General features: G+C 34.2%; 36 protein-coding genes, 1 rRNA gene and 1 riboswitch. Of the genes, 12 read left to right on the top strand and 25 right to left on the bottom strand.

Going from position 1 to position 41,262, the window contains the following annotated elements; translation table 11 throughout:
* Positions 1-166: 166 nt before the first annotated feature.
* A riboswitch (molybdenum cofactor riboswitch) is annotated at positions 167-288 on the bottom strand.
* A gap of 492 nt (positions 289-780) precedes the next feature.
* From Q7P22_RS04190 to Q7P22_RS04180, 3 genes are all read right to left on the bottom strand, one after another.
* Positions 781-1,761 carry a CPBP family intramembrane glutamic endopeptidase gene (locus tag Q7P22_RS04190; RefSeq protein ID WP_303861013.1) on the bottom strand — a complete coding sequence of 327 codons (981 nt, stop codon included), beginning with the start codon at positions 1,759-1,761 and terminating at the stop codon, positions 781-783.
* A 419-nt stretch (positions 1,762-2,180) separates the two neighbouring features.
* Positions 2,181-3,293, bottom strand: coding sequence for an aminopeptidase (locus Q7P22_RS04185; protein WP_303861011.1), 1,113 nt, complete (start codon positions 3,291-3,293; stop codon positions 2,181-2,183).
* 288 nt (positions 3,294-3,581) lie between these two features.
* Positions 3,582-5,357 carry a phospho-sugar mutase gene (locus Q7P22_RS04180; protein WP_303861010.1) on the bottom strand — a complete coding sequence of 592 codons (1,776 nt, stop codon included), beginning with the start codon at positions 5,355-5,357 and terminating at the stop codon, positions 3,582-3,584.
* 257 nt (positions 5,358-5,614) lie between these two features.
* Here Q7P22_RS04180 and Q7P22_RS04175 point away from each other — a divergent pair, with 257 nt between their 5' ends.
* The 4 genes from Q7P22_RS04175 to Q7P22_RS04160 all read left to right on the top strand — a co-directional run bounded on the left by Q7P22_RS04175 (position 5,615) and on the right by Q7P22_RS04160 (position 9,762).
* Positions 5,615-6,535 (top strand): acyl-CoA dehydratase activase-related protein, encoded by a 921-nt coding sequence (locus Q7P22_RS04175; protein ID WP_113920927.1) that lies wholly within the window; start codon positions 5,615-5,617, stop codon positions 6,533-6,535.
* Positions 6,507-7,601 (top strand): acyl-CoA dehydratase activase-related protein, encoded by a 1,095-nt coding sequence (locus tag Q7P22_RS04170; RefSeq protein ID WP_113920926.1) that lies wholly within the window; start codon positions 6,507-6,509, stop codon positions 7,599-7,601. Before Q7P22_RS04175 ends, Q7P22_RS04170 begins: the two co-directional genes overlap by 29 nt.
* Entirely contained in the window at positions 7,589-8,557 is a 969-nt protein-coding gene (locus Q7P22_RS04165; protein ID WP_113920925.1) for an acyl-CoA dehydratase activase, read from the top strand. The genes Q7P22_RS04170 and Q7P22_RS04165 overlap by 13 nt, the downstream gene beginning before the upstream one ends.
* A 488-nt stretch (positions 8,558-9,045) precedes the next feature.
* Positions 9,046-9,762 (top strand): hypothetical protein, encoded by a 717-nt coding sequence (locus Q7P22_RS04160; RefSeq protein WP_113920924.1) that lies wholly within the window; start codon positions 9,046-9,048, stop codon positions 9,760-9,762.
* 427 nt (positions 9,763-10,189) lie between these two features.
* Here Q7P22_RS04160 and Q7P22_RS04155 read toward each other — a convergent pair whose 3' ends face one another.
* On the bottom strand, positions 10,190-11,629 hold the full coding sequence (locus tag Q7P22_RS04155) for a nicotinate phosphoribosyltransferase (RefSeq protein WP_303861004.1): 1,440 nt from the start codon (positions 11,627-11,629) through the stop codon (positions 10,190-10,192).
* 343 nt (positions 11,630-11,972) lie between these two features.
* On the opposite strand from Q7P22_RS04155, the gene Q7P22_RS04150 reads away from it, so the two are divergent.
* The 4 genes from Q7P22_RS04150 to Q7P22_RS04135 are packed head-to-tail and all read left to right on the top strand — an operon-like array spanning position 11,973 to position 15,837.
* Positions 11,973-12,995 (top strand): siderophore ABC transporter substrate-binding protein, encoded by a 1,023-nt coding sequence (locus Q7P22_RS04150; RefSeq protein WP_303861003.1) that lies wholly within the window; start codon positions 11,973-11,975, stop codon positions 12,993-12,995.
* Positions 12,996-13,013: 18 nt separating this feature from the next.
* Complete coding sequence (locus tag Q7P22_RS04145; protein ID WP_303861001.1) at positions 13,014-14,027, top strand: ABC transporter permease; 1,014 nt, start codon at positions 13,014-13,016, stop codon at positions 14,025-14,027.
* Positions 14,024-15,088, top strand: a complete 1,065-nt coding sequence (locus tag Q7P22_RS04140) for an iron chelate uptake ABC transporter family permease subunit (protein WP_303861000.1) — start codon at positions 14,024-14,026, stop codon at positions 15,086-15,088. Before Q7P22_RS04145 ends, Q7P22_RS04140 begins: the two co-directional genes overlap by 4 nt.
* Entirely contained in the window at positions 15,085-15,837 is a 753-nt protein-coding gene (locus tag Q7P22_RS04135; protein WP_303860998.1) for an ABC transporter ATP-binding protein, read from the top strand. Before Q7P22_RS04140 ends, Q7P22_RS04135 begins: the two co-directional genes overlap by 4 nt.
* A 135-nt stretch (positions 15,838-15,972) precedes the next feature.
* Here the strand turns inward: Q7P22_RS04135 and Q7P22_RS04130 are convergent, their stop codons facing one another.
* From Q7P22_RS04130 to Q7P22_RS04115, 4 genes are all read right to left on the bottom strand, one after another.
* Positions 15,973-18,108 carry a hypothetical protein gene (locus tag Q7P22_RS04130; RefSeq protein ID WP_113920918.1) on the bottom strand — a complete coding sequence of 712 codons (2,136 nt, stop codon included), beginning with the start codon at positions 18,106-18,108 and terminating at the stop codon, positions 15,973-15,975.
* Position 18,109: 1 nt separating this feature from the next.
* On the bottom strand, positions 18,110-18,859 hold the full coding sequence (locus Q7P22_RS04125) for an ABC transporter ATP-binding protein (RefSeq protein WP_303860997.1): 750 nt from the start codon (positions 18,857-18,859) through the stop codon (positions 18,110-18,112).
* Positions 18,860-18,874: 15 nt separating this feature from the next.
* Positions 18,875-20,296, bottom strand: a complete 1,422-nt coding sequence (locus tag Q7P22_RS04120) for a hypothetical protein (RefSeq protein WP_303860994.1) — start codon at positions 20,294-20,296, stop codon at positions 18,875-18,877.
* Positions 20,297-20,770: 474 nt separating this feature from the next.
* Positions 20,771-21,148: a PH domain-containing protein gene (locus Q7P22_RS04115; protein ID WP_113920915.1), complete on the bottom strand. Its 378-nt coding sequence runs from the start codon at positions 21,146-21,148 to the stop codon at positions 20,771-20,773.
* Positions 21,149-21,296: 148 nt separating this feature from the next.
* On the opposite strand from Q7P22_RS04115, the gene Q7P22_RS04110 reads away from it, so the two are divergent.
* Complete coding sequence (locus Q7P22_RS04110; protein WP_113920914.1) at positions 21,297-22,544, top strand: aminopeptidase P family protein; 1,248 nt, start codon at positions 21,297-21,299, stop codon at positions 22,542-22,544.
* 140 nt (positions 22,545-22,684) lie between these two features.
* Here the strand turns inward: Q7P22_RS04110 and Q7P22_RS04105 are convergent, their stop codons facing one another.
* The 16 genes from Q7P22_RS04105 to Q7P22_RS04030 all read right to left on the bottom strand — a co-directional run bounded on the left by Q7P22_RS04105 (position 22,685) and on the right by Q7P22_RS04030 (position 38,418).
* Entirely contained in the window at positions 22,685-23,026 is a 342-nt protein-coding gene (locus tag Q7P22_RS04105) for a P-II family nitrogen regulator (RefSeq protein ID WP_113920913.1), read from the bottom strand.
* Positions 23,027-23,036: 10 nt separating this feature from the next.
* Positions 23,037-24,278, bottom strand: coding sequence for an ammonium transporter (locus Q7P22_RS04100; RefSeq protein WP_113920912.1), 1,242 nt, complete (start codon positions 24,276-24,278; stop codon positions 23,037-23,039).
* Positions 24,279-24,596: 318 nt separating this feature from the next.
* Positions 24,597-25,454: a peptide chain release factor N(5)-glutamine methyltransferase gene (gene prmC, locus Q7P22_RS04095; RefSeq protein ID WP_113920911.1), complete on the bottom strand. Its 858-nt coding sequence runs from the start codon at positions 25,452-25,454 to the stop codon at positions 24,597-24,599.
* 82 nt (positions 25,455-25,536) lie between these two features.
* A complete protein-coding gene (gene rpmE / locus Q7P22_RS04090) occupies positions 25,537-25,734 on the bottom strand; it encodes a 50S ribosomal protein L31 (protein WP_113920910.1) in 198 nt (65 codons plus the stop codon).
* A gap of 129 nt (positions 25,735-25,863) precedes the next feature.
* Positions 25,864-27,513, bottom strand: a complete 1,650-nt coding sequence (gene rho, locus Q7P22_RS04085) for a transcription termination factor Rho (RefSeq protein WP_113920909.1) — start codon at positions 27,511-27,513, stop codon at positions 25,864-25,866.
* Positions 27,514-28,114: 601 nt separating this feature from the next.
* Entirely contained in the window at positions 28,115-29,719 is a 1,605-nt protein-coding gene (locus tag Q7P22_RS04080) for a CTP synthase (RefSeq protein ID WP_113920908.1), read from the bottom strand.
* Positions 29,720-29,970: 251 nt separating this feature from the next.
* Complete coding sequence (locus tag Q7P22_RS04075; RefSeq protein ID WP_113920907.1) at positions 29,971-30,909, bottom strand: transketolase family protein; 939 nt, start codon at positions 30,907-30,909, stop codon at positions 29,971-29,973.
* The gene (locus tag Q7P22_RS04070; RefSeq protein WP_303860977.1) at positions 30,906-31,715 is read right to left on the bottom strand and encodes a transketolase; all 810 of its coding nucleotides are present in this window, start codon (positions 31,713-31,715) and stop codon (positions 30,906-30,908) included. Before Q7P22_RS04070 ends, Q7P22_RS04075 begins: the two co-directional genes overlap by 4 nt.
* Positions 31,716-31,736: 21 nt before the next feature.
* The gene (locus Q7P22_RS04065; RefSeq protein WP_303860975.1) at positions 31,737-32,597 is read right to left on the bottom strand and encodes a YitT family protein; all 861 of its coding nucleotides are present in this window, start codon (positions 32,595-32,597) and stop codon (positions 31,737-31,739) included.
* 269 nt (positions 32,598-32,866) lie between these two features.
* Positions 32,867-33,217, bottom strand: a complete 351-nt coding sequence (locus Q7P22_RS04060) for a type II toxin-antitoxin system PemK/MazF family toxin (protein ID WP_113920904.1) — start codon at positions 33,215-33,217, stop codon at positions 32,867-32,869.
* 258 nt (positions 33,218-33,475) lie between these two features.
* Positions 33,476-34,612, bottom strand: coding sequence for an alanine racemase (gene alr, locus Q7P22_RS04055; protein ID WP_113920903.1), 1,137 nt, complete (start codon positions 34,610-34,612; stop codon positions 33,476-33,478).
* Positions 34,613-34,698: 86 nt separating this feature from the next.
* The gene (locus tag Q7P22_RS04050) at positions 34,699-35,385 is read right to left on the bottom strand and encodes a 5'-methylthioadenosine/adenosylhomocysteine nucleosidase (protein ID WP_113920902.1); all 687 of its coding nucleotides are present in this window, start codon (positions 35,383-35,385) and stop codon (positions 34,699-34,701) included.
* A gap of 15 nt (positions 35,386-35,400) precedes the next feature.
* On the bottom strand, positions 35,401-36,324 hold the full coding sequence (locus Q7P22_RS04045) for an AEC family transporter (RefSeq protein WP_113920901.1): 924 nt from the start codon (positions 36,322-36,324) through the stop codon (positions 35,401-35,403).
* Between the two features lie 380 nt (positions 36,325-36,704).
* Entirely contained in the window at positions 36,705-37,289 is a 585-nt protein-coding gene (rbr, locus tag Q7P22_RS04040; RefSeq protein WP_303860964.1) for a rubrerythrin, read from the bottom strand.
* 197 nt (positions 37,290-37,486) lie between these two features.
* The gene (locus Q7P22_RS04035) at positions 37,487-37,954 is read right to left on the bottom strand and encodes a hypothetical protein (protein ID WP_303860961.1); all 468 of its coding nucleotides are present in this window, start codon (positions 37,952-37,954) and stop codon (positions 37,487-37,489) included.
* A 20-nt stretch (positions 37,955-37,974) separates the two neighbouring features.
* A complete protein-coding gene (locus Q7P22_RS04030) occupies positions 37,975-38,418 on the bottom strand; it encodes a cell wall hydrolase (RefSeq protein ID WP_303860957.1) in 444 nt (147 codons plus the stop codon).
* Between the two features lie 197 nt (positions 38,419-38,615).
* Here Q7P22_RS04030 and deoD point away from each other — a divergent pair, with 197 nt between their 5' ends.
* From deoD to Q7P22_RS04015, 3 genes are all read left to right on the top strand, one after another.
* Positions 38,616-39,323 carry a purine-nucleoside phosphorylase gene (gene deoD / locus Q7P22_RS04025; protein WP_207657443.1) on the top strand — a complete coding sequence of 236 codons (708 nt, stop codon included), beginning with the start codon at positions 38,616-38,618 and terminating at the stop codon, positions 39,321-39,323.
* Between the two features lie 67 nt (positions 39,324-39,390).
* The gene (locus tag Q7P22_RS04020) at positions 39,391-39,606 is read left to right on the top strand and encodes a PspC domain-containing protein (protein WP_113920896.1); all 216 of its coding nucleotides are present in this window, start codon (positions 39,391-39,393) and stop codon (positions 39,604-39,606) included.
* A gap of 287 nt (positions 39,607-39,893) precedes the next feature.
* Entirely contained in the window at positions 39,894-40,658 is a 765-nt protein-coding gene (locus tag Q7P22_RS04015; RefSeq protein ID WP_303860947.1) for an MBL fold metallo-hydrolase, read from the top strand.
* Between the two features lie 245 nt (positions 40,659-40,903).
* On the opposite strand, the gene rrf is transcribed toward Q7P22_RS04015, so the two are convergent.
* A 5S ribosomal RNA gene (gene rrf, locus Q7P22_RS04010) occupies positions 40,904-41,020 on the bottom strand.
* Between the last annotated feature and the right edge of the window lie 242 nt (positions 41,021-41,262).

Raw genomic sequence — 41,262 nt, 5'->3', positions numbered from 1 at the left:
CAAAGGTAAACTCCATACATACTTCCCCCTTTTCGTTTTTTCCTAATAATAAAAAAACTCCTTTTCTCGAGGGAAAGGAGTTTTCACAAGAATACGATACGTAAAAACTACGTATTAATAGCCACTTAGAAATCGTTAAAAAAACAAGTGACTGTATCATCCGTATAATTTACTATGTACTTCTCCTTTCCACAGTGGGAGGCATTATCGTTTCCGACAATACCCTATAGATTCATTATTCATAGATTTTTATCTTTAGAATGAATGAATTCGGAGTATATTTATTTTTTATGCTTTTAGTATAACGATTTCTTAGTAGAATGTCTAGTTAAATCTTAAACTTACGATACAACTCAAAACCTTAAAACCACTAGTTTATAGCTACTTTTAGGCTGTTTTAGATTGTTTTTACTTATTATAGTTTGTTTTAGTTTGTTATTAATTTGTTCAAATTATTACTTATTTTTCCAAGTATTCGCTAAAATTTCTATTTTTTGTAATAGAAAAGTTCGGTTTTAGGTCACTTATAATCAGAAGTAGTATCTATGTAGCAACGATTTACATATTGTTTTAGTGCATTTGTTTAGAATATTTCTGTTAAACAAAAATAAATGTAAGATATATGTTTGTAATACATTTATTTGTAACACAAACATATATCTTACATTATTAATAACTCTACTACAGAAAATTCTTTAGACATTACTTTTATAAAATTTTATTGGATGTATGTATTTGATTTTTGAAGAGAGCAAATTCATAAAAAGAGAAAAATTATAATTAATCACTGCTGTATTTTTTTCTTAAAGAATAACACAAATAGACAATACCAATTAGTTCTATTAATGTGACAAGTATGCCTCCTTCTGGTCCAAAACTTCCTCCTGTAATGAAATCTGGCCCTGTCAACTTAGTCTCGATTATGCTTGCATTTCCTATAATCATTCCACTAACAGGTAATCCTAAAACATTACCCATAAACCAGTTCCATACAGAGTGCTGTGCGAAAATCCCCCATAGACCTCCATCATTTATGGCATACAAAGCTGCGAAGATTCCGTATAAGGCCAAATTTACTAGTGCTAAATCACTGACATTAGGGTTTCCCATATGTAAAAAGCTAAAAAACAGAGAGGATACGATAATTGCTATAGGGACTTTATAATATCTACACAATACTGGCATCATCCACCCTCGCACCACAACTTCCTCACTTGCCCCTTGAATCATAAAGCCTACAAGAAACAACAATACATATGGAATTGCAGATGTTCCTATGCCTGAAGTCGCATAAATAGGTTCACGAACTACCTCACCCCATCCAAAAGCTATGATGGCTACAAAATAAAAAAGTTGCATTCCAATAGCGACGAGAGCTCCTTTTATGTACTTTTTTAGTTTATTCTCCTGATTTAATCCAATAGTAGCAAAGGGCCTTTTTTCAATTACCCTCGTATAAAAGATAAAAAAGAGTATCACACTTCCTGTATCAAGGACTAAGCTAATCCAAGACATCATAGCTGAATTACTATAAAGCTGACCCTCTAAAATGCTTATATTACCTGTTACAATAGCGTAAACACCTATAATAGCACCAATAACGAAGCTGATAAGAAGAGAAGGAACAATCTGTAATACCATAGCTAAGAAAGATATCAATAACCAAGCAACGAGCTTGAACCTCCCTAATTTTTCATAGGTAACTTTGGAGTAGAGATTAAAGCCGTTTAAATAAGTATTTGATTTGTTAATCTGAAACACAAATACACCCCCTTTTTAGTTCTAAGTTTCAAGTTGTAAGTTCTATATAAAAGCAGTGAAGGTTAGACGGTTGGTCCGTTGGACAGTTGGACGGGAAAAACCAAACTCTCCTTCGCGCAAGGTAAAGACCTAAGCACCTACTTTTTTTTATCCTAAAACGCAGCGAAAAACCTTAGACCCACAGAGTCGACCCTAACCCAATTACCTCAGTCATCCAGAGCGCTAGCGAAGGATCTTTAGGCTCTAGCTATAACGTATAAACCACATAATGAATTATCATTAGAATGAAATACAAAACCTTCAAAAAACATCGAACACGGAACAGTACAAATATGCGACTCACTAAATCTTTATATTGGTCATCATTCATTGTTCACTGGGACGTAAGTCGCATATTTGCTTACCACCTTACTACCTTGTCACCTTACCACCTTATCCAGTACTTTCCCGTCCTTGTAGAACAGTTCTCCATCTGCGTAGATTTCGCCTCCGTCCCTCATATCGCACAGCATATCCCAGTGAATAGCTGATGTGTTTCTTCCTCCGCTTAAAGGATAGGATTTGCCTAAAGCTAGGTGAATTGTTCCACCGATTTTTTCATCAAAGAGCATATTTTTAGTGAATCGATTGATATTGTAGTTGGTTCCTATAGCTACCTCTCCTACCCTTCTAGCTCCAGGATCAATATCTATTAAAGCCTCTAATAATTTTTGCCCTTTTGATGCAGTTGCTTCTACTACAATCCCATCTTTAAAGGTAAGGCGTATGTCCTCTATTTCCTGTCCTGAATAAATTCCTGGAAAACTAAATCGAATTTGTCCATTTACACTATCTTCTATAGGTCCTGAATAAACTTCTCCACTAGGGAAGTTATTGCGTCCATCCGAGTTCATCCAAATCCTTGATTCAATCTCCATTTCAATATCTGTTTCCTTGGAAACAATCCGCAAATGCTTTTTGCTATTTAAATAATCTACGATATGTTGCTGGCTTTCTCTAATCTTAATCCAAGATGCAACGGGATCCTCGTCGTTTAAGAAACAAGCACTATAAATAAATTCTTCGTATTCCCTTAAAGACATGCCTGCTTCTTGAGCAGAAGATTGTGTGGGGTACATACATAATGTCCAATTTAATTCACCTTTTGCGCTGCGCTCTGACTGCAGTTTGCTTACATTTGCACGAGCTTTGTTGAATGTGGATATCTTTTTAGGGTCGATATTGCTCATGTATTTTGTATTGTTTCCACCACCAATATTTAAGAGCTTATCTGCCCTTTTTACAATCTCCTCCGATATTGAGGAAACATAAGTAAGCTGTTCCTCACTTCCTTCCTTGAGGAGAATTTCATTAAGATCGTGCTTTAAAATCACATAAGGATGGCCACCTGCTTTAATAATTTCTTCATAACAAGCTTCAACTAAAGGATATGCCACAGGATAACCTTGTATTACCACCAAATTGCCCTTTTCTACTTTGAGAGAGTAGTTAATTAAAGTTTGAGCGTACTTTTTAATTCGAATATCAGCCATGATATTCCTCCTTTGTTTATAAATATATTTATTATTCGTTTGCAATTTGCTATTATATCTTTTCCTTAATAAAAAAAGTTAAGTGAAAATTGTCTCCCTTAACTTTCTTTATATATAGAGATTGTTATTAAACCATCTTTTAGTAGTTTATGCTTTAATAACTAGCATGTAGCGATCCTTTGTTGCTTGGGTTCCTAGTACTGTGGATGGCGGAGCTGAAGCTCGGGTCATTACCTCGACTAAAGGCGAGTTTGACTTTTCCCCTTTTCAGCTTTGCGCCTTCAACTTTTAATTTTGTGCTTCCATAGCCTTTTTCATCACTTCATCTCTAATAGCTTCTAATTTGTTTTTTGCTTCTTCTAGTGTTTTTCCTCTGATAGAGAAATATATCTTGATTTTAGGTTCTGTTCCGGAAGGTCTTACACAAAACCAGCTATCGTCTTCTAAATAAATTTTAATCACGTTTGATTGAGGTAAACTTAATTTTTCGGTGCCTTCTCCAACAGTATTTCTCTTTCCTTGAAGGTAATCTTCAATATACTGTACATTTAATCCAGCCCATTTCATAGGAAGATCTTTTCGGAAGAAAGCTGCGATTTTTTTCAGCCTTTCGCTACCTTCCTTTCCTCCAAGCTTAATAGATTCTATACAATCAATATAATAGCCATAAGCCTGATAAATTTCTTCTAACACATCTCCTAAATTCTTACCATTTTCTTTATAGTACAATGCCATTTCACAAAGAATCAAAGAAGCTCCTACAGCATCTTTATCTCTTGTATGATCCCCCACTAAATATCCATAGCTTTCTTCAAATCCTAAGATGTACTTTCTCAATTTTGTATTGGCGTATTCCTCAATCTTTTCCCCAATATACTTAAACCCTGTAAGAGTACTTTCCACATTTACGTTAAAATCATCTGCAATTCGATCTACTAAATCCGTAGAAACAATACTCTTTATAATGACGCCATTTTTAGGCAAATCGCCTTTCTCCCTTAATTGGCTAACAAGATAATATTCTAAAATACACCCTATCTGATTTCCAGATAAATTAATATAATTTCCCTTCTTATCTTTATAAGCTATACCAATTCGATCCGCATCTGGATCTGTAGCAATTATAATATCTGCATTTTTCTCGTTAGCAAGTTTTTTTGCTAATTCAAATACGGAGATTTCTTCTGGATTCGGCACCTTCACAGTAGGAAAATTCCCATCTGGTTTTTCTTGTTCTCTAACTACATAGACATGTTCGAATCCAACTGATTTCAGCGCCTTCCTCAATGGAACATTCCCAGAGCCATGTAATGGAGAATACACAATATTAAGATGATTTCCTTTTTCTACTATTAACTCCCTGTTTAAGCACTGAGACACAATAGCGTCGTTGTATGGACCATCTATTTCTGAAGATATATAGTGAAGGAAGCCTTGAGCAATGGCATCCTCTTCATCTATAGTCTTGATATATTTAAAATCATATATTAGGCTGATTTCGTCGCTAATCTCTTGAGCTTGGTTTGGCGTCAATTGATAGCCTTCTTTCCAATAGACTTTATAACCATTATATTCTGGAGGATTATGGCTTGCCGTAATGACAATCCCACTAATACATTTTAAATGCCTGATTGCAAAAGATAAGACGGGCACAGGTCTTAGAGAATCAAAAAGATAAGTTCGTATTCCATTAGCACATAAAATTAGAGCTGTAGTTTTGGCAAATTCTTCAGACATATTTCTAGAGTCGTAAGCAATAGCGACCCCTTTGTCCTTATACTTTTGGCCCCACTTTGCAATATGGTTTGCTAGACCTTGAGTTGCAAAGCCTACTGTGTACTTATTCATACGATTTTTACCTGCTCCAAGAATACCTCGAAGACCAGCAGTACCAAATTCTAAATTTTGATAAAACCGGTCCTCTAATTCCTTGGGATCATCAGCAATACTCCTTAGCTCTTCTTTTGTCTTTTCATCTACGAATTCACTATTCATCCATAAATTATATTTATCTTTGTACAATCCAATATCCCCCTTGATATTTATATGTTTTCTTAAATCCATTATCTTCTTTGTAAATAACTGTAATATACCTTTTTTATTATAACATAATATGCTCTTATTTTTGTGTCTTTATGTATTAACAAAATGAAGACACATATGAAAATAAATATTCTAAATACAATGTAGGATTATTTTTAATAACTAGAATATATAGTATACATCAAGTGTACACTCCATAGTTGTAAAATTATGGTTTAAAAATGTATAAAAAAGAGAAAAACCTTCATAATAAACCATGTGTCTAAGGAGGGATCTTATTGATCGTAGGTTTGCCGAAAGGCCTTTACTATTATAAGCATCATAAATTTTTAGAAGAATTTCTAAACCATCTTCATATATCCTATATATCATCGCCAGATACGAATAAGAACATATTAAACGAAGGAATTGCCACTTGCGTAGATGAAGCCTGCTTGCCTATAAAAGTATTTCATGGACATGTGTCCTATTTAAAAGATAAATGCGATTTGATTATAACTCCACGAATTGTAAGGGAGGTAGATGGCAAATACATCTGTCCTAAGTTTTGTGGTATTCCAGAGATGATTCAAAATAGCATATCGGATCTTCCGACTATTACTACCTTGCCTATTGAATTAAACAATAGAAAAAGCATATATAATTGGTGCAGGAAATTAGGTAAGCTCTTAGGTAAAAACAAGAGAAATATTGAAAGAGCTTATGCTTCCTCAATAAATTATCTATTTACACAAGAAAATGGTATAAATGACAGTGAGTACCCTTATAAAGTTGCCCTTTTAGGTCATCCATACAGCCTTTACGACAAGCACGTAAACATGAATGTTATTAAGAAATTACACGACCTTGGAACAGGCGTCATTACAGAAAACGTGATAGATATCGATCACAAAAATGACATTATGAAAGAATTAGTAAAAAGGCCTTTTTGGAGCAATATGATTAACGCTGTAGGCTCAGGAGTTTACTTCATGAAGAACCACTTAGTAGACGGGATTATTTATTTATCTTCCTTTCAATGTGGTATTGACTCTGTAGCCATTGAATTGCTGGAAGATATACTAGAAGACCTTCCTATTTTAGTCTTAAAGCTTGATGAACATTCTGGACAGGCCGGCATGGATACTAGGATTGAGGCTTTTACAGATATGCTAAAAAGGAGAGAGTACCTTGATTTTGACATTTCCACACATGGGTAATATATACTTAGCAGGAAAAATTCTGCTGGACGGATTAAATGTAGATTATATCATTCCACCTATTTCCAACAAAAAATCCTTGGAAATAGGCTCAAAAATTTCACCTGAAGAAATGTGCCTTCCCTTTAAAATTATGATGGGAAATTATATTCAAAGCATAGAGCAGGGTGCAGATACTATATTATTGGTAAGCAGCTGCGGTCCTTGTAGGTTTGGTGAATATAGTGAACTTCAGGTTCGATTGCTTAGAAAAGCTGGTTATGATGTTCGGTTTATTGTGGCGGATCTACCAGATCAATTAAGAAAGGATTCAAATATCCTAGATATTAAAGCCCTATTCAAGGAAGTTGTCGTAAGCAATAGAGAACGGGCTAAGTCGATTTTAAGAGGTATTCACGCCATGAATATTATCGATGATCTAGAAGCTACTGCTCATTTGAATTCAGGATATGAGGAAGTGCCAGGCGAATCTAAGAAGCTACTTAAAAGAGCATTGCGGGAGTCCTATAAAGAGGACAATCCCAAAAGAGCAGTAGCGGTTTTGAAAGAGTATCAAAGAAAAATCCATGGAATAAAAATAGATACCATAAAAAAATGTCCCTTAAAAATTGCTATTATTGGTGAAATCTATACCATAATTGATGGCTTTTCTAATTTGAATATTGAAGAAAAACTAATGGATTATGGCGTTAGCACTTCCAGAAGGCTTTCTGCAAGTTGGTGGATCAAAGATTCACTGCTTAAACTCGTTAAACTCAATGGCATTCAAACAAAAGATTTCTCCAAAGACTATCTGCCTTATTGGGTTGGTGGGCACGCTAGAGAATGCATATCTGAGGCCGTCATGGCTCACAATCAATTATATGATGGTGCCATACAGATCTTTCCATCAGGTTGCATGCCTGAAGTAGTCTCTAAGGCCATACTACCGAGTATTTCAAGAGATAAAGACTTCCCTATAATGACCTTAGTCATGGATGAAATGTCAAGCGATGCTGGATATACTACTAGAATTGAGGCGTTTCTAGATTTATTAGAGAGGAGAAAAACACCATGTACTATTTAGGTGTAGACGTAGGATCCGTCAGCACGGATTTTGTGCTATTAAACAAAAATTATGAGGTGGTAGAACACCTTTATTTAAAGACAAATGGCAGACCTATAGACGCGATTAAAGAAGGTTTGTGCTGTCTTTCCCAAACATTTGACGACAAACAAATTACCGCTGTTGGCGTCACTGGAAGCGGAAGAAATATAGCCAGCTATATTTTAGGGGCTGATTTAGTTAAAAATGAGATTACTGCTCATGCTGTGGCAGCCTTACACTTAAATAAAGATGTAAGGACCATCATTGAAATTGGTGGTCAAGACTCTAAAATTATACTCCTAAACAAAGGCATTGTAGTAGACTTTGCTATGAATACGGTCTGTGCAGCAGGAACAGGTTCTTTTTTAGACAGACAAGCTGAAAGGCTACAGATTCCTATCGAAAAATTTGGAGAATACGCTTTACAATCTACTTTACCAACTCGAATAGCTGGCAGATGCAGTGTTTTTGCTGAATCGGATATGATTCACAAACAAGGCATGGGCTACAGTACTCCCGATATCATCTCTGGCTTATGTGAAGCATTAGTCCGTAATTATCTAGCGAATGTGGCAAAGGGCAAACAGATCCATGATATTGTTTTTTTCCAAGGTGGCGTAGCTGCTAATATAGGGATCAAGGCAGCTTTTGAGAAGACACTTCAAAAGGAATTATATGTACCTGAGAACCATCACATAATGGGTGCTATTGGCGCAGGCATCTTAGCTTCTGAAGTGAAAAAGACAAGTACTTCATTTAGAGGTTTTCAAACGGCATCAAGCAATTTTAAATCTACCAGCTTTGAATGTGAAGGATGCCCTAATTGCTGTGAAGTAGTCACAATAATGCAAGACGAGTCTACTTTAGTAGGGTGTTTTGGTGATCAGTGTGGTAAATGGAGCCAAAGTAAATCATATATTTCTATTAATAAATAGGCAAAGCGCTTACACGCTTTAGCTATCAGCAATCAGTCGTCAGTCGTTAGTCATCAGCATATTGCATTCCTTTTGGGTCATTTAGCTACTAGAGGTAGTATTAGCATAGTAATAATTTACGCATTTTAATGTGTAAAATAGAACTTTACTACTATAAGATTAAAGCCACTACTCTATAAATTTGTAGTGGCTTTGTTGGTTCAAAATTTTTTTTAACTATACTTTCTTGTTTCTCTAATAATAAACGCCTTGCTCTGTTGTTCCTTAAGAGATAAATTTTTTCTAACTTTTAACGCGTATGGTATTTCAATACATAAAGTATACTATTTATACAGGAGTATGCAATTAAAAAAATCTATATTTTTTTCTTGATTTCTATAAATTCAAGAAAATGTAAGCTATTTGATATACTTTGTTTACAATTTAACCTTTAAAAATAGCGAAATAGGTATTATAATGAATTAGAACTTTGCTTAAGGGGTGATTATTTGAATAGAAGAATATTATTATCTTTATGCATATTTTTACTATTAATGGGGACGAGTTGCTCCAATCAGGATATTATAGATGAAAATAATATAAACATTGAAAGAATTGAGACTCTTGAAGACGATATCGATAAGTTAAAAACAGAAAAGGAAGAATTAAATAGTCAGATTCAAGAATTAAAAACTATTAAAAAGGCTTCAGAAGAAGAAAAGCAATTCTATCTACAATTTATCACTAAACTTACGGAACCTATGAGTGAAACATACCTTACTGAAATTGCTCAGGAGCAGTGGAAATATTCCATATTAGTAGATGAAGTTTCTATTCCTCAAGATGGCATTATCGAAACAAGCGAAAATTCTTTTAAATTAATCGTTTCAGAAGCACAGGCACCGTATATCGCCTTACCTACAGAGATACATAATAAAGGTAAAATAAGCGGGGATTTGTTCTCAACACATATTAAATTTTTAAATGTAAAACCTACCAATACTTCTGGATCTGAGGAGGACAAGATTTCGTCGACAACTTATACTTTTAGTAATCTCAATAATGAAATTGTAATTAATCTAGAGATTTCAAAAGAACTACAAAAGCGCCTAGGATTAAATACGAATATTATAACCGTTAAAAAGGTTGATCCTACAACTTTAGAAGATTCTCAGGCAACAGACGCTGCAACAGAAGAAGAGAGTAATGATAACGAAGAAAAATAAAAGCGCTTTAGTTCTAAGTTATATGTTATAAGTTCTATGTAAAAACATTTGAAAAATAGGGTATTTGAGGTCAACAAGAAGAGCCCCTGCGGCGCATTAGTCGCTAGTCATTAGTCTTTAGTCGCAAGTATTCGGGTATTCTTTTCGGGTCTAGATCCTTCGCTTGCGCTCAGAATGACTGAGCAGGAGCCAATGTCAAAAGTAGGACTTTTCTATTACAATAATAAAAAGCAGAGTATACTTTCATACTCTGCTTTTTATGTATGACTTACGTGTGCTTTCCATGCAATTGAAAATCTACAATTTAGAATTGAGAATTATTGCAAAATCCCAAATAGATAATGTGTCCTTACTATTTAGAAAGTATTTATCTCGCCTAGAGGCGAGTACGGTTTTGCTGACCACCTGACCACCTTATCACCTGTTTTTAGGCATTTAACAAATCATTTTTCAGTGTCCACAATTTCTGGGATAAATCTACATGGTATTCATGAGGATTTGTAAATCTTGTAATAGCTGTCCACATAGTATTTAATTCGTCCTTTAAGTGACTTTGAATTTCCTTGACACAAGGCTTGTCATATACTAATTTACCGTCAATTATAATAGGAACCAACAAATCTTTTAATCTATAATTGGTGAGAACTGTTTTTTTCCACGTATAAACAGGGTGGAAAATTGTTAGAGGTTGCGTTTCATCGATGATTTCATCATCTAACATTATAAGGTCTGCTAAGGCTTTATTGGATGCTTTATCGTAAATTCGAGCGACCTTTTTGTAAGCAGGATTTGTAATCTTGCCTGGGTCATTTGATATTTTTAGTTTATTCATTACTTGTCCATTGTGTTCAATTTGAGACATTTTGTACACTGCACCGAGAGCAGGTTGGTCATATGCTGTAATCAATTTTGTGCCTATTCCCCATAGAGAAATTTTAGCACCCTGTAATTTTAAATCTCGGACTAAATATTCATCCAAATCCGAAGAAGCAGAAATCACTGCTTCCTGTAATCCAGCCTTATCTAACATCTTTCTGCACTCTTTGCTCAAATAGGCTAAATCACCAGAATCTAAACGAATGCCATAAATTTTTGGAAGCTTATTCTCTCCTTTTAATTTTGTAAAGAGCTTTATGGCATTAGGCATTCCTGACTCTAATGTATTATAGGTATCAACCAATAAGGTGAGATTGTCTGGATTATGCTCTGAGAACTTTTCAAAAGCCTCGTACTCATCGTCATAACTCAAAATAAAACTGTGAGACATGGTCCCTTTTGAAGGCATGTCCACTAAGTATTCTGATTCTACATTACTTGAACCAGCACAACCACCAATAATAGCAGCTCGAGCTCCATATAGACCTGCTTCCGTTCCGTGAGCTCTCCTTAGTCCAAACTCAAGTACTGGATCCCCACCTGCAGCTTGTACAATTCTAGATGCTTTAGTAGCTATTAGTGTTTGATGATTGACTATAGTTAGTAATGTGGTCTCAATAATCTGAGCTTGAATTAATGGAGCCTTTACCCTGAGTATAGGTTCCTGAGGAAATACAATAGTGCCCTCTGGAATGGCATATAGTTCACCTGTAAACTTAAAGTTTCGAAGATATTCTAAAAATTCCTCTGAAAATTCAGGATGGTGTTTCTTTAATAATTCAATATCTTCTTCTGTAAAATGTATATTTGTTAAGTAGCTAATAACTTGCTCTAATCCTGCACAGACAGTATATCCACCTTTAAAAGGATTTTTTCTAATAAACAAATCAAAGACTGCTATATCGTCCTTTTTATCGTCACTTATATACACATTGCCCATGCTCAGTTGATAATAGTCTGTAGATAATTGTACCGATCTATTGTGATACATATTATACCTCCATATTTCATTCAATTATTGTTATTGTACACTTCTGAGGGTATTATTGCAATCAATTGTACCTTTCTTAATTTATGTTTTTTTAAAATGTTAATCAGTTTTTTTATTATCAGCTATCAAAAATAGTTGACAATATTTTTTTGCTTTGATACAATTAACGAAAATCAGATTATCGATAATGATTATCAATATCGATATTTTGTATATCACTGTGGTCTATTGCGAAATAGAGATCATCATTATTTCAATTACGCCTAAAAATCATGTAGATATTTATTTCATTGATTCAATAATCTGCTTGCCAACAATACTTACATAATAAGGAGAGAAATGTATGAGAAAATCTAAATTTTTTAAATTCACTGCTATTATTGCCATTTTTGCTTTACTATTTACAGCTTGCTCAAATTCAAGTAATGAAACTGCTGAATCTGAAACAAATGAGCAGGTAAATACGTCAACTGAAGCTTTAACAGTTGAAATCACTGATGCTCATGGAACTGTTACTGTTCCTGTAAACCCAAAGAATGTAGTTGCTTTGGATAATAGGACTTTTGAAACTTTAGCTGATTGGGGCGTTGAATTAGCAGCTGTTCCAAAGGGTGTAATGCCTGCGGATTCGCCATATGTAAGTGATGAGTCCGTTCTAGATATTGGAAATCACCGCGAACCAAATCTTGAAATGATTGCAGCTGCAGACCCTGAACTTGTAATTGTTGGTCAAAGATTTGCTAGCTTCTATGAAGATATAAAAGAATTAGTACCAAATGCAGCTGTTATCGATCTTAATGTTGATGTTTCTGAGGAGGCTGATACACCTGGACAAAATTTAGTAAATGGACTTAAGGATTCTACAATCACTTTGGGGAAAATTTTCGATAAAAAGGAAGAGGCTGAAAAATTAGTAGCTGATTTTGATAAAGCGATTGAAGATGCTAAATCTACATATAATGGAACGGATACTATTATGGGCATTGTAGTTTCTGGTGGAGATATAGGTTTTTCAGCTCCTAGTTCTGGACGTGTTTGGGGACCAATGTATGATATTTTTGAATGGACTCCAGCATTAGAAATCGACAGTACATCTTCAGATCATCAGGGTGATGATGTTTCTGTTGAAGCTATTGCGCAAAGTAATCCTGACTGGATTTTTGTACTAGACCGTGATGCATCAGTATCTTCTACAACGGATGCAGTTCCAGCTCAGGATGTTATAGATAATTCACCTGCTCTTAAAAACATAACTGCTGTTACTGAAAGAAAAATAGTTTATGCACCAGAAGATACTTACACAAATGAATCTATACAAACTTATCTAGAGTTATTTAAGGATTTGGCAAGCGCTTTAGCGAAGTAGTTAAAGGAGTGCATTATAGTGCTAAAAAGTACAATACAAAATAAGACTAGGGCTGGGATATCTCGGCCCCAACGTCACAACAACAATAGAATATGGACAAAATCTTTTATATTAGCGATTATAGCTGTTATCACCCTGGGTATTGTATCACTCTTCACTGGGGTATATGATATACGAGGACAGGCCGATGGAATGGATATGTTTTTCATTACTCGTGTTCCAAGAACAGCTGCTCTAATGCTTACTGGAGCTGCAATGTCAATGGCTGGCTTAGTAATGCAACTCATCACACAGAATCGCTTAGTGGAACCTACCACAACAGGAACGATTGAATGGGCAGGCTTAGGACTTCTTTTTGTTTATTTAATATTTCCCGCCCCAACTCTAGTGCAAAGAATGACTGGTGCAATCATTTTTTCCTTTGTAGGAACGATGATCTTCTTTTTATTTCTGAGAAAAATTAAGCTTCGTTCCTCTTTAATTGTCCCCATTATTGGGATGATGCTTGGAGCAGTCATCTCCGCAATTTCTACTTTTATAGGATTGGTTTTTCAAATGACGCAAAATATTGAAACTTGGTTTGTAGGTTCTTTTGCATCCGTTCAAATTGGACGATATGAATATCTATGGCTAATTGTCGTCGTTACTTTTCTTATTTTTCTTTATGCTGATCGATTGACTTTAGCAGGTCTGGGGGAAGATGTTACAACAAGTCTTGGATTAAATTATAATAAGATTGTTCTTTTAGGTACTGGTCTTATTTCATTCGCGGTTGGAATCGTTGCGGCTGTTATCGGAAACTTACCTTTTTTAGGTTTAATTGTGCCAAATATCGTTTCAATATATAGAGGTGATGATCTTAGAGGTAATTTACCTTGGGTATGCGTGCTAGGAATGGGAACTATTACTGCATGTGATATCATTTCTCGAACAATTATAATGCCTTTTGAAGTACCTGTATCTTTAATACTTGGATCTGTAGGGGCAGTTGTATTTATTGCTATTTTATTGAGAAGGAGAAAAGCAAGATGAAGGCATTACAATATAATAGTAAAATAAATTTTAAAATCGCTCCTAGCCTTTATAATGATAATAGATCAGCTAGAGCTTTTCATTCTAAAAAAGAAGAAAAACGCTATTGGATTTTACTGATAATACTGATTGCTTTGGGCGCATTTGCTTCCTACGGGCTTTTAGTTTATAACAATCCAGTTCCAATAGACTCTCCTTCTTTTATTCCTGTTGTTAGAAGAAGGGTGGTAGCTCTTGTTGCAATGATTATTGCTGCAGTATGTCAGAGCTTATCTACTGTTGCTTTCCAATCGATTACGAATAATAGGGTTATTACTCCTTCACTTTTAGGTTTTGAAGCACTTTATTCAACCATTCAAACTAGTACAATGTTTTTATTTGGTGCTAGCGCATTTATAAGTTTTAGTGGCATTGAGTCCTTTATATTTCAGGTTGTTGCTATGGTCGTCATGTGTTTAATACTTTATGGATGGTTGCTGTCTGGAAAATATGGAAATTTACAACTAATGCTTTTGGTTGGCGTTATTATTGGAACTGGGCTGAAGTCTTTATCCACTTTTATGAGAACACTCCTTGCGCCATCTGAGTTTGATGTTTTACAGGCTAGATTGTTTGGCTCTGTCAATAATGCGGATTCTGAATATTTTGTTATCGCCATCCCAATTGTAATAATTGCAGCATTCGTTATACTTACTTATTCGAAGAAGCTAAATGTACTATCGCTGGGAAAGAGTGTTACTACATCCTTAGGAGTTTATCATCAATTTAGCCTAATTTTTACTCTCATATTCGTTTCTATATTGATGTCCGTTTCAACGGCTTTAGTTGGCCCACTTACTTTCTATGGTTTTTTAGTTGCAACTTTGAGTTACCAAGCGGCGCCAACTTATGACCATAGATATATTTTCCCAATGGCTCTTGCCATAGGATTTTTGATCATAACAGGTGCGTACTTTTTTATGTATCATATATTTAATGCTCAGGGTGTCGTTTCGGTTATTATCGAAATGTTTGGTGGAATCACATTTTTAATTGCAATTTTAAGGAAGGGATCGTTATGATAAAAATAGATAATGCTAAAAAAGTGTATAATAATGAGGTAGGAATCGGTCCTTTAAATATTACTATTCCAAAGGCAGGTCTTACTTCTTTAATTGGTCCAAATGGTGCTGGTAAGTCTACCACCCTTTTGATGATTGGAAGGCTTTTACATATGGATGAAGGGCAAATTCAGGTGGCAAATATGGATATTGCCAAATCAAAATCAGAAGATTTAGCAAAGATTTTAACTATTTTAAGGCAAGAAAATCATTTTGTGACCAGGCTAACAATTAGACAATTAGTTGGCTTTGGGCGTTTTCCTTATTCAAAAGGAAGATTAACAAATGAGGATGAGGCTATTATTTCTAAATATATCGATTTTTTAGGCTTATCTGACCTAGAAAACAGATATTTAGATGAGCTTTCCGGCGGTCAAAGGCAAAGAGCATATGTAGCAATGGTTTTATGCCAAGAGACGGAATACGTACTTTTAGATGAGCCTCTAAACAATCTCGATGTGGCACGCTCTGTTCAAATGATGGAGCATTTGAGGCATGTAGCTGATGAATTTGGAAGAACCATTCTGACTGTTATGCATGATATAAATTTTGCAGCCAAATATTCTGATCGAATTTGTGCTATGAAGGATGGAAAAATTGCCGCTTTTGGCACAGTAGAAGAAGTTATGGACGGAGAAATTTTAACGGATATTTTTGAAACGAAGATAGAAATTATCAATGGTCCTTATGGGCGGGTAGCGATTTATTAGTTATCAGGTGGTCAGCAAAACCAAATGTCATCTATCACGAGGAATAAGTTGTTACTGACTACCTTAAAACTGACCATCTATTTCATTACATACGCGGCTAATACTGCCTGGACCTCACAAATACTATTCAAACATTCAGGTTAACAATAAAATCATAATAGGTAGCAATAATACAGCTGTTGAAATCAGCATGGTCGTTATTGTATTCCCGCTCCTATAGGATACCGTAAGAATAAATATACTAGCCAGTCCTACTATAAATAAACGTTTAACCTGATAAAGAATGAAAAAGCTTAGAATAGAAAGATCATTAAATGCCCATGATATTTCTATAATACTCCTTACAGGTGCCTGTAATCCCTTTATTCCATAGGTTTGAAATATAACAATAATCCTTGGCAAGAAAGAGATCATTGCACTAACGATGGCAAGGCAAATACAAATGAATACCTTCCATCCAATTACAGCTTTTCTTCCTCTGTTGGAAATAGCTATAATCGAATCCATGTTTGTCATTTTTTCTATGGAACCAAAGGAGGATATTCCTAAAATCAACACTATAAATGCCTTTCCATAATCTATTAAGTCTAATTGTCTTGCTTCTTGAGCAAATAAACTATTCCAACCCGTTTGATATACGTACTCTACAGGATATTTTTCTCGTTCTATTGTATTTAATATTTGATATTGATTTTGTGCTCTTTTAAAACCTCGCTCTTCATATCCATTGATTTCAAGCCCAGCAAGCAAATAATCGAAGTAGCTATCGTCTATGTCGCCCTTTTCGTAGCTTTTCATTAATCTTTCTTTCTCTTTTTCTACTTCTTCAAATTGATTCTGTTCCTGCTGTATAAACACCTCTTTATCATGAGACAATTTTCCTGAAAGGATAGTCGAATACTGCTGATAATATAGTTCTTCCTGATCAATAATATACACTAAATCTCCAAAATAAAAAAACTGTATGCCTAAGAAGATGAGCAAAATAAGTAGACCTTTATTCATAATCAACAGCTTATAGCTTTCATGCTTTAATAGGCTGAAATAATGCCCTGTAAAAAACAGAACTCTTCTTTTCGCTTTCATTTTTTCTCCAATCCAATTTCGCCTCTCTTGGGAGGATGTCTCTGTAACATAAATATACATTCCAATACTATTGCCTAAGATAATTGCTATAAGAGCAGTAATAATACCTGAAATAACTATATTTACAGGATAGGAAAATAAATTGATATTCACATAATTAGAGAAATAATGACTGGTATCTAGCAATGCTATCAAATTGAACTGGCTTAATGGGCTAAGCCATGAATGCATATCAATAGTAGTACAAAATATAGCTTCAATACCAAAGATAAAAATAGCAATAAGACTCGAAAGTACATTATTTCTGCATAAGATACACATCAAGAAAAAAACAGATATTACAGCAAAGATACCCAGAACTTTTCCAATAAAAAATAGCACTATGTATTCTAATACAGTAAATTTAAAAGGGCTAGAAATATAGCCTTCAAGAGATTGAATAGGTCGGCTCAAATCCCCTAAGCCTACTTCTTTTGCCGATACTACAAGATTAAAACCGTAAAAGATCAGTACAAATAAAATGGTAAGCAACAATAAAAGGATTGCCTTTGCTGCTATAGTAATTCCATACCCGTTTTTTGTAGCTTTGATTAAAGGCAGCGTTCCTTCTTCTCTCTCAGAAATCAATAAATGCATGACAAAAATGATTAAACTTAAAAGAAGAAAAGCATCCGTTATCTGATGATCTGTTAAAATAAGAACTCCATAGGAAAAATCAGACACTACTTCTACCCCCTTGAGATGCTCATAGGCCTTAGGTGTCTGAAGTAAATTTCTGTAAGCAAATGTATTTGGCTCGGTAAAAACAGAAGACTTCATCATCTTTTCTGCTTGAAAATCCATTTCAGCTAGATAATCATCATACTGAGAGATGATTTTAATTTGCTCTAAAATCAGGTGAAATACACGTTCCGTTCCATAGGAGAATAATTGCTCTCCTTCCTGTATGCCCTGATAGTAGAGTTCTATTTGTGTCTGTATCCACATGTGCTGTTCCTGGTTGCTTTTATTATCTAATTCTTCGTAGACAGAGGACACATCCTTTATACAATAGCCCTCTTCGTTTATACGATAGATATTATAATAAGTAACGAGACCATTTGCCAAAATGAGTCCGAAAATAACAAACCAAGCCACTTTTCTATGAAATAGTTTACGCCCTTCATAATAGATAATCCTTATCATATCATTCTCCAAAATAATACAGGTAAATGTCTTCTAAATCAACATTCTTTTTATTGCGCTTACTGCTTGTCTCTATCTTTTCCTGTATACTCCTAATCAATAAATCCCTATTACCTTTTTGAATAAGCGAACCTTCCTTTAACAGCAATATTTCTTTTGAAATCCATTCAATATCTGATACTACATGTGTAGCAATTAAAACAACCTTGTCAGAGGCAATTTCTACAATTAGGTTTCTCATCAACACACGTTGCTTAGGATCTAGACCAGCCGTTGGCTCATCCATAATGAGTACTTTAGGATCTGTTAATATGGCCTGAGCAATGAGTAATCGCTGTTTCATCCCTCCAGAATAACTTCGAATCTTCTTGCTAGACACATGGGAGAGTTCTACTACATCTAATGCATATGAAGTTCTCTCCTTAGCTTCTTTTGATTTTAAACCTTGAAGAGTAGCTATATAAGATAAAAACCTCATTCCTGTAAAGTCTGGGTATAGAGCTTGTTGCTGTGGAACATATCCTAAGATTTTGCGATAATCCTTTCCCATTTCAGCTATATTTTGGCCATTCCAAAACACTGTACCAGAAGTAGCTCTTACATTCCCTGTTAAAATGTTCATCAATGTGCTTTTCCCTGAACCATTCGGCCCTAAAAGACCATAGACTCCTTGACCTAAAACAAAGCTAACACCTTTCAAAGCTACCTTTTGACCATAATTTTTGTACAAATTTTCTACAGTAAGCTCCATCCTTTAACTCCTTAATTAAAACAATTTCTCTGCTGCTTCTAGATTTCCCTTATAATACTCTTCCTTGTCGATCATGTGAACAACAGGCTGTTCCAGTATAAAGTTATAAATAACACCTATGTATTTTTCGGCTGTTTCCCCTATCATTCTAAAGGTAATTGCTCTATCATCTTGAAATAGTTTAGTATGCTCTTTTGAATTCATATCATAATAGCAAATATCTACTTTTTCATCTTCACGGTAGAGACAGTACAATAGCTTTTCACCATCAATTAGACTTGGAGAAACACTGCCTGGATTGGAAGTAAGAAGAGTGCTACCGTTTTTTATTTCTAGTACCAACTTCTTTTCGTCTGTCGCAATATCTAAAAGATATATTGATGTATCGGGACTTTCATAGTTTAGATTTTGATATAGCAACTGACCCTCATATGTGTCAATAAAGATATATGGTAGATAATACCCTGCTATTTGCCCATCTCCACCGTAATCAGGACTACGTTTTCCATTTTCCAATTCTGTCAATTTTCCAGTGTGCATATTATATAAGAGGTATTGAAACATTGGCTCTTTGTTCTCTTCATACCATGATGTTATGTACTCGTAATATGGATCTACATTGCTATCAAATTTCTCAAATTCACCTTGATCATAGGCTTTTTGAAATTCATTTTTCGTCATTTGCTCTAAATTGTTCCAACTTTTGCTGATCAACACATAATCTTTTGAGATAAACTCAAATTCATATGCAACATTGTTCTTAGACTCATATCTAGTTCCTTCTTTAGGTAGTTCATTTAGCGCTGTTGCTTTTCCGTCTTTAAGATTTATACCTAAGACTACTGTGCTTTGTAACTGTTCTAATTCACTATTGTCTTGCATCGGTTCTCCAATATATTGATAATGCGTTGTAAACCATGCCATACCACCTGCATAATAAACATCACCGATACCGTTTAATACCCAAGAACCAGGAACATAATTGCCAATATCTAAGGAGTAAAGAATCTTTTGATTATTGCCTGAAGGCTCCATTGTAAATAGATCGTATGTGTTACTTTCTTGGTTTAATTTTATTGCATACACATTTTCGCCATACATGGCTAATCCAGTTACATCTCCCATATTTTCATATCGTGCACTACAGTTAGAGTTAGAATGATGGCAATTCGCTTTTCCACAGAGCATATAAGAGTCCTTTGCTTCTAAATCATAATATTGCATTTTTGTATCTTTAAGATAAAATATACCGTAATCACTAACACTATATGTAAACCCAAGGGCACTGGCACCATAGACTACATCTCCTGTAGCATATGAATTCATATAAACAGAAGATTCCGATATAGGCCGGTTTTTTCTACACAAGAGTACGAAAGTTAAAATCAATAACAAAACTAGGATGCTAGATAGAATCTTAAACCTTTTTTTTTGCATATATGTTTCTCCTAAAGTAAATCGTAGTTTTTATTACTATAAAAGCATATAATACCAAACATAAATAGCAATATAGAACATAAAGTATGTTTCATACTTTATTAGCTTGTCTATTATAATTTAGGTCTTTAATCTAGTTATTTTTTAAATGATAATATAATATACACACCATATTATTGTAATATATAGCATATTGTATATTATTTAACTATATATCTTAAGAATACTACATATTTATTAAACATTTTGTCGAACGAAGTCATTTTATAAAGAATTGTTTTTTAATAAACTTATAAATACTGCAGCAAGTGCGGCTTAATCAAGAAAACCTTACACTTATATATTAGGAGGAGTCATAACTAAGACTTTCTAAATTTGTGCCTTAACAAGCACGCACATTATAGAATAAGGGTGTAACAAATTTTCAACCATTATCTACCTGCTGCTTAAAAATTGTTCAACTATCGTTTAACGTTATTTCATTACATACGCCGCCAACACTGCCTGTACCTCATAAATACTCAAACTCTTATTAAAAGTCTTTTGTATAGGCATTTGTGTGCCTGAAATCCATATTTTAAGTTCTGCATCTAAATCAAAATGCCCTGCTGTTTCAACACTAAAGTGAGTGATGCTTTTGTAAGGTATAGAATGATACTCGCTCTTTTTGCCTGTTACTCCCTGTTTGTCAATTAAGATTAATCTCTTGTTGGTAAAAATAAATAAATCTCGAATTAATTTATAAGCCTTTTCAATTTGTTCATTTGGAGCAAGTATCTTTGCAAAATCTTTCTGTACACTACCTAAATTTACCTCAGAAGCATTTCCCATCATGCCATCTAATAAACCCATGTAATCCACTCCTTTTTAGATATAACATATATTTTTAATACTTTAAAGTCAAGGAGATAAATTTGCCATTCTTCTCCTGCTTTTCTCTAAAAACAGTTCACTTCTTTATTCTACTAGTATAAAATGAGCGTAAAGGAAGTGAATTTATATGTTAACTAAAAATTTTTTTACTCAAAATAGAAGAGAGCTTTATGAAAATCTACAAGACAATAGCATGGCCATCTTCTTTTCTGGAAAAGCGCCACACAAATCAAATGACGCTTATTATATGTTTGAAGTAGATCGCAATTTTTATTATCTTACTGGTATCGCGCGAGAAGATATTATTCTTGTGGCTATTAAGTACGGTGATGTGGTAGAAGAGTATCTTTTTATCGAAAAATTTGACCCTATCCTTGCTAAGTGGGTTGGCGCAAAGATTAGTGCAGATGAGGCTAAGAGCATCTCTGGCATTGAAAATATAATGTATGTAGAAAATATTAAATCGAAGCTGGTACAGATTTTAGGCAGTGGGGCTTATAATGTAGAAAATGTTTATTTTGATTACAGCAGATACGCTTGGGATTACAGCGATAAAATGTCCTCTGCTTTCTCTACAGAGCTTTTATCGAAATACCCTTATTTAATAAAAAAGAATGCTTCAAAGATTTTGACAAAACTTCGAACTATCAAAAAACCTGAAGAAGTGAAATGCATGAAAAAGGCCATTGATATCACTAAAGAAGGCATTGAAAGTATGATGATTCATGCAAAACCAGGTATGGCAGAATGTGAATTTGAAGCTCATTTTGACTTTGTACTAAAATGCAAAGGTGCTGGACACGCCTTTGATACCATAGCTGCTTCTGGAATCAATGGAACCATACTCCACTATGTAGCGAATAACAAAATTACAGAAGATAATGATTTAATTCTTTTTGATTTAGGGGCGAGTGCAGACAATTACTGTGCAGATATTACAAGAACATTCCCTGTAAATGGTACATTTACGGAAAGACAAAAAGATGTCTACAATGTAGTCTTACACTGTAATAAGGAGATTATCCGACATATGAAACCAGGGGTATCTACTGTAAATCTGAATAAGCTAGCAAAAGATTTATTAGCGCAAGGCTGTAAAGAATTAGACCTTATTGACAATCTAGAAGATGTGAGTAAATATTATTACCATAGCATAGGTCATCCGCTGGGGCTAGATACCCATGATGTTGGAGATCGAAATATCATCCTACAACCTGGCATGGTCTATACTTGTGAACCAGGTCTTTATGTTGAAGAAGAAGCGATTGGCATTCGAATTGAAGATGATATCTTAATTACAGAGGATGGCAATATTAATTTGTCGGAGCATATTATTAAAGAGATCGATGATATAGAGGCATTTATGAATAAGTGAGCTGAATGCGGAAAGCGGAAAAAGCCTCGCCTTTAGGTAAGGTAATAAAAACTACATGATCCTTCGGCTAAAGTCTCGAGGATGACAGATGTGGGCTATTAAACAATGGGACCTACAATTTTTAGGTCCCATTGTTCATTTCAATCTAAAGCATCTGTGCCCTCTTCACCTGTACGAATTCTAATAACTCTCTCTACATCGCTTACAAAAATTTTACCATCTCCTATTTCTCCTGTTTTCACTACATTGATGATTGTATTTATGATATGGTCTACCTTCTCATCTTGAACTACAACGCTTACTTCAATCTTTGGAAGCACATTCATAAAAATTTCTGAACCTCTGTAATATTCTTTCCATCCATTTTGATTTCCACAGCCCATGACCTGACTTATTGTCAAGCCATTTATGTCCATTTTAGATAGTACATCCTTTAACTCCTCTAAAGCACATGGCCTTATAATTGCTTCAATTTTCTTCATATTAACCTCCTCAATCCATTCCTGTAAATGAAGGATATGCATTTTCACTATGCTCTGCCTTATCAAGCCCTTCTATCTCTTCCATATGGTTTACTCGAATCTCCATAAAAAATTGCAAGACTTTCATTATGGCAAAAGTTCCAACTACCGCTAAAATAATAGTAATCAGAATGCTCACTACTTGTGCTGTGAATAATCTTGTATCACCAAAGAAAAGTCCATTCCATTGAGTAGCAGAATGAATAGAACGATGTGCAAATAGTCCAGTGGCAATTGCCCCCCAGATACCTCCTATGCCGTGACATCCGAATGCGTCTAAGGCATCATCGTAGCCAAACTTATGTTTTATGGTACTTACTCCAAAATAACAAATAGGGCTTACAAGAGCGCCAATAATAATTGATGCCCATATAGGTACAAAACCTGCACCTGGGGTAATCGCTACAAGGCCAACTACTGCACCCGTAGCCGCTCCTAACAAGGTTGGCTTACCTCTCGTGATTTTCTCTATAAACATCCATGTAAGCAATGCCATTGCGGCGGAAGTATTCGATGTAATAAGTGCATGAACTGCTAAACCATTAGCTCCAAGTGCACTACCACCATTAAACCCAAACCATCCAAACCACAGTAGAGATGCCCCTATTACGACAAGAGGTATATTATGGGGATGATAATCTGTCATCCCATATCCTTTTCTCTTCCCCAGCATGATAGATGCTACTAAGGCTGAAACACCTGAACTAATGTGTACAACATTTCCACCTGCAAAATCAATAGCTCCAAGTTCCCTTATTAATCCTCCAACGCCCCATACCATATGAGCCATTGGATAATAAACTAGGAAAGACCATAATACGATAAACATAAACAGAGATGAAAATTTCATTCGCTCTACCAATGCACCCGTAATAAGTGCTGGTGTTATAATGGCAAACATCATTTGAAAGGATGCAAAAAGGTTATGGGGTATCGTAGCTGCATAATCTCCATTGGGATTCCAAGTTACACCATTAAATCCAAACCATTGTAGGTTTCCAATTATTCCTCCTAGATCTTTTCCAAAGGATAGGGAATACCCCACTATAACCCATAGAATAGATGCTAATCCAGCTATGAAGAATGTAGACATGATGGTATTTAATACATTTTTTCTGCGAACCATACCACCATAAAAAAAAGCAAGCCCTGGTGTCATAAGAAAAACGAGTGCTGTTGACATGAAGATAAAAGATGTGTCTCCTGTATTCATTTCTTTCCCTCCTTTTTATATAAAAAAAGCTGCTTTACATGGTTTCCCATAAAAGCAGCTCCATTGCCAAAATGAACTTGTATTCTTACTTAGTGCCTAGAAGTAACTAGTCACTGGTATCTAGATATTTCTTTAGCATCAAGATCTGATCCTGCATATAAAATGTCCCATGCAGGAAATAGATCAAAAGTAAACTTTCTTATCAATAAAAAAGAGCTATCTAAACGTATTATTTAAATAGCTCCCTTGCTCTTCATTTACTTGTTAAACTATATTATGCCATAACTATATTTTTGATGCAATATTTTTTTATATTTTTTATTTTTTACTACCTGTTTTTAATTCTCCTACTACAATCCGGTCATTTCCACCTAAGTCCTTCAGCTTCTTTACATGTTTGTAATCATTCTCTTTTAATATCTCTATAACTGCATTTCCTTGATTATAACCTATTTCAAAGGCTAAAAGGCTACCTTTTAAGAGATATTCTTTTGCCTCTGTAGCAATTCTTCTGTAAAAATCTAAGCCATCTATACCACCGTCTAGGGCACCTCTTGGCTCATAAGTGCTTACTTCTATTTGAAGATCTTCGATATCCTTTGCTGGGATATAAGGAGGATTTGATACGATAATATGATATTTGTCACTTATACTCTCAAAACAATCACTTAAGACAAATTGACCATTTTTAATATTTAATTTCCTGGCATTTTCTTTGGCAAGCTCTAAGGCTTCAGGTGATATATCTACTAGGGTTACTTGTGACTTAGGAAATTGTGATGCTATACTTAAACCAATGGCACCGCTACCACATCCAATATCAAGTATGTTTACATCTTCTTCTCTTTGTTTTATATATTCTACTACGTACTCTACTAGAATTTCTGTATCTGGTCTTGGAATCAGTACCTTTTTATTGACTATAAAATCTAAGCCCATAAACTCCTGATGACCTACAATATAAGCCACAGGCTCTCCTTTACATCTTCTGCCTATAAGCTGTTTATATTCCTCTACAAGATCCTCTTGTATATCCTGGTCTTTATGTAGTATAAAATACAATCGCTCTACCTCTAGTAAATTTGCTAAAATTACCTCTGCATCTAGGCGAGGGGAAGGCTTATTGCATTCTTTTAATTGTAAAACAGCTTTATTTAAGATTTGGCTAATTTTCATATTAAGGTCTCCTTCCTACTATAGCAAAAAAGATTAGTCACCTAAAGCAACTAATCTCTCTGTTGGTTTTTTACTCTTCATCTTATAAACCGAATTTTTTCTTAAATTTATCTACTCTACCGCCTGCATCAACTAATTTTTGTTTTCCTGTGAAGAATGGATGACAAGCAGAACATATATCAACTTTCAATTCTTCTTTAACAGAGCCTGTTTCGAAAGTGTTTCCACAAGCACATTTAGCGATAGATTTTTTGTAATCTGGATGAATACCTTCTTTCATTACATTCACCTCTTTCCAAAACTTAATATATATAAAATATTCATGTCAATTTTACACTCATAATATTTTATCACGGTTTGTCCCATATGGCAAATATTTTTATCTACTATTTTCTTCTAAACCTGCCTATTATTTTAAATTGTACTTTGAAATCATAAAATGAATAAAATCTTCATTGGTTTTTGTCCTAGATAAAGTATCAATGATTTTTTCCGTTACATCTGCATTAGAAGAATTGCTATACATCTTTCGGATTCCAAAAACAAGCCTTAATTCTTGTTCTGATAACAACTTGTCTTCTCTTCTTGTTCCAGACTTATAAATATCTATGGCAGGGAAGATTCTCTTTTCTGAAAGGCTACGGTCTAAGTGAAGTTCCATATTACCCGTTCCCTTAAACTCTTCAAAGATGACATCATCCATTCGACTGCCTGTCTCAATTAAAGCTGTAGCTAATATGGTTAAACTTCCACCGTGTTCTATATTTCTAGCAGCTCCAAAGAATTTCTTTGGCAAGTATAGTGATTCTGGATCTAAGCCACCTGAAAGAGTTCTGCCAGATGGATGTACTACTAGATTATTTGCTCTAGCAAATCGAGTAATACTGTCAATCAATATGACTACATCTTTGCCCTGCTCTACTAAACGCTTTCCTCTCTCTAAAACAATCTCAGCAGCTTTAATATGATTCGATGCCAATTGATCAAAGGTAGAATACACTACATCTCCTTTTATAGACCTTATCATATCTGTAACTTCTTCTGGCCTTTCGTCAATTAAAAGAACGATAAGTTCCATATCAGGATGATTCTTTGCAATAGCATTGGCAACCTGTTTTAATAATACAGTTTTACCAGCCTTAGGTGCTGCCACAATCATCCCTCTTTGTCCTTTTCCTATTGGCGCAAAAAGGTCAATAATTCTAGTAGAGATGGTATTATTATTCGTTTCAAGCTTAATCTTTTCTTCAGGAAATATTGGCGTCAATTTTTCAAAATTGGGTCTATTGACAACGGTCTCAGGTACATCTCCATTTACAGATTCTACATAAAGTAAGGCATCGAATTTTTCCCCTTCATTTGGAATGCGAATCTTTCCGACGATTTTGTCGCCTGTCCGAAGCTTGTAACGCCTAATTTGAGATGGAGATACGTAAATATCATTTTCTCCAGTTAAGTAATTATTGGTTCTAAGGAAGCCAAAGCCATCAGGATTTACTTCTAGTATTCCTATTTGGGATTTGCTATACCTGCTCATATCCTTTTTATCTGGATTGTTCATCATACTAGCTTCTTCTTTTATAATCTGGCTCGTAGTTTTTCCGTTAACATTCTCTACAAATAACATGGCATAATACTTTTCCCCTTCTTTAGGGCTACGAACCTTGCCTTTTATTTCATCACCGGATTCTAATTTAAATTTTTGAATTTGAGAGGCTGAAACATAGACATATTCTTCTGGGGAGATCATATCTTCACTTTTTAGAAAGCCAAATCCTTCTGGGAGAATTTGAAGAGTTCCTTTAAGATTAAAAGATTCGTGGATGTCGTCTTTAAGCTTAGAATATTTATTGGGGTTTTCTTTTTCTTCAAGCGGTTTGATTTCTTCTACTCTATTTTCTGCATGCCTTGCTTTTAATTGAGTTTTTTCTTCTTCTGCATAAATCATTTGAATTTTTTCGATTAGTTCACGTTTTTTATATTTAGTAACTGATGGGATTCCTAATTCCTTTGCTTTATCTCTCAGCTGTATAATTGTTAGTATTTCTAGGTTCTCCATTTATGGACAACACCTCCTATTTTATATTTTCACGATAATCTACGGTCATAGACGAAGTTAAGAATAAAAAATTCAATATAGAAATAATTTATAAATAATTTATACACTATAATACAGTATTTAATATATAGTCATTTTATGAATATAAACATGGCACTCAAAAGAAATTAGTATTAAACAGAGATGATGTTGAATATAATATAGATAATATTTGATTAGACATTATTAATATATCATAATTTTTTCACATGTCAATAAAGAAAAAGATTTTAATACGCAATTTTACTATTGGTGGATAAAATACAGCAAAATTTTAGTATGGCTTTATATCATTATCTTATCCACAATATTTAGATTTATCAATACTTTATTAATGTGAACAACTCTTGTGTTGTTCGACAAAATAATACACAATATCCTGTTCTATTTGTACTTTTTGTGAATTATTAAAAAAGTTATTCACAGTATCAACACTTTTCCCCATAGTTATCCACATTTTTGTCAATAAAGGTGTCGAAGAAATAAAAAAATGAACCCCAAAAAGTTAATAAATCTGTCTAACTTTTTGGGGTGCATTTAAAACTACACTATATGTTTAAAGCTATTGTCGATTATTTTTTGCGCTTTTAACGAACTCTCTAAATAAAGGATGCGCTTTATTGGGTCTAGATTTAAACTCTGGATGTGCTTGCGTAGCAACAAACCATGGGTGATCTTTTAATTCAATCATCTCCACTAGTTTGCCATCTGGAGAAACACCGCTGATCATCATACCTTTTTCTTCAAGTACTTCTCTATATTCATTATTTACCTCATAGCGATGTCTATGTCTTTCATCAATAATTGGCTTTCCATATGATTCATAGGACTTTGAGCCTTCTTTTAACTGACACGGATAAAGTCCAAGCCTCATTGTACCACCTTTATCATCAATGTCCTTTTGATCTTGCATAAGGTCAATAACAGGATATGGTGTATTCGGATCTAGTTCTGAACTATGGGCACCTTTTAATCCTACTACATTTCGAGCAAATTCAATAACAGCGATTTGCATGCCTAAGCATAATCCTAAATAAGGTACTTTGTTTAGTCTAGCATACTTGGCTGCTAGGATTTTGCCTTCTACGCCTCTATGCCCAAAGCCACCTGGTACGATAATTCCGTTAACATCTTTAAATACTTCTTTTACATTGTCTTCTTTTATTTCTTCAGAGTGGACCCATTTGATCTCTACTTCACAGTCATTTGCAATTCCACCGTGTTTTAAAGCCTCTACAACAGAAAGATAAGCATCATGTAATTCAACATACTTACCAACTAATGCTATTTTTACTTTATCTTTTAAATTTTTTGATTTTTCAACCATAGAGATCCAATCGCTAGAGTCTACTTGACCACATTTAATAGATAGTTTTTCACATACTAAATTAGCTAGTCCTTCTTTTTCAAGTAGTAAAGGAACCTCGTATAATTCCTCTGCATCTGCATTTTGGATTACTGCTCTTGATTCAATATTGCAGAATAAGCTTATCTTTTCTTTAATATCATCATTTACTTCTTTTTCAGAGCGTAAAATAATAATATCTGGTTGAATTCCTAGTCCTGTCAGCTCTTTTACACTATGCTGAGTTGGCTTTGTCTTTAACTCTCCAGCCATATTTAAATAAGGTAGTAATGTTACATGTATAAAAATTACATTTTTATGTCCTAAATCATTTTGCAATTGTCGAATTGCTTCAAGAAAAGGAAGACTTTCAATATCACCAACCGTACCGCCAATTTCAGTGATAACTACATCTGTTGAAGTTTCTTGTCCAACTTTTAAGATATTTTCTTTAATTTCATTTGTAATATGAGGGATAACTTGGACCGTTCCTCCTAAATAATCCCCTTTTCTCTCTTTAGAAATAACAGACCAGTATATTTTTCCAGTGGTCACATTACTCCATTTTGATAAATTTACATCGATAAATCTCTCATAATGACCTAAATCTAAATCTGTTTCTGCACCATCATCTGTTACAAATACTTCACCATGTTGATAAGGGCTCATCGTACCTGGGTCATAATTTAAATAAGGATCAAATTTCTGAATAGATACCTTTAAACCTCTATCTTTTAACAATCTGCCCAATGAAGCTGCAGTAATACCTTTTCCCAGTGAGGAGACCACGCCGCCAGTTACAAAAATATACTTGGTACTCATAAAAAACCTCCATATTTAAGTTAAACTATATTTATCTATATCCTATTTAGACTTTTTCAAACTATTTTAGTTTAATGTTTATTATGAATAATGTCAATTAATTATATATATAAATAGATCATCAATCAATAAAAATAACTGTCTATAATTCTTTAATGTATGCAAATAAGTCCTTTAACATAGCAAAACTCTAACTTATCCAAGTTAGAGTTTCATTAACGTGCTATTTTGTATCTTTTTATTACGATGTACTATTTTCTACTTATTACTTTTTTAGCAGCTTGTACGATATTACTTGCTGTTAAACCATATTTTTCTAATAATTCATTTGGTTTTCCGGATTCGCCAAAGGTATCTTGTACACCTACTTTTTCTAGTGGTGCGAAAGTACCATTTACTAATACATCTGCAACAGCAGATCCAAGCCCGCCAATAATGCTGTGCTCTTCAGCTGTAACGATAGCACCTGTCTCTTGAGCAGCTTTTACAATAGCGTCTTCATCAATTGGCTTAATAGAGCTCATGTTTATTACTCGAGCAGAGATGCCTTCTTTTTCTAATTCTTCAGCAGCTTTTAAGGCTTCTGCAACCATAATACCTACTGCTATAAGTGTAACATCATTTCCCTGGCGTAATTCTACAGATTTTCCAATTTCGAATTCATAGTTTTCATCTAATACGATTGGCAAGTTTGGTCTTCCTAATCTTATGTAAACAGGTCCATCATATTTTGCAGCTTCATTGATCATCTTTTCTGTTTCAACTCCATCAGCTGGGCAAAGTACAATTAAGTTTGGAAGACTTCTCATAATAGCAATATCTTCGATAGACTGATGAGTTGCACCATCTTCTCCAACTGTAAGTCCTGCATGAGTAACGGCTATTTTAACATTTAATTTTGGATAGCAAATAGAATTTCGAATAATCTCAAAAGCTCTTCCTGCTCCAAATACTGCAAAAGTTGATGCAAAAGGAATCTTTCCTGATGCTGCAAGTCCTGCGGCTATACCAAGCATATTTTGTTCTGCAATACCACAGTTGAAATGTCTATCAGGAGTTTTATCACAGAAAGTAGCTGTATTTGTAGATTTTGATAAATCTGCATCTAAAACGACTATATCCTTGTTTGTTTCTCCAAGTTTCGCAAGTGTATTTCCGTATGCTACTCTAGTAGCTACTTGATTACTCATAGTGTGCCTCCTAACTCTGCTAACGCTTGTTTTGTTTGTTCTTCATTTGGAGCTGAACCATGCCAACCAGCTTGATCTTCCATGAAGGATACACCTTTACCTTTTATGGTTTTGCACACTAATACATTTGGTTTTCCTTCTACAACTTTGCCTAAAGCTTCGCGAATTTGATCAAAATCATGACCATCTTCTACATTGATTACATTCCAGTTAAAGGCAGCGAATTTTCCATCGATTGGATCAGAATTCATTACATCGCAGCATCTTCCGTCAATTTGAAGACCATTGTAATCTACAAATGCTATAAGATTATCTAAATTGTAATGGCTTGCTGACATTGCAGCTTCCCAAATCATGCCTTCAGCTAATTCTCCATCCCCTAATAGAGCATATACTTTTGCGTCATTACCATCTAATTTGTTTGCAATAGCCATTCCTACTGCAGCTGATAAACCTTGCCCTAAAGAACCAGTAGACATGTCCACACCTGGTACGTTTTTCATATCAGGATGTCCTTGTAGTCTGCTGTCGATTCTTCTGAAAGTAAGTAATTCTTCTTTTTCAAAATATCCTCTTTCTGCTAAAGTTGCATATAGTAAAGGTGAAGCATGTCCTTTTGAAAGAACAAATTTATCTCTACCAACTTTTTTAGGATCTTTTGGGTCAATATTCATTACTTCAAAGTATAGTAATGTTAAGATTTCTACTCCAGATAAAGACCCACCTGGATGTCCTGATGCAGCATTTGCTATTTCTTTAATAATACTTTGTCTAATATTTGTTGCAATAGCTTTTAAATCTGCCATGTATAACTCTCCTCCTCATTTTTAATCTATATTTTTAAAGCCTTCGCCTATGACCTCATGGACGTTAGCTAATATAACAAAAGCATTTGGATCAATAGAGCGAACGATATCTTTTAACTGAAAGACCTCTGCTCGATTTACTACGCAAAGGAGTACATCTCTATCCTCATTAGTGTATGCGCCTTTACCTCTTAAAGTAGTAACGCCTCTATCTAAATCCTTCATAATCCTGTATGCGATTTCTGTAGAATTCTTTGAGATAATGTAGAAGGCTTTTGTATTACTTATACCTTCTTGTATTACGTCCATTAATCGCATATTAATGTAGATTGTCAAAATAGAATATAGTGCAACCTCAATATCTTGAAATGCAATTCCTGCTATAGCTACAACTATAGAGTCTACTATGAGCAACCAAGTAGAAACAGATATTGTTCTAAAATAATGATGCATAAGCGCGGCAAGCAGATCTGTTCCTCCAGTAGTTCCACCAAATCGAAAAATAATACCTATTCCTATTCCCAGCAAGATACCCCCAAAAACAGAAGATAAAAACAAATCATCTGTCAATTGAGGTGATTTTACAATAAAGTCAATACATAATGAAAAGAAAATTGTACCATAGAAACTTTTTGCACCAAATTTTGCTCCTAATAATTTAATGGAAATAATAAATAGTGGAATCGTTAAGACAAGGGTAGTGATACCAATAGGGAAATTTGTAAAATGATATATTACTGCTGCTAAACCACTAAAGCCCCCAGGAGCAATCCTCGCAGGTACGAAAAACGAATTAAAGGCTACCGCCATAATCATGCAGCCAATAGATATCCCAAAATAGTCTAACAATAATTTGCTTATCCTTTTAAAGTTATTGGTCATTTTCTTTCTCCTATTTAATTCATGGTTATTATACCATAACATTTGCTCAATTTATTAACAATCAAATATGTAAACGTGATCAAGTTTTTACTATGATAGATTTTTTGATTTACTTCATAAGGAAGAGTATATATTGTTTGCGCTTGAGTACTAGAAGCTGAATGCAGAAAGCTGAATGCGGAACTTTTGTCCCAATAAGGTAAATATGTAAAAGTCCACTAATACGAATAGCACCTCCTAAAAAGAAAGGTGCTAACTCGTAAATATTCTTAGAAATTTGCCATTCCAAAACTGATTTGTAAGGCTTCATTTACTTGATTCATTAATTCATCGTCTAAGTGACCAATTTTTTCTCTTAGTCTCTTCTTATCTATTGTCCTAATCTGTTCAAGCAAAACAACAGAATCTTTGCTTAGACCGAATTCAGTAGCGTTGATTTCTATATGAGTAGGTAACTTTGACTTATTAATTTGAGATGTTATAGCCGAAATAATAATTGTAGGGCTATATTTGTTGCCAACGTTATTTTGTAGAACAAGCACAGGTCTTACGCCTCCTTGTTCAGACCCTATTACTGGGCTTAAATCTGCATAATAAACGTCTCCTCGTTTGACATTCACCCTTTTTCACTCTCCGATTTAATATTATAAAGTCCTAATAACTTAATTTTTCAAATAAGCTAAATGGAATGGAGTCGTGTGCAAGCTATTTTTTCTCTATTTTCTTGTTGAGAGAGAGTTTACCAAATTAAGTATAGCTTAGAACCCAAACCATTTTCAGTACTTATAATATCTTATAAATTTTGTTATAATTTCGTTACCGAAATTGACAAGAAAACAGAGCGAATGATATGTAATTTTCTCTCAACTGTATTATGGTCAACTATAAAGATTTTTATCCATATTTATGAAATCTTTTTTCCAATAATAAAGTTTAGGAACACGAGGAGATATCATACAAGAAACTTCATAATTAATCGTACCCATCTTTTCTGCCAATTCTTCAATTGGCAAACCAGGTCCATAAAGAAGAACTTCATCATTTACCTTAACCTGTGAAATATGAGTAACATCTACCATACACTGGTCCATGCATATCCTTCCTACAATTTTTGCTCTCTGACCTCTAATGAGGACTTCTCCCTTATTAGAAAGCAATCGACTATACCCATCAGCATAACCAACGGATAAAGTAGCAATTAATCTTTCATCTTCTGCTATATACTTTCTACCGTAACTTACACTATCACCTGAATAGATTTTCTTAAGATTAGCAATTCTGGTTTTAAAGCTTTTTACTGGCTTTAAAGAAATTTTTTCCTTGTTTACTTCTTCAGACGGATACATGCCATATAGAATAATACCTGGACGAACAATATTATATTGGCTCGTAGGCAAATCCATAATAGCAGCACTATTTGATAAGTGTTTAGTGGGAATATCTATTCTCCTTTTCGTTAACAATTTTAGTACTTCTTCAAATGATTCCATCTGAGATAAGCTATAGCTTTTATCTTTTTCATCAGAAGTTGCAAAATGGCTATAAATCCCTTCTACTACCAGATTATCCATAGTATAAATATCCTCTATAGATTTAACACTTTCTTTTATCCCTCTAAAACCTAATCTACCCATACCTGTATCTAATTTTATATGTATTTTTACAGTTTTAGCAGTTTGTTTAGATAACTCTCTTGCAAAGTCTATATGGTATACTGTAGGAGTCAAATCCCACTCTAATAATTCTCTTATTTCATCATTAGAAATATAACCTAAAATAAGAATAGGGCATCTAATCCCTGCATTTCTCAGTTGTATTCCCTCGTCTACACGGGCCACCGCAAACCGTTTTGCGCCATTTTGAACTAAGGTCTTAGCACATTCAATAGCCCCATGACCATAGGCATCTGCTTTAATGATAGGCATCAATTCGACCTGTTCTCCTACACATTTTTTAATCTCATTATAATTGTCAATTAAATAATCTAAGCGGATTTCACACCAAACGGGCATCATATAAAAAACCTCTTTTCCAAACTAAGATACGAGCTATTATTGTAAGCAAAGGGTTTTACTTAGCTTTGAAACTCAAATCTTAGAGTTTACAATTTTTCTAAAATACTTTCTAACATATAACTTGAATTTTTAGCTGCAAATTCTACAAATTCGTTGTAATTGATCTCTACTTCTTCGTCTGCCTTATCGGAGATTGCTCGAATAATGAGAAAAGGAACTTCATTTAAATAGCACACATGGGCGATAGCGCCACCCTCCATTTCAACACAATATCCTTCAAAATTTTCTACTAAGAAGTGTTTTATTTCACTGCTTGCAATTCCTTGATCGCCTGTTAATACTCTACCTTTAAAGATTTTATGATCTTCTATTGTGATTCCATCAATGATGTCTAATAGTTTTTGATCTGCTACAAAAATACTCTCTTTTAAGCCTGGTACAATTCCTCTTGGATCTCCAAAGACAGAGGCATCTATATCGTGTTGAAGAGAATCTGTAGACACTACAATATCCCCTACATTTAAATCAGGATGAAGTGCCCCAGCCACACCTGTATTGATTACTACATCTACATGAAAGATATCTATTAAAATCTGTGTACACATGGCTGCATTTACCTTACCAATACCTGAACGAACTAAGACGATGTTCTTATCTCTTAATTTCCCTATGTAAAAAGTGAGACTCGCTTTTTCTTCTATTTTAGTTAAATCCATTCTTTCTCTTAAAATAGTAATTTCTTTTTCCATTGCACCTATTATACCTATTATCATTTGTTTTCTCCTTTTTTATATATTTGATATTATTAACACTAATAAGGGTATGGTAACCATCGACAAAAGTGTACTCATAAATGTTCCTGATGATGCTAATTCTGCATGACCTCCATATTCTTTTGCTACAATGGCGCAGTTAGCAGCAATGGGCATACCTGTAATAACTACTGGTACCCCTAATAACAAAGGATCGCTGATAAAATTTTGAAATAAGAGAAGCACTATTAGTGGCAAAATGAGAAGCCTTATAGCTGATATTGCATATAATCGCCACTCTTTAAACATTTCTTTCATATTTACACCACATAAAGATCCTCCTATAAAAATCATAGATAGAGGTGTTGTCATATTTCCTACTAGCTCCATTGGTTGAAGTAAAAAGGCAGGAATTTGTATAGAGAAAGCAAACAATAGAAAGCCAATAATAACAGCTAGAATATTAGGATTTAACAATATCTTTATATTAAACTTTTTCTTTTCACTGGCCATCATGTAAATACCAACGGTATACAGTAAGATGTTAAAAGGTATAATAAAGATTGACCCATAAAATATGGCTTCGCTAGAATAAATAGACAACAATACTGGAAATCCAATAAACGACACATTAGAAAATATGGTCATAAATTGGTATACACCCCTTTCATTGTCTCCATTTGCTCTTAATAGTTTAGGCACTATAAGAGAAATTATGATAGAAATAAAGTAAACTATTATAGATAGTAAAAAAACAGTTTTGATGTCATCTAGTTTATCTTGTGTAAAAGGGATCTGCATCGAAGAAACAATCAACAACGGACTGCATATATTTAATAAAAATTTAGGTAAGCTATTTACTGCTTCTTCACTTAATATGTTTTTCTTTCTACTGCAATAACCAATTATCCCCACTATAAACAAGGTAAGTATCGAAACAAAAATACGATTTAGATTCATAAATTACTCCTTTATTGCTCTTTTTTCAGTCAATGAATTCCATGAAATTATTATACAGTTTTAATTATGCAAATACAATATTACAACTTAATAGGTCTTATTTATTACTTCACTTACTTTATCTAGAAAAGTGCCATTTTAATGCTCTAGCCATCAGCAATCAGCCACCAGCCACTAGTGCTCAAAGGTCAAGTCTTACAGGCCAAATACGCAAGTCTTGTATATAAAAATAATTTAAATAGTAGTTAATTCAAAAGGTAAAACCTTCTTACTGTAAAGTAAAAGAAAAATAACTTCTCCTTAAAAAAGAGAAGTTATTTTTTCTTTTGTAGTGATTAGGCAGTTATTTTTATAATAATAGCAACTATGCTAATTCGTATTTATCCTTGTAATAATTTAAAGGATCCTTGAGGTCTTTGGCAAATTGGACACACACCAGGAGCTTCTAAGCCTACATGAATGTGTCCGCATTCTAAACATAGCCATTGGACTGTGCCAGTTTGTCTATACATCTCATTATTCTTAACTCTTTCAGCATATTCTTTAAATCTTTGCTCATGTTTTACTTCTACTTGTGCTACTAAATCAAACACATCTGCTACCTGTATAAATCCTTCTTCTTTAGCTTCTTTAGCCCAAGTAGGATAAAGTATAGAGTTCTCCTCGTGCTCACCCTCAGCTGCTGCTTCTAAGTTTTCTAAAGTAGTACCCAATTGTACAGGATAACCTGCGTTAAAAACAGCTATTTGCTCTCCTTTAAATTCTTGATTTAGTATCCTAAAAAATCGTTCTGCATGGTACTTTTCATTATGAGCCGTCTCATCAAATACTTGGTAAATATCTTTTTGCTTTTCTTGCTGAGCTTTCTCTGCATAAAATGTGTACCTATTTCTAGCTTGTGATTCCCCTGAAAAAGCTTTCATTAAATTTTCAGCTGTTTTCGTTCCTTTTAAACTTTTCTCCATATTATCACCTCATATGTATTATTGCCCATTCAAAAAAAATAACTACATAAAACTGATTTTATTGTTTTAATAACAATATAAAACATTAGTCAAACGATTGTTGGGCAATGGTTCAACAGTAGTTAAACAATTGTTTAATATCCTTATACAATTAAATAAGTAAAACTGCCATGGAAAGTATGGCAGCTTTACTTTTTTTATTCTTCAGTGTAAGATAGTCCAGCTGTATCCATATATGGTACTCCTGGTGCAGAAGTATATACTGTAACAAATTTGACGGAGTACATATCGCCAACGAGTATATTGCCTGTTTGAACTTCTCTCAATTCTATAAAATCAATTCCGACTTGAGTTAATATACCATCTCTGTCAATAAATGTTCCTGTACCAACTAAGAAGTCAATTCTTATATATTGGCCGATAAACTGTTGTAAATAGCCTTGGATATAATTAGGTCCCATTACAGGTGATATTCTTTGTGGGACACCATTTTGTGGTGGTACAGGTTGCATGGGTTGCATGGGTTGCATAGGTTGTTGTGGCTGCATAGGCATACCACCTTGAGGTGGGCGCATATACATTGGTGGCATTTGCATAGGTGTTGCATATTTATTTTCAAATGTTGATAAGATTTTTGAACTATCTGGTATTATATTTTTTTTCATTTTAAACTCCTCTTCATTTTTTATGTTTGCGAATATAACGGTGTTGGATCAAAAAAACAGTGTAATCTTATCCTAGAATTAATAACACCACTTTGATTATATGGAAAATACACAGGACAATCTGGTACAAATGGATTCATATACCACAAAGATTCAACGATATTATAAACTTTATTGCCTGCTAGTGCCCAATCTGCAATATCATAGTGTATTTGTTCTGGATGGGCATTATATATATTTTGTGGATTATATTGACCACCTAATGTCTCTGTTGCGCAATCAAATTGACCTGGTTGAAAGATTACTCTTCTCAAATCACCTTGATTAACCCTTTGATATTCTCCTTCGGCGACGTGTACTCTATTCATTACAACTGTTGCTACAGCCTTCATACCAGTGTCTCCTTCGCCTTCGGCTTCGCATTTAATAAGTCTTGCAAGCAATTCTCTAACTGAGTACGCCATATTTTCCTCCTATATTTATTAACAATCTTTATTCATTATATTTTGAGATTTTATTTTTGCTACAAGTCTAAACACTTTGTTTTAATTTATGCAAAATTACTTGAACCATATCATTCAGTATAAATATTTTATTTATAGATTATTAATTAGGGTATAATGATAGTAGATATTATTATATTAATATGAGGTGAAGAATTGTGAGTGTTCATAATAGTGCAAAAAAAGGAGATATTGCAAAGACTGTTTTAATGCCTGGGGATCCCTTACGAGCAAAATTTATTGCTGAAAAGTACTTGGATAGTCCCTTTTGTTTTAATAAAGTAAGGGGTATGCTAGGTTTTACTGGACTATATAAAGGCAAGAAGGTATCCGTAATGGGCTCTGGAATGGGCATGCCCTCTATGAGTATTTACTCTTATGAATTATTTACAGAGTACGATTGCAATAATATTATAAGAATAGGCTCATGTGGTTCGTATCAAAAGGATATTCAAATAAGAGATATTATCCTGGCTATGGCTACCTGCACGAATTCTAATTTTGCACATCAATACCAGCTCCCTGGTAATTTTGCTCCAATAGCAAATTATGATTTATTATCAAAGGCTTATAATATCGCTGGTTCAAGGAATTTAGATGTAAAAGTTGGGAATATATTGACCAGTGATTTATTCTATAATGATGACAAAGACTCCTGGAAAACTTGGGCTAAAATGGGCGTTTTAGGCGTCGAGATGGAGACTGCTGCTCTTTATATGAACGCAACTCAATTAGGAAAGAATGCTTTATCTATTTTGACTGTGAGCGATAGTATCGTAACCTCAGAAGCTACCACTCCAGAAGAGAGAGAGAAAACGTTGACAGATATGATTGAAATTGCTTTAGATTTAGCTATTGAAATCTAATAGCACTGTGATAATTTCCATAAAATATCAATTTCTTTTTAATAAATATATACAAGGGGGTACCAAAATGAAAAGATTATACAAAAACAAAGCGGAGGGTAAGATAAGCGGCGTGTGTCAAGGAGTATCCGAATACTTTTCTATCGATCCATCTATCGTGAGAATTCTTTGGGTGGTATTATCCTTACCATTAGTAGGTCTTGGGCTATTTCTCTACATTGCATGTGCTTTCATATTGCCTGATAAAAGCGATCTTAATTTTGATGACTATACTATAGACTAACATTAAAGTGCCTTTGGCACTTTAGCCATCAGCAGCTAGTCTTCAGCTTTCAGTGCTAGAGTCAAGTCTTACAGGTCAAAGATTCAATCACATATAAAGAGGGCTTAAATAATATTTTAGTCTAAAAGTAAAACTTTCTATGGGGTTAAAGATCTTTCGCTGGCGCTTAGGATGACTTAAGCAGTAGCTAGGATCAAAAAGTAACACCTTCCTGTCAAACAAGGAAAGAGTGGAAGGGAGAGCTTTCCACTCTTTTATAAATACAAAACTAACAAAAGAGGTACTTTATGTCAAATATACGTTACATAGCTAATGCAGGCTTTTTAATTGAAAATATGGGGAAAAAGGTCATGATTGATGCCATTCATGCAAAACAAATAGACCCTTACTATAATGTAGATCGTCAAACAATTGATAAGATCATAAATGGGATTCCTCCATTTGACAATATGGATCTACTATTATTTACACATTACCATCCAGATCACTTTGATGGAGAAGCAACTTTACAAACATTACGTAATCACCCTAATACTAAGCTATTTTCTAGTAAACAAACAGTAGAGTTATTAAAGAACCTATCTCAATACGATATTTCTCTTGAACAACAACTCATTTATGATGAAGTAGAATTAAATACAATAAAGGATTTTAGCGTTAATGGGATTGATTTTTCGGTTACTTCATTAACTCATGATGGAAATGATTATAAGAATGTGGTTAATTTTGCATATCTATTAAAATTTAAGAATGAACGAATTTATCATTGTGGAGATGCAAAACCAGATTTAATAAATTACGAGAACTTAGGACTAGATAAACTGAATATAAATTATGCATTATTAGATTTTCCATATATTACATTGCCTAGGGCAAGAAAGGTCATTAGGGATCATATTAAGCCGCAGAAAATTGTATTAATGCATATGCCTAATAAGGAAAAAGATGAATATAATTGGTTGGGATCTATATATAAGGTGGTGGATAGATACGGAGACGAATTGCCGGAGTTGATTTTGTGTGAGGAGCTTGGTAAGGTGGTAAGAAGGTAGTAAGGTGACAAGGTGGTAAGGAAAAGCAAAAGCCACCGCTGGTGGCTAAAAAATAAAACCTTTCACTGAACAATGAAAAAATGAACACTAAACATCGAACAGTACAAATATGCGACCTCTCTATTAAGTCCTTCATATATTGTTCACTATTCATTGTTCAGTGTTCATTGTTCACTGCGACGTGAGTCGCTTAGTTCGACAGAAAAAAAGACCCCTGATAATCAGAGACCTTTCTTTACTAAACAAATCCGCAACGTCCTATTCTCCCAGGGCGTCACCACCCGAGTACCTTCGGCGCTGGAGGACTTTACTTCTGTGTTCGGTATGGGAACAGGTGTAGCCCCTCCGCTATTGCCGCGGAATGTGTTAGTTCTAAGTTTTATGTTCTATGTTCTAAGTAAAACCTTGTCACCTTCGGTGACTTACTGCTTTTCTCAAATCATAAAACTTTATAACTTATCACTAAGTTTATATCAAATGTTCCGCATTCAGCATTCAGCTTTCTGCTTAATAAGTGATATTTAAAAACAGCACAAGAAAGTAAATTTATTCATCATCTTTTTAAGGTCAAGTCCTCGGCCTATTAGTATCAGTCAGCTAAATG

It is taken from the genome of Alkalibaculum bacchi (genome assembly GCF_937875145.1).
In the GTDB taxonomy this organism is placed as follows: Bacteria; Bacillota; Clostridia; order Eubacteriales; family Alkalibacteraceae; genus Alkalibaculum; species Alkalibaculum bacchi_A.
This window is presented reverse-complemented; position numbering and strand designations above follow the sequence as displayed.

Coding starts and splice junctions, on each gene's coding strand:
- Q7P22_RS04185 (WP_303861011.1), bottom strand. CDS start 3,293: ATGGCTGATATTCGAATTAAAAAGTACGCTCAAACTTTAATTAACTAC.
- Q7P22_RS04180 (WP_303861010.1), bottom strand. CDS start 5,357: ATGGATTTAAGAAAACATATAAATATCAAGGGGGATATTGGATTGTAC.
- Q7P22_RS04165 (WP_113920925.1), top strand. CDS start 7,589: ATGTACTATTTAGGTGTAGACGTAGGATCCGTCAGCACGGATTTTGTG.
- Q7P22_RS04155 (WP_303861004.1), bottom strand. CDS start 11,629: ATGTATCACAATAGATCGGTACAATTATCTACAGACTATTATCAACTG.
- Q7P22_RS04150 (WP_303861003.1), top strand. CDS start 11,973: ATGAGAAAATCTAAATTTTTTAAATTCACTGCTATTATTGCCATTTTT.
- Q7P22_RS04140 (WP_303861000.1), top strand. CDS start 14,024: ATGAAGGCATTACAATATAATAGTAAAATAAATTTTAAAATCGCTCCT.
- Q7P22_RS04135 (WP_303860998.1), top strand. CDS start 15,085: ATGATAAAAATAGATAATGCTAAAAAAGTGTATAATAATGAGGTAGGA.
- Q7P22_RS04130 (WP_113920918.1), bottom strand. CDS start 18,108: ATGATAAGGATTATCTATTATGAAGGGCGTAAACTATTTCATAGAAAA.
- Q7P22_RS04125 (WP_303860997.1), bottom strand. CDS start 18,859: ATGGAGCTTACTGTAGAAAATTTGTACAAAAATTATGGTCAAAAGGTA.
- Q7P22_RS04120 (WP_303860994.1), bottom strand. CDS start 20,296: ATGCAAAAAAAAAGGTTTAAGATTCTATCTAGCATCCTAGTTTTGTTA.
- Q7P22_RS04115 (WP_113920915.1), bottom strand. CDS start 21,148: ATGGGTTTATTAGATGGCATGATGGGAAATGCTTCTGAGGTAAATTTA.
- Q7P22_RS04110 (WP_113920914.1), top strand. CDS start 21,297: ATGTTAACTAAAAATTTTTTTACTCAAAATAGAAGAGAGCTTTATGAA.
- Q7P22_RS04105 (WP_113920913.1), bottom strand. CDS start 23,026: ATGAAGAAAATTGAAGCAATTATAAGGCCATGTGCTTTAGAGGAGTTA.
- Q7P22_RS04100 (WP_113920912.1), bottom strand. CDS start 24,278: ATGAATACAGGAGACACATCTTTTATCTTCATGTCAACAGCACTCGTT.
- prmC (WP_113920911.1), bottom strand. CDS start 25,454: ATGAAAATTAGCCAAATCTTAAATAAAGCTGTTTTACAATTAAAAGAA.
- rpmE (WP_113920910.1), bottom strand. CDS start 25,734: ATGAAAGAAGGTATTCATCCAGATTACAAAAAATCTATCGCTAAATGT.
- rho (WP_113920909.1), bottom strand. CDS start 27,513: ATGGAGAACCTAGAAATACTAACAATTATACAGCTGAGAGATAAAGCA.
- Q7P22_RS04080 (WP_113920908.1), bottom strand. CDS start 29,719: ATGAGTACCAAGTATATTTTTGTAACTGGCGGCGTGGTCTCCTCACTG.
- Q7P22_RS04075 (WP_113920907.1), bottom strand. CDS start 30,909: ATGAGTAATCAAGTAGCTACTAGAGTAGCATACGGAAATACACTTGCG.
- Q7P22_RS04070 (WP_303860977.1), bottom strand. CDS start 31,715: ATGGCAGATTTAAAAGCTATTGCAACAAATATTAGACAAAGTATTATT.
- Q7P22_RS04065 (WP_303860975.1), bottom strand. CDS start 32,597: ATGACCAATAACTTTAAAAGGATAAGCAAATTATTGTTAGACTATTTT.
- alr (WP_113920903.1), bottom strand. CDS start 34,612: ATGATGCCCGTTTGGTGTGAAATCCGCTTAGATTATTTAATTGACAAT.
- Q7P22_RS04050 (WP_113920902.1), bottom strand. CDS start 35,385: ATGATAATAGGTATAATAGGTGCAATGGAAAAAGAAATTACTATTTTA.
- Q7P22_RS04045 (WP_113920901.1), bottom strand. CDS start 36,324: ATGAATCTAAATCGTATTTTTGTTTCGATACTTACCTTGTTTATAGTG.
- rbr (WP_303860964.1), bottom strand. CDS start 37,289: ATGGAGAAAAGTTTAAAAGGAACGAAAACAGCTGAAAATTTAATGAAA.
- Q7P22_RS04035 (WP_303860961.1), bottom strand. CDS start 37,954: ATGAAAAAAAATATAATACCAGATAGTTCAAAAATCTTATCAACATTT.
- Q7P22_RS04030 (WP_303860957.1), bottom strand. CDS start 38,418: ATGGCGTACTCAGTTAGAGAATTGCTTGCAAGACTTATTAAATGCGAA.
- Q7P22_RS04020 (WP_113920896.1), top strand. CDS start 39,391: ATGAAAAGATTATACAAAAACAAAGCGGAGGGTAAGATAAGCGGCGTG.
- Q7P22_RS04015 (WP_303860947.1), top strand. CDS start 39,894: ATGTCAAATATACGTTACATAGCTAATGCAGGCTTTTTAATTGAAAAT.